At 70.6% G+C, this 42,489-nt stretch carries 36 protein-coding genes and 1 pseudogene; 29 read left to right on the top strand and 8 right to left on the bottom strand.

Translation table 11 applies throughout. The features are described 5' to 3' along the window. Positions 1-150: 150 nt before the first annotated feature. Positions 151-960 carry an NAD(P)-dependent oxidoreductase gene (locus ABZ027_RS38305; protein WP_356776798.1) on the bottom strand — a complete coding sequence of 270 codons (810 nt, stop codon included), beginning with the start codon at positions 958-960 and terminating at the stop codon, positions 151-153. A 227-nt stretch (positions 961-1,187) separates the two neighbouring features. Here ABZ027_RS38305 and ABZ027_RS38300 point away from each other — a divergent pair, with 227 nt between their 5' ends. The 21 genes and pseudogenes from ABZ027_RS38300 (at position 1,188) to ABZ027_RS38200 (ending at position 25,337) form a co-directional block, all read left to right on the top strand. Continuing rightward, complete coding sequence (locus ABZ027_RS38300) at positions 1,188-2,129, top strand: 5-dehydro-4-deoxyglucarate dehydratase (RefSeq protein WP_356776796.1); 942 nt, start codon at positions 1,188-1,190, stop codon at positions 2,127-2,129. 322 nt (positions 2,130-2,451) lie between these two features. Next, positions 2,452-3,615, top strand: a complete 1,164-nt coding sequence (locus ABZ027_RS38295; protein WP_356776794.1) for a hypothetical protein — start codon at positions 2,452-2,454, stop codon at positions 3,613-3,615. A gap of 147 nt (positions 3,616-3,762) precedes the next feature. Beyond that, positions 3,763-4,359 (top strand): TIGR03086 family metal-binding protein, encoded by a 597-nt coding sequence (locus ABZ027_RS38290; RefSeq protein ID WP_356776792.1) that lies wholly within the window; start codon positions 3,763-3,765, stop codon positions 4,357-4,359. A gap of 264 nt (positions 4,360-4,623) precedes the next feature. Beyond that, the gene (locus ABZ027_RS38285) at positions 4,624-5,298 is read left to right on the top strand and encodes a GntR family transcriptional regulator (protein ID WP_356776790.1); all 675 of its coding nucleotides are present in this window, start codon (positions 4,624-4,626) and stop codon (positions 5,296-5,298) included. Next, positions 5,295-6,203, top strand: coding sequence for a dihydrodipicolinate synthase family protein (locus ABZ027_RS38280; RefSeq protein WP_356776788.1), 909 nt, complete (start codon positions 5,295-5,297; stop codon positions 6,201-6,203). The genes ABZ027_RS38285 and ABZ027_RS38280 overlap by 4 nt, the downstream gene beginning before the upstream one ends. Then, complete coding sequence (araD, locus tag ABZ027_RS38275) at positions 6,200-7,939, top strand: L-arabinonate dehydratase (RefSeq protein WP_356776786.1); 1,740 nt, start codon at positions 6,200-6,202, stop codon at positions 7,937-7,939. Before ABZ027_RS38280 ends, araD begins: the two co-directional genes overlap by 4 nt. Before the next feature lie 319 nt (positions 7,940-8,258). Beyond that, positions 8,259-9,194, top strand: a complete 936-nt coding sequence (locus tag ABZ027_RS38270) for a sugar ABC transporter permease (protein ID WP_356776785.1) — start codon at positions 8,259-8,261, stop codon at positions 9,192-9,194. Then, entirely contained in the window at positions 9,191-10,087 is an 897-nt protein-coding gene (locus ABZ027_RS38265) for a carbohydrate ABC transporter permease (RefSeq protein WP_356776783.1), read from the top strand. Before ABZ027_RS38270 ends, ABZ027_RS38265 begins: the two co-directional genes overlap by 4 nt. A 26-nt stretch (positions 10,088-10,113) precedes the next feature. Next, positions 10,114-10,296: pseudogene (locus tag ABZ027_RS38260) on the top strand (pectate lyase); the annotation flags it as partial. Then, on the top strand, positions 10,293-11,435 hold the full coding sequence (locus ABZ027_RS38255) for a Gfo/Idh/MocA family oxidoreductase (RefSeq protein ID WP_356776781.1): 1,143 nt from the start codon (positions 10,293-10,295) through the stop codon (positions 11,433-11,435). The pseudogene ABZ027_RS38260 and the gene ABZ027_RS38255, both read left to right, overlap by 4 nt. Further along, positions 11,435-12,280, top strand: coding sequence for a PmoA family protein (locus ABZ027_RS38250; RefSeq protein ID WP_356776779.1), 846 nt, complete (start codon positions 11,435-11,437; stop codon positions 12,278-12,280). Before ABZ027_RS38255 ends, ABZ027_RS38250 begins: the two co-directional genes overlap by 1 nt. After that, the gene (locus tag ABZ027_RS38245; RefSeq protein ID WP_356776777.1) at positions 12,277-13,785 is read left to right on the top strand and encodes a family 43 glycosylhydrolase; all 1,509 of its coding nucleotides are present in this window, start codon (positions 12,277-12,279) and stop codon (positions 13,783-13,785) included. The genes ABZ027_RS38250 and ABZ027_RS38245 overlap by 4 nt, the downstream gene beginning before the upstream one ends. 30 nt (positions 13,786-13,815) lie before the next feature. Further along, positions 13,816-15,798, top strand: a complete 1,983-nt coding sequence (locus ABZ027_RS38240) for a pectinesterase family protein (RefSeq protein ID WP_356776775.1) — start codon at positions 13,816-13,818, stop codon at positions 15,796-15,798. 79 nt (positions 15,799-15,877) lie between these two features. Beyond that, positions 15,878-17,227, top strand: a complete 1,350-nt coding sequence (locus tag ABZ027_RS38235; RefSeq protein ID WP_356776773.1) for a sugar ABC transporter substrate-binding protein — start codon at positions 15,878-15,880, stop codon at positions 17,225-17,227. 124 nt (positions 17,228-17,351) lie between these two features. Continuing rightward, on the top strand, positions 17,352-18,143 hold the full coding sequence (locus ABZ027_RS38230; protein ID WP_356776771.1) for a rhamnogalacturonan acetylesterase: 792 nt from the start codon (positions 17,352-17,354) through the stop codon (positions 18,141-18,143). A 30-nt stretch (positions 18,144-18,173) separates the two neighbouring features. After that, positions 18,174-19,493: a polysaccharide lyase family 1 protein gene (locus ABZ027_RS38225; protein WP_356776769.1), complete on the top strand. Its 1,320-nt coding sequence runs from the start codon at positions 18,174-18,176 to the stop codon at positions 19,491-19,493. A 262-nt stretch (positions 19,494-19,755) separates the two neighbouring features. Then, the gene (locus ABZ027_RS38220) at positions 19,756-20,886 is read left to right on the top strand and encodes a pectinesterase family protein (RefSeq protein WP_356776767.1); all 1,131 of its coding nucleotides are present in this window, start codon (positions 19,756-19,758) and stop codon (positions 20,884-20,886) included. 1 nt (position 20,887) lies between these two features. Continuing rightward, positions 20,888-21,931, top strand: a complete 1,044-nt coding sequence (locus ABZ027_RS38215; RefSeq protein ID WP_356776765.1) for a pectinesterase family protein — start codon at positions 20,888-20,890, stop codon at positions 21,929-21,931. Then, entirely contained in the window at positions 21,924-23,207 is a 1,284-nt protein-coding gene (locus tag ABZ027_RS38210) for a pectate lyase (protein WP_356776763.1), read from the top strand. The genes ABZ027_RS38215 and ABZ027_RS38210 overlap by 8 nt, the downstream gene beginning before the upstream one ends. Then, positions 23,200-24,357 (top strand): dienelactone hydrolase family protein, encoded by a 1,158-nt coding sequence (locus tag ABZ027_RS38205; RefSeq protein WP_356776761.1) that lies wholly within the window; start codon positions 23,200-23,202, stop codon positions 24,355-24,357. Before ABZ027_RS38210 ends, ABZ027_RS38205 begins: the two co-directional genes overlap by 8 nt. Positions 24,358-24,539: 182 nt before the next feature. After that, complete coding sequence (locus ABZ027_RS38200; RefSeq protein ID WP_356776759.1) at positions 24,540-25,337, top strand: HAD family acid phosphatase; 798 nt, start codon at positions 24,540-24,542, stop codon at positions 25,335-25,337. On the opposite strand, the gene ABZ027_RS38195 is transcribed toward ABZ027_RS38200, so the two are convergent. Then, positions 25,330-27,552, bottom strand: a complete 2,223-nt coding sequence (locus tag ABZ027_RS38195; RefSeq protein ID WP_356776757.1) for a family 43 glycosylhydrolase — start codon at positions 27,550-27,552, stop codon at positions 25,330-25,332. The genes ABZ027_RS38200 and ABZ027_RS38195 overlap by 8 nt on opposite strands. A 245-nt stretch (positions 27,553-27,797) precedes the next feature. On the opposite strand from ABZ027_RS38195, the gene ABZ027_RS38190 reads away from it, so the two are divergent. Further along, a complete protein-coding gene (locus tag ABZ027_RS38190) occupies positions 27,798-28,955 on the top strand; it encodes a right-handed parallel beta-helix repeat-containing protein (RefSeq protein WP_356776755.1) in 1,158 nt (385 codons plus the stop codon). Positions 28,956-29,177: 222 nt separating this feature from the next. Here the strand turns inward: ABZ027_RS38190 and ABZ027_RS38185 are convergent, their stop codons facing one another. Together ABZ027_RS38185 and ABZ027_RS38180 are read right to left on the bottom strand one after the other, a co-directional pair. Beyond that, positions 29,178-30,047, bottom strand: coding sequence for a hypothetical protein (locus tag ABZ027_RS38185; RefSeq protein ID WP_356776753.1), 870 nt, complete (start codon positions 30,045-30,047; stop codon positions 29,178-29,180). Beyond that, positions 30,044-30,610 carry a SigE family RNA polymerase sigma factor gene (locus tag ABZ027_RS38180; protein ID WP_356776800.1) on the bottom strand — a complete coding sequence of 189 codons (567 nt, stop codon included), beginning with the start codon at positions 30,608-30,610 and terminating at the stop codon, positions 30,044-30,046. The genes ABZ027_RS38185 and ABZ027_RS38180 overlap by 4 nt, the downstream gene beginning before the upstream one ends. Positions 30,611-30,883: 273 nt before the next feature. Here ABZ027_RS38180 and ABZ027_RS38175 point away from each other — a divergent pair, with 273 nt between their 5' ends. Then, a complete protein-coding gene (locus tag ABZ027_RS38175) occupies positions 30,884-32,335 on the top strand; it encodes an NCS2 family permease (protein WP_356776751.1) in 1,452 nt (483 codons plus the stop codon). 55 nt (positions 32,336-32,390) lie between these two features. On the opposite strand, the gene ABZ027_RS38170 is transcribed toward ABZ027_RS38175, so the two are convergent. The 3 genes from ABZ027_RS38170 to ABZ027_RS38160 form a co-directional block, all read right to left on the bottom strand. Continuing rightward, positions 32,391-33,842: a penicillin-binding transpeptidase domain-containing protein gene (locus ABZ027_RS38170; RefSeq protein WP_356776749.1), complete on the bottom strand. Its 1,452-nt coding sequence runs from the start codon at positions 33,840-33,842 to the stop codon at positions 32,391-32,393. Between the two features lie 106 nt (positions 33,843-33,948). Further along, a complete protein-coding gene (locus tag ABZ027_RS38165; protein ID WP_356776747.1) occupies positions 33,949-34,419 on the bottom strand; it encodes a GNAT family N-acetyltransferase in 471 nt (156 codons plus the stop codon). A 5-nt stretch (positions 34,420-34,424) separates the two neighbouring features. Next, positions 34,425-35,198, bottom strand: a complete 774-nt coding sequence (locus ABZ027_RS38160) for an IclR family transcriptional regulator (protein ID WP_356776745.1) — start codon at positions 35,196-35,198, stop codon at positions 34,425-34,427. Positions 35,199-35,352: 154 nt separating this feature from the next. On the opposite strand from ABZ027_RS38160, the gene ABZ027_RS38155 reads away from it, so the two are divergent. Together ABZ027_RS38155 and ABZ027_RS38150 are read left to right on the top strand one after the other, a co-directional pair. After that, a complete protein-coding gene (locus ABZ027_RS38155; protein ID WP_356776743.1) occupies positions 35,353-36,882 on the top strand; it encodes an aldehyde dehydrogenase (NADP(+)) in 1,530 nt (509 codons plus the stop codon). Between the two features lie 46 nt (positions 36,883-36,928). Further along, on the top strand, positions 36,929-37,537 hold the full coding sequence (locus ABZ027_RS38150; protein WP_356776741.1) for a DUF1349 domain-containing protein: 609 nt from the start codon (positions 36,929-36,931) through the stop codon (positions 37,535-37,537). Here the strand turns inward: ABZ027_RS38150 and ABZ027_RS38145 are convergent. After that, complete coding sequence (locus ABZ027_RS38145) at positions 37,503-38,888, bottom strand: MFS transporter (protein ID WP_356776739.1); 1,386 nt, start codon at positions 38,886-38,888, stop codon at positions 37,503-37,505. The two genes, ABZ027_RS38150 and ABZ027_RS38145, sit on opposite strands and share 35 nt — an antisense overlap. Before the next feature lie 70 nt (positions 38,889-38,958). On the opposite strand from ABZ027_RS38145, the gene ABZ027_RS38140 reads away from it, so the two are divergent. The 4 genes from ABZ027_RS38140 to ABZ027_RS38125 all read left to right on the top strand — a co-directional run bounded on the left by ABZ027_RS38140 (position 38,959) and on the right by ABZ027_RS38125 (position 42,417). After that, complete coding sequence (locus tag ABZ027_RS38140; protein WP_356776737.1) at positions 38,959-39,954, top strand: helix-turn-helix domain-containing protein; 996 nt, start codon at positions 38,959-38,961, stop codon at positions 39,952-39,954. After that, positions 39,951-40,466, top strand: coding sequence for a GNAT family N-acetyltransferase (locus ABZ027_RS38135; protein WP_356776735.1), 516 nt, complete (start codon positions 39,951-39,953; stop codon positions 40,464-40,466). Before ABZ027_RS38140 ends, ABZ027_RS38135 begins: the two co-directional genes overlap by 4 nt. A gap of 74 nt (positions 40,467-40,540) precedes the next feature. Continuing rightward, on the top strand, positions 40,541-41,257 hold the full coding sequence (locus ABZ027_RS38130) for a DsbA family oxidoreductase (RefSeq protein WP_356776733.1): 717 nt from the start codon (positions 40,541-40,543) through the stop codon (positions 41,255-41,257). A gap of 107 nt (positions 41,258-41,364) precedes the next feature. Further along, complete coding sequence (locus ABZ027_RS38125) at positions 41,365-42,417, top strand: aminotransferase class V-fold PLP-dependent enzyme (protein WP_356776731.1); 1,053 nt, start codon at positions 41,365-41,367, stop codon at positions 42,415-42,417. Positions 42,418-42,489 lie beyond the last annotated feature (72 nt).

Genomic DNA, 42,489 nt, shown 5'->3' with positions numbered 1-42,489 from the left:
GAATTTTCGACATTCCCGGTTGCGCTGTTCCCCTCGCGGAACTTCTCCGATCCACCTCCGCCCCGGACCGTCTCCCGGCCGCGAGCCAGTGCGGCGTCCTGCCCGCCCGCCGCCGCGAACGATGGTTTCGCGCCGCTTCGGCGCGGCCGGTCAGTGCGGCCAGATCGGCGGGTCGTTGACGAAGGCGCCGCCCAGGTAGGCGTGGCCCACGTTGTCCGGGTCCAGTTCGCCCTGTTCGGCGATCAGCTTCTCGGCGAACGGCTCGGAGTCGTCCCGCGGCTCGTAGCCGAGGGCCCGTGCGCTGCTGAGGTCCCACCACAGGCGGGTGTTGGCGGAGGAGCCGTAGACCACGGTGTGCCCGACGTTCTCGGCGGTCAGGCCCGCGTGGAAGAGGCGGGCGCCGTCGGCGGGGCTCATCCACACCGAGAGCATGCGCACGCTGGTCGGCTCCGGGAAGCAGGAGCCGATGCGGACGGAGACCGTCTCGATGCCGTACTTGTCCCAGTAGAACTGGGCCAGATCCTCGCCGAACGCCTTGGACAGGCCGTAGAAGGTGTCCGGGCGGCGCGGGGTGTCGATGGGGATGAGGGGATCGTCGCCCTGGGGGCGCGGGGTGAAGCCGACCGCGTGGTTGGAGGAGGCGAAGACGATGCGCTTCACGCCCTCCTCGCGCGCGGCCTCGTACAGGTTGTACGTGCCCTCGATGTTCGCCGTGAGGATCTTCTCGAAGGGGGCTTCCAGGGAGATGCCCGCGAGGTGGATGATCGCGTCGACGCCCCGCACGGCCTTCCGCACGGCATCCTTGTCGGCGAGGTCCGCGGTGACCGCGTCCGGGTCGCCCTCGATCGGGCGCATGTCGAGCAGGCGCAGTTCGTAGTCGAAGGCCGGGAGCAGGTTCCGCATCAGGGTGCCGAGCCCGCCGGCGGCGCCGGTGAGCAGAACGGTGCGGGGAGCGGGCATCCTCGGGTCTCCTTGAGTCGGCGGCCGCATGCATGGATCCCATTCACATGCGTGGACACGCTATGGACGGCGGGTGTCCTCCGTCAAGTGTGGCGCGAACCCTGCGTATCCGCTCCCGCGACCCGGGTTTGTGTGCTTGACCGGCCCGGAAGGGGATCCCTAGGGTGGAGTCGTTCATAAATATGGATGTGAATCATAAACGTGAGCGCTCGTTCTAGGGAGAGCCCGTGACGTCAGCCCCCCTCGCCGCTCGACTCGGCATCCCCAGCGGGCCGCTGTTCTTCCCCGTCACCGCCTACGGCCCGGACGGCTCGGTGGACCTGGACGCCTACCGCGCGCATGTGCGCCGCGGGATCGAGACCGGCGCCGCCGCCGTCTTCGCGTGCTGTGGAACCGGGGAGTTCCACGCCCTCACACCGGAGGAGTTCGAGGCGTGTGTCCGCGCGGCGGTGGCGGAGGCCGCGGGTCGCGTCCCGGTCGTCGCGGGCGCCGGATACGGCACCGCGCTCGCCGTGCGGTACGCGCGGCTCGCCGAGGCCGCCGGGGCGGACGGGCTGCTCGCCATGCCGCCCTACCTCGTCGTCGCCGGGCAGGAGGGGCTGCTGCGGCACTACCGCGAGGTCGCCGCGGCCACCTCGCTGCCGGTGATCGTCTACCAGCGCGACAACGCCGTGTTCACCCCCGAGTCCGTCGTGGAGCTGGCCCGCACCGACAAGATCATCGGCTTCAAGGACGGCCTCGGCGACCTCGACCTGATGCAGCGGATCATCAGCGCGGTCCGCACCGAGGTCCCCGGCGACTTCCTCTACTTCAACGGGCTGCCGACCGCCGAACAGACCCAGCTCGCCTACCGCGGCATCGGCATCACCCTCTACTCCTCCGCCGTCTTCTGCTTCGCCCCCGAGATCGCGCTCGCCTTCTACGAGGCCCACAAGACCGGCGACGACGCCACCGCCCACCGTCTCCTCGACGGCTTCTACCGGCCCTTCGTCGACCTGCGCGCCCAAGGCCGCGGCTACGCCGTCGCCCTCGTCAAGGCCGGCGTACGGATGCGCGGACTCGACGTGGGAGAGGTGCGGCCCCCGCTGCACGAGCCGACCGAGGACCATGTGAAACAGCTCGCCCAGATCGTCGAGCGGGGATACGCCCTGCTCGACGAGGGCAAGTGAACGCGGAGGACAATTGAATCCTCCCCCAGCTGAGCAGGGGGATTCCTGGCTCACGCTGCCTGCGGGCCAGGGACCCGGCAGGTCTTGCACGATCAACACCAGCCGGGTTGAAACCAGCCCGGTTTGTGCCGCAAAGCTTGGAGGTGCATGTGCTGTCTTGGTTCTCGATCAGCACCGCGTACGCGCTTGGTTCTCGCAACGCACGGCGGTCAGCCTACGCGACCGCGTGGGTCCAGGGGGGCGAAACCCCGATCCCTGCCCTGCTCCGCAGGAGTCCGATTCCTGACCGGCCTGACAGCCGGGGCATCCTCGGAGGTCTCAAGTGAAGGCGTCGACCTTCGTCTACCCCTGGGATGTCAACGGGGACCCGGAAGCCGCGGCACGCATCGCCGCGCTCGGCGTGGAGCAGGTGACCCTGGCCGCCGCCTACCACTCCACGCGCGCGCTCACCCCCCGCCACCCGCGCCACCGCATCGTCACCGCCGAGCACGCGGCCGTGCTGTACCCCACCGACGACCGGTGGGAGGGACGGGAGCTGCGCCCGTACGCCGCCGGGGACTGGGCCCCCGGAGACGCGTTCGGCGAGGCGGCCGACGCGCTCACCGACGCCGGCCTGGCGGTGCATACCTGGGTCGTCCTCGCGCACAACTCCCGCCTGGGCGCCGAGCACCCGGACACCTCGGTCGTCAACGCCTACGGTGACCGCTACCCGTGGGCCCCCTGCATCGCGCAGCCCGCCACCCGTACCTACCTCGTGGACCTGGCCGCCGAGGCCGCCGTACGCCCCGGCGCGGCCGGCACCGAGCTGGAGTCCCTCGGCTGGTACGGACTCCAGCACCTGCACGCCCACGACAAGACCGCCGGGGTCGGCCTCGGGGACGCAGGCCAGTACCTGATGTCGCTCTGCTTCTGCCCGACCTGCCGGGACGGCTACGGCCGACAGGGCCTGGACGCCGACGAGCTGGCGGCCGCCGTACGCGAGGCGCTGGCGCCGGTGTGGCGGGGCGCGCCCGAAGACGACGGCTGGGCCGGAGTCGAGAAGCTGCTCGGGGAGACGAACGCGGCCGCCACCCGCGCGTGGCGCGACGACACCGCCCGCACGCTCCAGGAGGCGGCCGTCGCCGCCGTCCGGGCCGCCGCGCCCGAGGGATTCCAGGTCCTGCTGCACGCCGACCCCCTCACCTACCGCGTCGGCGCCAACCCGGGCGTCGACCCCGCGCACATCCTGTCCGTCGCGGACGGCGTGGTCGTCCCGTGCGCGGGCGGCCCGGCGCCGCTGACACCGTTCGCCCAGCACCGGCGGGACGACACCGTGATCGCCGCCAACTTCGGGCTGGTCTCCGGGATGGGCGGCAGCCCCGGCACACTCGCGGCGGACGCGGCGCGGGCCCGGGAGCTGGGCGCCACCGAGCTGCGGCTGTATCACGCCGGGCTGGCGTCGGACGCCGACCTGGAGGCGGCACGGAAGGCGCTCGCGGGACGCTGAGCAGCGGCCACCGCGAGCCGTCGCTCGCACTGCTCTACCCGTGGCGGCCCTCGGTCGTGCGATGAGTTCGGGTTCTCGGGCCGGTCAACCCTTCCGAGGGCGGCCCGCACCCCGCGGGCGGCGTCCCGTCTCCCGGAGGAGCAGCACATGACCGACCCGACGACCTTCGACCTCGGACCGCAGGCCCGGATCGTCGCCCGCCTCGCGGACGGCGTGCGGGACGAGCAGCTCGCGGACGCGACGCCGTGCCCGGACCTCGCGGTGCGCAACCTGCTGGGGCACCTGGCCGGACTGGCCGTCGCCTTCCGCGACGCGGCCCGCAAGGACATGGGCGTCACCACGGACACCAGCCCGAACGGCGTGGTGCCCGACATCGGGCCCGGCTGGCGCGAGGACCTCGCGAAGGCCCTCGACGAACTCGCCGACGCCTGGCGCTATCCGGCCGCCTGGACCGGCATGACCCGCGCGGGCGGCGTCGACCTGCCCGGCGCGGTCGCCGCCGCCGTCGCGGCCGACGAACTGGTCGTCCACGGCTGGGACCTGGCCCGCGCCACCGGGCAGCCCTACGACCCCGACCCCACCGCGCTCGAGGTCTCGCACGGCTTCCTGCGCGCCGCCGCCGAGAACTCCGACGACGGCGGCGGCATCTTCGGCCCGGCCGTCCCGGTCCCCGCGGACGCCCCGCTGCTCGACCGGACGGTGGGACTCAGCGGGCGGGATCCGCAATGGCCGTCGAGGCCGTGACCGTGCTTTGCCATATCGCGCCCGCACACTGATCCAGGCGCCCTGAGCCCCTTACGGCTCGGGGCGCCTTCGTCATGCATCGCGTGAGCGAACGGGCGGAGCGACTCCGACCGGCCGACGGCCTTTGCCGCGACCTCACCTTCCTTTGCCAGAACCATTGACGAACCAGGGGACCCCTCCCTACCTTCAACCGGGTCGTACTTCGTACGTCATATATGAGACGCGATACGTGAGATCCGATACGCGATATCCGAGAGGCCGCGCATGACCTCTGTGCCCACGCCGATCCCCTCCCGCACGCAGTACGTGCTGGAAGGGATCAAACACCGCATCCTCACCGGGCAGCTGACGCCCGGTCAGGCCCTCGTCGAGACCGAACTCGCCGCACAGTTCGGGGTCTCCAAGACCCCGGTGCGCGAGGCGCTCAAGACGCTGGCCGGCACCGGGCTCGTGGTGATGAACCAGTACAAGGGCGTCACGGTGCGCATGGTGGACGCGGACATGGCGCGCGAGGTCTACGACGTGCGGCTCCTGCTGGAGCCCGAGGCGCTGAAGCGGGCGGTGCGGCGCGGAGCGTCCCTCGACGCCGCACGCTCCGCGCTGACCCGGGCCGACGAGGCCACGGACACCGCCGAACGCTCCCTCGCCAACCGGGAGTTCCACCGCGCCCTGTACCTGCCGTGCGGCAACCCGCTGCTGGGCCGGATGCTCGACGAGGTCCGCGACCAGGCGGCCCTGGTCTCCGCGGTGGCGTGGGCGGCCTCGCCGTCCTGGGAACGGGAGGCCGGCGAGCACCGGGAGATCCTGCGGCTCGCCCTCGCCGGTGACGCCGACGGCGCGGCACGCGCGCTGCACGCGCACATCGGGTCGTTCGTACAACGGGCCTTCCCTCAGACGGAGTCCGAGTCCGAGGTCCAGGGAGAGGGCGGTCAGGCATGACGACATCGTTCGAGACCCAGCGGGCGGCGCTGGCCGACGTGGTGGCGATCCCGGTGACCCCGTTCGCCGAGGACGGCAGCGTCGACCAGGACACCCTCCGCACCCTGCTGCGCCGTCTGCTCGACAGCGGCGTCAGGACCCTCACCCCCAACGGCAACACCGGGGAGTTCTACACCCTCACCCCGCAGGAGCGGCAGCTGGTCACCGAGTGGACCGTCGACGAGGCCGGCGACCGTGCCGTGACCCTGGTCGGGGTCGGGCACGACGTACCGACCGCCGTCGCCTCCGCCCGGCACGCCCGGGAACTCGGCGCCCAGATGGTCATGGTCCACCAGCCGGTCCACCCCTACGTCTCGCAGAGCGGCTGGGTCGACTACCACCGCGCGATCGCCGAGTCGGTGCCCGAACTGGGCGTCGTCCCGTATGTCCGCAACCCCCAGCTGCTCGGTGCCCGCCTCGCCGAACTCGCCGACACCTGCCCCAACGTGATCGGTGTGAAGTACGCCGTCCCGGACGCGGCCGCCTTCGCGGCCTTCGCCCGGGACGCCGGCCTCGACCGCTTCGTGTGGGTCGCGGGTCTCGCCGAGCCCTACGCCCCCTCCTACTTCTCCGCGGGCGCCACCGGCTTCACCTCGGGCCTGGTGAACGTCGCCCCGTCCGTTTCGCTGAACATGATCGAAGCGCTTCGATCGGGCGACTATCCGGCCGCGATGAAGGTCTGGGAGCAGATCCGCCGCTTCGAGGAACTCCGGGCGGCCAACGGCTCCGCCAACAACGTCACCGTCGTCAAGGAGGCCCTCGCCTCCCTCGGCCTGTGCCGCCGCGACGTCCGTCCGCCCAGCCGGCAGCTGCCCGAGGACGAACGTGCCGAGGTCGCCGCCATCGCGTCCGGGTGGTCGATATGACCCAGCCGCGCGACAAGAAGAGCCCCGAGGAACTGCGAAGCCACCAGTGGTACGGCACCGAGGGCCTGCGTTCCTTCAGCCACCGCGCCCGCACCCGCCAGCTCGGCTACCTCCCCGAGGAGCACCTGGGCAAGCCGGTCATCGCGATCCTCAACACCTGGTCCGACATCAACCCCTGCCACGTCCACCTGCGCGACCGCGCGCAGGCCGTGAAGCGGGGCGTGTGGCAGGCGGGCGGATTCCCGCTGGAGTTCCCGGTCTCCACCCTCTCGGAGACCTTCCAGAAGCCGACCCCGATGCTCTACCGCAACATGCTCGCGATGGAGACCGAGGAGCTGCTGCGGTCCTACCCGGTCGACGGCGCCGTGCTGATGGGCGGCTGCGACAAGTCCACGCCCGCCCTGCTGATGGGCGCCGCGACCGCCGACCTGCCCGCGGTCTTCGTGCCCGCCGGGCCCATGCTGCCGGGGCACTGGCGCAACGAGGTGCTCGGTTCCGGCACCGACATGTGGAAGTACTGGGACGACAAGCGAGCCGGCCTGATCGGCGACTGCGAGATGACCGAACTGGAGAGCGGTCTCGCCCGCTCGCCCGGTCACTGCATGACGATGGGTACGGCGTCCACGCTGACGGCCGCCGCGGAAGCCCTCGGCGTCACCGTCCCGGGGGCCTCCAGCATCCCGGCCGTCGACTCCGGGCACGACAGGATGGCGGCCGCCGCGGGCCTGAGGATCGTCGACCTGGTCCACCAGGACCGCAGACTCTCCGACATCCTCACCCGTGACGCCTTCGAGGACGCGGTGACGACGGTCCTCGGCCTCGGCGGCTCCACCAACGCGGTGATTCATCTGATCGCCATGGCGGGCCGGGCCGGAGTCAAGCTCACCCTCGACGACTTCGACCGCATCGCCCGCACGGTGCCGGTGCTCGCCAACGTACGGCCCGGCGGACAGACCTACCTCATGGAGGACTTCCACTTCGCGGGCGGGCTGCCCGGCTTCCTGTCCCGGATCCCGGACCTGCTCCACCTCGACCGTCCCACCGTCTCGTACGACACGCTGCGCGAGCAGATCGCCGGCGCGCGGGTGCACAACGACGAGGTCATCCGGCCTCGGGACAACCCGGTCGCGAGCGAGGGCGGGGTCGCCGTGCTGCGCGGCAACCTCTGCCCGGACGGCGCCGTCATCAAGCACATCTCCGCCGAGCCGCACCTGCTCGCGCACACCGGGCCCGCGGTCGTCTTCGACGACTACCGGACCATGCAGCGCACCATCAACGACCCCGAGTTGGGCATCACCGCGGACAGTGTCCTGGTGCTGCGCAACGCCGGCCCCAAGGGCGGCCCCGGGATGCCCGAGTACGGCATGCTGCCGATCCCGGACCACCTGCTGAAGCAGGGCGTGCGGGACATGGTCCGCATCTCCGACGCCCGTATGAGCGGCACGAGTTACGGCGCCTGCGTGCTGCACGTGGCCCCCGAGTCGTACATCGGCGGACCGCTGGCGCTGGTCCGCACCGGGGACCCGATCACCCTGGACGTCGAGGCGCGCAGCCTCCATCTCCACGTCGACGACGAGGAGTTGGCCCGCCGTCGGGCGGAGTGGACGCCGCCGCCCGTCCGTTACGAGCGCGGCTACGGCGCGCTCTACAACGAGCAGATCACGCAGGCCGACACCGGCTGCGACTTCGAGTTCCTGGCCCGTCCGGGCAAGGTGCAGGACCCGTACGCGGGCTGAACGACCGCACGGCCACCCACGCTCCACGGCACCACGCACCTACGGCACCACGGCACAGCGCAGCCGGAACGACGGCACAGCGCACACCGACGGGCACCGCACGGCACCACCGCCCGGAACGCACCACCGGCAAGGCACGCACCACCGGCAAGGCACGCACCACACAGCACCACGCGCACCACGGTCACCACGCGCCACCCCCGAACCACCTCACGGCCGCCTCCACCACGACGGCCGGGCCTCACGCACGCCGCACAGCAAGCGCTTACCCGCACGACCCGCACAACGTGCACCAGACGCACGAGAACGGAGAACTGTCATGGCCCAAGCCGCAGCCGTGGCGAAGCCGCCCGCGCCACCCCGGCGGCGCCGGGCCTCCGCCACGCCGCGCAGGCTGCCGTACCTGCTGATCGCCCCGGCGGCCCTGCTCATGCTGGGCTTCATCGCCTACCCGGTGATCAGCGTCTTCTACTACAGCCTGCAGAACTACAACCCCACCAAACCGTGGCGGAACGGCTACGCGGGCTTCGACAACTTCGTCCACGCCTTCACCGACGACCCGGTGTTCTGGGACACGCTGACCTTCAGTGCCAAATGGGTGGTCGTCGAGGTCGGACTGCAGCTGCTGTTCGGTCTGGCGCTGGCGCTGATCGTCAACCAGACCTTCGTGGGCCGGGGACTCGGCCGCGCGATGGTCTTCTCGCCGTGGGCCGTCTCCGGCGTGCTGACCTCCGCGATCTGGGTGCTGCTCTACAACTCCCAGACGGGCATCACCCGTTACCTCGCGGACATGGGCATCGGCAGCTACGGGACCAGCTGGCTGTCGGACACCTCGACGGTGTTCCCGGCGGCGGTCGTCGCCGACCTGTGGCGCGGTGTCCCGTTCTTCGCGATCCTCATCCTCGCCGACCTCCAGTCCGTCTCCAAGGACCTCTACGAGGCCGCCGAGGTCGACGGCGCGAGCCGCGTCAAGCAGTTCTGGCACATCACGCTGCCCCATCTGAAGGACGCCATCATCCTGTCCACGCTGCTGCGCGCGGTCTGGGAGTTCAACAACGTCGACCTGCTCTACACCCTGACCGGCGGCGGACCCGCGGGCGAGACCACGACCCTCCCGCTCTACATCGCCAACACCAGCGTCGACGCCCACAACTTCGGCTACGCGTCCGCCCTGACCGCGGTCGCGTTCGTGATCCTGCTCTTCTGCTCGATGGTCTATCTGCGGCTGAGCAAGTTCGGAGGTACGGACAAGTGATCACCAAGGAGGCCACCAAGGCGGCACCCGCTCCCGCGCACGTGCCCGCCGACCCCCCGCGTCCCCTCAAGGCCGGCCGCAACTGGGACGAGGTACCGCGCTGGCACATCTACCTGCCGCTGTCGATCTACCTCGTCTTCACCCTGATCCCGTTCTACTGGATCCTGCTCTTCGCGCTGCGCCCGGCCGGTTCGACCTCGCTCGTGCCCTGGCCGATGACCTTCGACCACTTCGAGAAGGTGTGGACCGACCGCAGCTTCGGCACCTACTTCCAGAACAGCCTGCTCGTCGGTGTCGCCACCCTGCTGATGACCACCCTGGTCGCGCTGGCCGGCGGGTACGCCCTCGCCCGCTTCAACTTCCGGGTCAAGAAGGCGTTCATGCTGGCGCTGCTGTGCTCCCAGTTCGTGCCGGGCGCGCTGCTGCTGGTCCCGCTGTTCGAGATCTTCGCCGAGCTGAACATGATCAACTCGCTGGGCAGCGTCATCATCGCGGAGACGGTCTTCCAGCTGCCCCTGTCGATGATCCTGATCAGCAACTTCATCAAGAACGTGCCGTACTCCCTGGAGGAGGCGGCCTGGGTCGACGGCTGCAACCGGCTGACCGCCTTCAGGATCGTGGTCCTGCCGCTGCTGCGGCCCGGCCTCATCGCGGTGGGCTCGTTCGCGTTCGTGCACTCCTGGAACCACTTCCTGTTCGCCCTGATGTTCCTGAACAACCAGGGCAAGCAGACCATCCCGGTCGGCCTCAACACCCTGATGAGTGCGGACAGCGTCGACCTCGGCGCGCTCGCCGCGGGCGGCATCATCGCGGCCGTACCCGTGGTGATCGTGTTCGCCTTCATCCAGAAGTGGCTGATCACCGGCTTCAGCGCGGGGGCGGTGAAGGGATGAGGCTCCGCCAGGCAGCTGGAGCGGACACGCTGTTCACCGACGGCTGTCCGGCGGATCCGCTCGCTCGCCACAATGGCCGCCACTCGGGCAGCGAGCGTGACCTCACGCCGGACGTCGGCCGGACACCTACCCTGCACACAAAGATCGACAGCGCCGGGGTGGCCGACCGAGAGGTGGCGCGCGGCGCGGGCGCGGGGAGGACCCCATGAGCACAGACATCGTCCTGGCGGGCGCGCGCGGCCACGGCCGCTGGCATCTGGACAACATCCGCAGGCTCCAGGACAAGGGGATCGTCCGGCTCGCCGGCATCTGCGAACTGGACCCGCTGACCGCGGACGAGCTCCCCGAGGGTCTCGGCGCACCCGAGCAGTCCGCCGACTTCGGCGCCCTCCTCGACTCGACCGGCGCCCGGATCGCGGTGATCTGCACGCCGATCCACACCCACACCGACCTGGCGCTGACGGCCGCGCGCAGGGGAGTGCACCTCCTGCTGGAGAAGCCGCCCGCCCCGTCGTACGCCGAGTTCCGACGGATGGCGGACGGGGTCGCCGCGGCCGGGGTGGTCTGCCAGATCGGCTTCCAGTCGCTGGGCTCGCACGCCCTGCCCGCGATCCGGGAGCTGATCGCCGAGGGCGCGATCGGCGAGGTGGCCGGAGTCGGCGGGGCCGGCGCCTGGGCACGCCCCGAGTCGTACTTCCGGCGCGCTCCCTGGGCGGGCAAGCGGCGGCTGAACGGCGTCGACGTGATCGACGGGGCGCTGACCAACCCGCTCGCGCACGCCGTCGCGACCGGTCTCGCACTGGCCGGCGCCTCGCACGCCCAGGACGTCGCCGGGATCGAGACCGAGCTGTTTCGCGCCAACGACATCGAGTCCGACGACACCTCCTGCGTGCGCGTCACCACCACGCGGGGCCTCCCGGTCACCGTCGCCGCGACCCTGTGCGCCGAGGACCCCGACGATCCGTACGTCGTCGTGCACGGCGACAGCGGCCGGATCACTTTCTGGTACAAGCAGGACCGCGTGCTGCTCCAGCGCGCCGACCACGGCCCCGAGGAGTACCAGTACGGCCGCACCGACCTGCTGGAGAACCTCGTCGGGCACCTCACCGACGGTGTTGGCCTGCTGGTGGAGCCGGATGCAACCGGCGCCTTCATGAAGGTCGTGGAGGCGATCCGCCGGGCCCCCGACCCGGCCCCGCTGCCCGAGAGCGCCTGGCATCTGCTGCCAGGAGAGGAACGCAGGATCGTCCCCGGCGTCGACGGATTCGTCGCGGCCTCCGCGGACAGCCTCGCCCTCTTCTCCGAGCTCGGCGCCACCTGGGCCCCACCGAGAGAGGTGAGCACCTGATGACGACCAACGACACGCCGGTGCTGCGCGTCGCGGGCCGGCCGGTCGGCCGGTACGTCACCCGGCCCGAGCTGCCCGCGCGGCTCTCCCCGCGCCCCTATCTGCACCCCGTCACCACCCTGGCCGGCACGGCGGTCACCGAACTCAGTCCCGCCGACCACACACACCACCTCGGCGTCGGTGTCGCCGTTCCCGACGTCGAGGGGACCAACTTCTGGGGCGGACGCACCTACGTCCGCGACCAGGGCCCCACCGAGCTCGACAACCACGGCGCCCAGCGCCACACCACGTTCCAGCTGCGCGACCCCGACGGCTTCGTGGAGGAGCTGCGCTGGGTCGCCTCGGGAGCCGAGCTGCTGCGCGAGCGCCGCACCGTCGCCGCCACCGAACTCACCGACTCCGCCTGGGCGTTGGACTTCACCTTCTCGCTCACCAACGTCACCCGGGACCCGCTGTCGATCGGCTCCCCGGCGACCAACGGGCGCCCCGGCGCGGCGTACGGCGGTTACTTCTGGCGGGCCCGCAAGGAGAGCGAGCCCCCGCGGGTCTTCACCGCCGGCAGCGAGGGCGAGGCCCAGATCCACGGCACCCGCGCCGACTGGCTCGCCCTGGCCGGCTCCACCTGGACCCTGGTGTTCGCGGGCGCCACCGAACGGACCCGCCGCGACCCGTGGTTCGTGCGCACCGCCGAGTACCCGGGCGTCGGCTCGTCCCTTGCGTTCGACGAGCGGCTGCCGATCGAGCCGGGTGACACCGTCGTACGGCGGATCGTCACGGTGGTCGCCGACGGCCGCCTCGACCGGGACGGGGCCGCCGCCCTGGTACGCAAGGCGGTGAGCCTGTGACCGCCGAGACGTACACGAACCCGGTCCTGAACGCCGACTGGTCCGATCCGGACGTGGTCCGCGTCGGCGACGACTTCTACCTCACCGCGTCCAGCTTCGGCCGCGCCCCCGGCCTGCCCCTGCTGCACTCCCGCGACCTGGTGAACTGGACGCTGGTCGGCCACGCCCTCGAACGCCTGGAACCGGTGGGCGAGTTCAGGGTTCCGCGGCACGACTGCGGGGTCTGGGCACCGGCGCTGCGCCACCACGACGACCGCTTCTGGATCTTCTGGGGCGACCCCGACCACGGCGTCTTCCAGGTCAACGCCCCGGAGATACGCGGCCCCTGGACCCGCCCGCACCTGCTCAAGGCGGGCAAGGGCCTGATCGACGCCTGCCCCCTGTGGGACGACGAGACCGGCGAGGCGTACCTGGTGCACGCCTGGGCCAAGTCCCGCTCCGGCGTCAAGAACCGGCTCACCGGCCACCGCATGCACCCTGACGGCACGTCACTTCTCGACGAGGGCAAGGTGATCGTCGACGGCGACCGGATCCCCGGCTGGTTCACCCTCGAAGGCCCCAAGCTCTACCGGCACGACGGCTGGTTCTGGATCTTCGCCCCCGCCGGGGGAGTGGAGACCGGCTGGCAGGGCGCTTTCCGCTCGCGCGACTTCTTCGGGCCGTACGAGGAGAAGATCGTCCTGGAGCAGAAGGACACCGACGTCAACGGCCCCCACCAGGGCGGCTGGGTGCGCACCCCGTCCGGCGAGGACTGGTTCCTGCACTTCCAGCAGCGCGGTGCCTACGGCAGGGTCGTCCACCTCCAGCCGATGAGCTGGGGCGATGGGGGCTGGCCGGTGCTCGGGGCCGAGGGCGCCCCCGTCGCCGTGCACCGCCGCCCCGACCTGCCGCCGCAGCCGCCCGCCGCGCCCGCCACCGACGACGACTTCCCGGGCGGACGGTTCGGCCGCCAGTGGCAGTGGACCGCCAACCCCCGTGAGGGCTGGGCCACCCAGCACTCCGGGGACGGCCTCAGGCTGTCCTGTGTCCGCTCGGCCGACCTGCACGACCTGCGCGCCCTGCCGAACGTCCTCACCCAGCGGCTGCCGGGCGTCCCGTCCGTGGCCGAGGTGGAGTTGACGCTGCACGGCGAGGCGCCGGGGGCACGGGCCGGGCTCGCCGTCCTGGGGGACGCCTTCAGTTGGATCGGACTCGAGCGGGGGAGCGACGGGACCGTGCAGTTGGTGCACCGGTTCGCCGAGGCGGTCGCCGAGCGGGAACGCGACGCCGACCACCCGCGACCGGCGCCCGAGGGACGGGCGCGACTGCTGATCGAGATCGGCGCGGGCGCGCGCTGCCGCTTCTTCTTTGACGTCGGTGACGGACTCACGCCGTCCGGTCCCGTCTTCGCCGCCACCCCCTGGCGCTGGGTCGGCGCCCTGCTCGGCCTTTTCGCCCTCGCGCCCACCGGCTCCGGACACGCCGGCGCGGCGAGCTTCACCCAGTTCCGGATCACCCCTTTGTAACCCACCCCGTTCCGCCTGTTGGGAGCCGCAATGACGCACCTCCGTAGCAAGCGCTTGCCGAGACCTGGGCACGGCAAGGTGGTGGCCGCCGTGCTCGGTCTGGTGGCCGCGCTGAGTCTCGGGGCGGCCGGGGAGACGAAGGCAGCGGACGCCCACCCGGCGCAGACGTCCGTGGACCGCTTCGACGACCGGCCGCACGGCTTCGCCTCGCTGGCCGGCGGCACCACCGGCGGCGCGGGCGGCAAGGTCGTCACCGTCACCGACCCGGCCTCGCTGGCCCGGTACGCGGCGGCCGAGGAGCCGTACGTCATCAGGGTGTCGGGAACGCTGGCCGTGGAACCCTTCGGCGCGAACATCGTGGTGGCCTCGGACAAGACGATCGTCGGCGTCGGCGACACCGGCGAGATCGTCCACGGCGAACTGCATCTCGACCCCGGCACCAGCAACGTGATCATCCGCAATCTGACGATCCGCGACTCGGCCGTCGAGGGCAACTGGGACTGCAAGGACACCGACTTCGACGGCATCCAGATGGACACCGTCCACCACGTGTGGATCGACCACAACCGCTTCTCGAACATCTGCGACGGACAGCTGGACATCCGCAAGGACAGCGAGTACGTGACCGTCTCGTACAACCGGTTCGAGAACAACAACAAGACCTTCGGTCTCGGGTGGACCAGCAACGTCAGGACGCAGATCACCATCGACCACAACTGGTTCGCGCACACCAAGCAGCGCAACCCGTCCGTCGACAACGCCGCCTACGCGCACCTCTACAACAACTACCTGACCGCGCAGGTGGACCCCGGTGATCCGGTGTGGACGTACGGGAACTGGTCGCGCGGCCGGACCAAGATGGTCATCGAGAACAGCTACTACCGGGATGTCCAGCACCCCTACCAGGCCGACGCCACCGCGGAGTTGGTGCAGCGTGGGTCGATCCTGAGGAACACGACGGGCCGGCACGACGAGTGGGGCGCCGCCTTCGACCCGCGGGACTTCTACGACTACCGACTCGACCCGGCGGCGGCTGTTCCGGCGCTGGTCAAACGCTTCTCCGGGCCCCAGAAGCAGATCGGCGTCACGCTTCGCGTCCCGGCCGACCACCCCACCGTCCAGGCCGCCGTGGACGCCGTCCCCGACGGCAACGCGGTCCCGGTGACCATCGCGATCGCGCCGGGCACCTACCGGGCGAAGGTCCTGATCCCCGCGACCAAGTCGAACATCGTGCTGCGGGGGACCGGCCGCGACCGCTCGGACACCGTCATCGTGTACGACACGCCCGCCGAGTACGGGGGCTCCACGGGGAGCGCGACCGTACGGATCGCCGCGAACGACGTCACCGCCCGCAACCTCACCTTCAGCAACGACTTCGACGAGGCCGCGGTCGAGCTGAAGGGTGAGCAGGCCCTCGCCATGAAGACGACGGGGGACCGGATCGTCTTCGAGGACACCGCCTTCCTGGGCAACCAGGACACCCTGATGACCGACAGCCCCAAGCTGGACGTGATCAGCAGGGTCTACCTCCGCGACTCGTACATCGAGGGCGATGTGGACTTCGTCTACGGACGTGCGACCACCGTCATCGAGCGCTCCGTCATCCGCGCGCTGAGCCGTGGCTCGGACACCAACAACGGCTACATCACGGCCGCTTCGACGTGGACGGGCAACCCGTACGGCTTCCTCATCACCCGGTCGAGGATCGTGAGCGACGCGCCCGCGGGGACCTTCCACCTCGGTCGGCCCTGGCACCCGGGCGGTGAACCGGCCGCCGTCGCGCAGGTGCTGATCCGCGACACCGAGCTGCCCGCCGCGGTCAAGGCCGCCCCGTGGACCGACATGAGCGGGTTCTCGTGGAAGGACGCGCGACTGGCCGAGTACCGCAACCGCGGCGTGGGGGCGGCGGTCACCGCGGACCGGCCGCAGCTGAGCGACGCCGACGCGCGGTCGTACACCGTCACCGACTACCTCAAGGGCACTGACGGCTGGGCGCCGCACGCCCGCCGCTGAGTCGTCCGGCCTTCAGGGCCGGACACCGGACCCACACACCTTCATATCTCCGCTGGATCCAGAAGAAGAGAGCCGATCAATGAAGAGCAGCATCCGCAGAAGCAGGCGCGTCGCCACAGCCGTCGCCCTGGGTTCCGTCCTCGCGCTGACCGCCACCGCCTGCGGTGACGACGGCAGCGGCGCGGGCGGCGACAAGGGCGCCGAGGGCAGCGGCAAGGGCAAGATCGTCTTCTGGGACAACAACGGCGGTGTCCGCACCGACATCTGGAAGGAGGTCATCGCCGACTTCGAGAAGGCGAACCCGGACATCGACGTCGAGTACGTCGGGATCCCCTCCACCGAGTACCAGTCGAAGGTCGACACCGCCATCCAGGGCGGCGGTCTGCCGGACGTCGGCGGTGTCGGCGCGGCGATGATCGCGTCCTTCTCCGCGCAGAACGCGCTGGACCCGCTGGACGGCCGGCTCTCCAAGTCGTCCCTGAACGGCAAGATCAACGAGAACATGGTCAAGTCGTTGAAGGCGGCCGGCGGCAGGGACGACACGCTCTACTCGATCCCCACGTCCGCCAACAACGGCGTCCTCTACTACCGCACCGACCTGTTCAAGAAAGCCGGGCTCGAAGCGCCGACGACCTGGGACTCCTTCTACGCGGCCGCGGAAAAGCTCACCAAGGCGAGCAAGAACGAGTTCGGATACACCATCCGAGGCGGCGCCGGTTCCATCGCCCAGGCGCTGGACGCGATGTACGGGCAGTCCGGCATCACCTCGTTCTGGGACGCGAGCGGTGAGAAGACCACCGTCAACGACCCGAAGAACGTGGCGGGGCTGGAGAAGTACGCGAAGCTCTACAAGAAGGTCACCCCGGCCGCCGACCTGAACAACGACTTCACCAAGATGGTCGCGCAGTGGGACTCCGGCACGATCGGAATGCTCAACCACAACCTGGGCTCCTACCAGGACCATGTGAAGGCGCTCGGCGTGGGCAAGTTCCGGGGTATCCCCCAGCCGACCGGGGCCGACGGCAAGCGGGTCCAGGTGTCCAACCCGGTGGACGGGCTCGGCCTGTTCAAGAGCTCCAAGAACAAGGAAGCCGCCTGGAAGTTCATCGAGTTCGCCAGCTCGCACGAGGAGAGCTCGAAGTTCAACGAGTCGGCGGGCCAGGTACCCGCCAACCTGGACGCGGCGAAGGACGCGTGGATCGCCAAGGCCGAGCCGACGAAACTGGCCGCGGCCGCGCTGACCGACGGTTCCACGACGATCGTGCAGCTGCCGTACTACCTGCCGGACTGGAACACGATCTCCAAGTCGGACAACGAGCCGAACTTCCAGAAGGTCCTCCTCGGCAAGATGAGCGCGAAGGAATTCCTGGACACGCTCGCCGATCAGCTGAACAAGGCTCAGGCCGAATGGAACGAGCAGAAGGCCTGATTCCCTTTCGTTTCGCCGTGGGACGGCCCGGCCCATTGCAGGCAGCGGGCCGTCCCCGGCCGGGCGCGCAGTTCCCCGCGCCCCTCAAGCCAGGACACTCACCTCTGTCGGAAGGTGCACCCCCGTGTCCCTCACCCGTAGACAAGTCGCTTCAGCGGCCCTTGCCGCTCTCCCCCTCGCCGCCGCGACCGGCACCGCCCACGCCGCGCGGCGCTCCCACACGCTCTACATAGCCGGTGACTCCACCGCCGCGCAGAAGTACGCCGCCGCCGCACCCGAGACCGGCTGGGGCATGGCACTTCCGTTCTTCCTGCACCAGGACCGGCCCGTCGCCAACCACGCCGTGAACGGCCGGAGTTCGAAGAGCTTCATCGACGAGGGGCGGCTCACCGCCATCCTCGACGCGATCCGCCCCGGCGACATCCTGGTCATCCAGTTCGCGCACAACGACGAGAAGGCGGACGACCCCACGCGTTACACCGAGCCCTGGACGACGTACCAGGACCATCTGCGCCAGTACATCGACGGCGCCCGCGCCCGAGGCGCCCGGCCGGTGCTCGCCACGCCCGTCGAACGCAGAAGGTTCGACGCGAGCGGCAACGCCGTGCCGACCCACGGCGACTATCCCGCGGCGATGCGTGCGCTCGCCCAGCGGGAGCGGGTCGCGCTGCTCGACATCCAGGCCCTGTCCCTCGCGCTGTGGCAGGAGCTGGGGGTCGAGGAGACGAAGACGTACTTCAACTGGACCGCGACCGAGCAGGACAACACACACTTCAACCCGCCCGGCGCGATCGCCGTGGCCCGACTGGTGGCCCGGGAACTGCTGCGTACCCGGATGCTGACCCCGCAGGACGTCCGCCGGCTCCACGACGAGATCCCCGCGTCCTGGATCACCTGGCCGCAGGCCGCCGCCTAACCACCCCGACCCGGAAGAAAGAGCCGCACAGTGAACACACAAAGATGGCATGGGCATGCCACAGCTACCACCATCGCCTTAGTCAGCTGCACCGCCCTCGCCCTGACGGCCACCGGTCCCGCCGCCCAGGCCCAGCCCCGTGACCCCGCCCGCGCCACGCTCGCCGCGAACGACGGCTGGGCCTCGTACGGGACCGGGACCACCGGCGGCGCCGCCGCCGACGCCGACCACGTCTACACCGTGACCACCTGGGCCGAGTTCAAGGCCGCCCTCGCCGCCGGAGGCAGCGCACCGAAGATCATCAAGGTGCGGGGGACCATCGACGCGGTGTCGGAGGGCTGCGCCGCGCTCGCCGCGCCCGGCTACGACTTCGACGCCTACCTGGAGAAGTACTCGCCCGAGAAGTGGGGCCTGGACACCGACCTGAGCGCCGAGCCCGCCGACAGCCCCGAGGGCCTGCGCAGGGTCTCCGCCGCCAACCAGGACCAGACCATCAAGGCGAACGTCCCCGCCAACACCACGATCATCGGCGTGGGGAAGAACGCCGGCTTCAAGGGCGCCAGCCTCCAGATCAAGGCCGTGGACAACGTCATCGTCCGCAACCTCACCTTCGAGAGCCCCATCGACTGCTTCCCGCAGTGGGACCCGACGGATGGTGCCAAGGGCAACTGGAACTCCGAGTACGACACCGCCGTCGTCTACGGCTCCACCCACGTGTGGCTGGACCACAACACGTTCACCGACGGCACCCACCCCGACAGCGCCGCGCCCACCTACTTCGGCATGCTCTACCAGCAGCACGACGGCGAACTGGACATCGTCAAGGGCGCCGACTACGTCACCGCCTCCTGGAACGTCTTCACCGAGCACGACAAGACGATCCTGATCGGCAACAGCGACAGCGAGTCCACCGCGGCGGGCGACCGGGGCCACCTCAAGGTCACCTTCCACCACAACCTGTTCTCGAACCTCGTCGAGCGTGCGCCCCGCGTCCGCTTCGGCCAGGTCGACTCCTACAACAACCACTTCGTGGCGAACGGCGACTACGCCTACAGCTACGGCATCGGCAAGGAGTCCCAACTCGTCGCAGAGCACAACGCGTTCACGCTGCCCACCGGCGTCAGCGCGGCGAAGGTCCTCAAACGGTGGAACGAGTCGCCGGTCACCGCCGCCGACAACTACGTCAACGGCAAGCCCGTCGACCTGCTCGCCGTGCACAACGCGGAGCTCCCCGGCGAGGCCCTCCCGTCCGGCGCGGGCTGGAAGCCGACCCTGCGCACCAAGGTCGACCGGGCGAAGGCGGTGCCCGAGATCGTCGACTGCAACGCGGGCGCCGGCCGACTGCGCTGACGCGAGCCCCGACCGGCCGGGGCGGACCACACCCCGCCCCGGCCCCCCGCCGCCGCACCCGCCCACGGCGCCAAGGGGACGGGTCGGGGGTGTCCGCCCGCAGCGGTTGTCGCGTCAACACCGCCCGCTCCTCGAGAAACCGATTCCGCGACGTTCCGAGGACGGACACCCCCGGCCCGTCCCCGACCCACCACCGCCCCGCAGGCGCGACAGGCGCCCCACACGAGGAAGCACCGAGCCACTCTGCCGAAGGAGCCCCCGCATGCCCTCGCACCACCTACAACTCCCCCTGTCCAGAAGGGGATTGCTGTTCGCGAGCGCCGGGGCCGGCGCCGCGCTCGCGATCGGATCGGCCCCCGCGCGGGCCGTCGGCGGCAAGCGCCCCTTCGGCCGGTACGGGTCGCCCGCGGCCCGCCTCACCCCGGGGACCCTGTACGTCGACCCGCACGGCCGCGGCGACTTCACCTCCGTGCAGGCCGCCGTGACCGCCGCGACCGGCAGCGGCCGGACCCTGGTCCTGGCACCGGGCGTCTACCGGGAGACCGTCGCCGTCGACGCCACCCGGACGGAGGCGACCTGGATCGGCGCCTCGGAAAACCCCCGGGACGTCGTGATCGTGTACGACAACGCGGCCGGCACCCCCAAGCCCGGCGGCGGCACCCACGGCACCACCGGGTCGGCCACCACGACCGTGCAGGCGGACGGCTTCACCGCCCACTGGATCACCTTCGCCAACGACTGGCTGCGCGCCGACCACCCCGGCATCACCGGCACCCAGGCCGTCGCCATCAAGGTGCAGGGCGACCGCTCGGCCTTCCACCACTGCCGTTTCCTCGGCCACCAGGACACCCTGTACGCCGACTCCATGTCCCTGTCCGTCTTCGCCCGCCAGTACTACGCCCACTGCTACGTCGAGGGCGATGTCGACTTCGTCTTCGGCCGGGCGACCGCCGTCTACGAGAACTGTCACTTCCGCACCCTGAACCGCACCGACCTGGCGGCCGCCCCCTACGGCTTCGTCTTCGCACCCTCGACGGCGGGCGCCAACCCGCGCGGCTACCTGGTCGTCCGCGGCCGGGTCAGCAGCGAGGCCCCGGACGCCCACTACAAGCTGGCCCGCCCGTGGGTGCCCAGCTCCGACACCACCGCCCGCCCCTCGCTCACCGTGCGGAACACCTGGCTGGGTCACGGCATCGACGCGGTCGCGCCCTACGCCAACATGTCGGACAGCTTCCCGTGGCAGAGCCAGCGGTTCGCCGAGTACCGCAACACCGGCCCCGGCGCCGAGATCCCGGTCCCCGCGAATCGTCCCCAACTCACCGAGGAACAGGCCGAGTCGGCGACACGAGCCGGGTATCTGGGTGACTGGCGGCCATGGAAGCGGGGGTGCTGACATGCGCAGGCGCACCCTACTGACGGGGCTGTCCGCAGGCGTGCTCACCGCCGCTCCCGTCGCCTCTGCCTCTGCCTCCGCCTCCGTCTCTGCCGCCGGCCGCCGGGTCCTGCACGTGCGGCCCGGCGAGTCCGTGCAGGCGGCCGTCAACGCGATACCGGGGCCCGGCTGGACGATCGTCGTGCACCCGGGGACGTACCGCGAAGTCGTCACCATCGCCCCCGACAAGGCGCAGCTGACCCTGCGCGGCGCCACCCGCGACCCACGTGACGTCGTCATCGTCTACGACAACGCGAACGGCACCAAGAAACCCGACGGCACCACCTACGGCACCGCCGGCTCCGCCACCTTCACCTCGGCGGCCCCCGGGCTGAGGGTCCGCGACCTCACCCTCGCCAACGACTGGCTGCGCGCCGACCACCCCGAGATCACCGGCACCCAGGCGGTGGCCGCGTACACCTACGGCGACCGCACCCACTTCGAGAACGTGCGCCTGCTCGCCCACCAGGACACCCTCTTCGTCGAGACGACCGCGCTCGACGTCTTCGACCGGCAGTACTTCCACCGCTGCCACATCGAGGGCGACGTCGACTTCGTCTTCGGGCGGGCGACCGCCGTCTTCGAGGGCTGCCACTTCCACACGCTGCGACGGGACGTCGACTTCACCCCCAAGGGCATGGTCTTCGCCCCCTCCACGGCCCGCGCCAACCCGCACGGCATCCTGGTGCTCGGCTCCCGGATCACCTCCGGCGCCGAGGACCGGGCGTACAAACTGGCCCGGCCCTGGGTGCCGACGTACGAGACGACCGCCTGGCCGTCCCTCGTCGTACGGGACACCCGGATCGGTCCCGGGATCGACGCGGCGGCCCCGTACACCAACATGCGGGAGGCGTACCCCTGGCAGACCATGCGGTTTCGGGAGTACCGCAACACCGGCCCGGGAGCGGAGATCACAGTGCCGGAGAACCGGCCTCAACTCGACCGTGCGGAAGCCCGTTCGCACACCAGGGCGGCCTACCTCGGTGACTGGCGGCCCCGTGCGTAGGGCCCTGAGCGCCCTGCTCGCCTGCGCGTTCCTGCTGGCGCCGACCGAGGCCTCCGCGTCCGCCGCCCGCCCCCCGGCCGCCCGCACCCCCGTCGGCTGGGCCGCCTCCGGCACCGGCACCACCGGAGGAGCGGGCGGCACCACCTGGACGGTGCGCACCCGCGCCGAGCTCAAGGAGGCGCTGGCCAACCGGGGTGAACCCACCGCACCCAAGGTGATCCGGGTCGTCGGCGACATCAACGGCCACGAGGCGGCGGACGGATCCCTGCTCGGCGAGCAGGACTACGCGCCCGGGTACGACCTCGCGCGCTACATGTCCTGCTTCGGTGCGGACGGCGGCACCTGGTCCGACACCCGCCACGACTACTGCAAGCAGCAACGCCAACTCCGGCAGACCGGGTCGACGAACGAGAAACTGCAGATCCAGCTGACCTTGCCGAGCAACACCACCCTGGTCGGCGCGGGCGCATCCGCACGGCTCCTCGGCGTCTTCCTGACCGTCAACACGGGCACCAACATCATCGTCCGGAACCTCGAACTGGAAGCACCCGTCGACCACTTCACCTCCTGGTCGCCCGACGACGGCACCCAGGGCAACTGGAACGCCCGCTTCGACGCGATGACCGTGATCACCGGGAAGAACATCTGGGTCGACCACTGCACCTTCACCGACGGCCGCTTCCCGGACCGCGCGGCACCCCTCGGCTTCCACGGTGAGCACGTCCAACGGCACGACGGACTGCTGGACATCGAGGACGGCTCCGACTTCATCACCGTCTCCGACAGCCGCTTCACCGACCACGACAAGGCGCTCCTCATCGGATCGGGGGACGGTCGCGGCGACCGGGACCGTGGCCACCTCAAGGTCACCTTCGCCCGCAACCTCTTCACCGACATCGTGCAGCGCGGCCCCCGGGTCCGCTTCGGCCAGGTGCACGTCGTCAACAACGTCTACCGGGGACGGATGGCGGACACCCTCTACGCGCTCGGCGTCGGCCTCGAGTCGGCGATCTTCTCCGAGCGCAACGTCTTCCGCTACCCGAGGGGCTCCTCGGCCCTCGCGGTCGCCGACTACGGAGGCGAGCACTTCCGGGACACCGGCTCCTGGTTCAACGGCCGCCCCGCCCGCCTGAACGCCGTGGCGAGCGGCCTCGGTCTCACGGGTGACGTCGGCTGGGACCCCGCCGACACCTATGACTACCGGCCCCTCACGTCACCGCAGGCAGTCGAGCGGTACGTCCTGAGGCACGCCGGCACCGGGAGGTCGTATGAGTGAGCCGCTAGGACGCCGGACGTTCATGACGGGCGCCGCCGCCGCGGCGTTCCTCACGGGAGGCGGCACCGGAACCGCGCAGGCGGCGGACCTGGTGGCCGGCAACCTGCCCGACTTCCACCCCGTACTGAAGCAAGGACTGAACTTCCCGCTCGCCTGGGGCACTTCACCCGTCCGCGACTTCCGGGCGTGGCGTCGAGCGGCTCGTGCGAAGGTCGAGGAACACCTCCTCGTCGCCTCGCAGCGCGGGACGCCGTACGCGCCCAGATTCACCTCAGGCCCCCAGGAGGAGGGATACACAAGGGAGTTGGTGACCCTCGCGCTGACCGGCTACGAACGCGTCCGCGGCGTCCTGCTCACCCCGCACGGCTCCGGCCCCTTCCCCGCCGTGCTCCTCCTCCACGACCACGGGGCGAAGTTCGACATCGGGAAGGAGAAACTCGTCCGGCCCTGGTACGACGACACACGTCTCGCCTCCGCGCAGGCGTGGGCGGACAAGTACTTCAGCGGTCGCTTCGTCGGCGACGAACTGGCCAGGCGCGGATACGTGGTCCTGTGCCTGGACGCGCTCGGCTGGGGCGACCGCGGCCCGCTCGCCTACGACCAGCAGCAGGCCCTCGCCTCCAACTTCTACAACCTCGGCTCCTCCCTCGCCGGACTCATGGCCCGCGAGGACGCCCGTGCCGCGGGCTTCCTGGCAGGCCTCGACCGGGTGGACGCCCGCCGGGTCGCGGCCGTCGGGTTCTCCATGGGCGCCTACCGGGCCTGGCAGACGGCCGCGCTCAGCGACGACATCGCGGCCGCCGTCTCCGTCTGCTGGATGACCGGACTGAAGGAAATGATGGTGTCCGGCAACAACACGCTGCGCGGACAGTCGTCGTACTACATGCTCCACCCCGGGCTTCCCCGGTTCCTCGACTTCCCCGACGTGGCGAGCATCGCAGCCCCCAGGCCGATGCTCTTCTTCAACGGCGGCCAGGACACCCTTTTCACCGCCGACGGCGTCCGGACGGCCCACGACAAGATGCGCGCCGTCTGGCGGTCCCGCCACGCCGAGGAGCGGTTGCACCTCAAGACCTGGCCCGACCTCGGCCACGTCTTCGTCGACCGCATGCAGGACGAGGTCTTCGCCTGGCTCGACTCCGTCCTGTGAACCGACCCCCCACCCGCACGAGAAAAGGACCCTCAACGGATGGCCAATCCGGGTTCATGAGTGGGCAATGCCTCGACCATGGAATGTGGATCGGTGGGATAACGGTGCTCGCGCCGAGCGTGTGATGCGCGTAGACAGTTCCCTGACCTGGGCAACATCCACCCACCAGATCCGGAGATCCCATGCGGAAGTCCCTCAAAGCGGCCGTCGTCGGCGCCGCCTGTGTCGTCGCCGGTGGCGCCCTGTACGGCGCCGGCGCGGCCACCGCCGGTCAGTCCACGGCGAACTCCACGCACGAGCCCTACAACATCGGGCTGCTGGTCAAGGACATCGACAGCTACTACGGCACCGCGGCCGACGCGAACGGTGTGTACCAGGCGTCACCGGACAGCCCGTACGCGAAGGATCTCGCGCGGATCGACGCCGCCGCGAGAAAGTACCTCGACCAGGCGGCCCGCAAGGCCCACCACAGGGGCACGAAGCCCGCGGTCGTCTTCGACATCGACGACACGCTGCTGCTCAGCCTCGACTACGAGAAGCGCTACAACTACACGTACAACTCGGCCACGTGGGCGGCGTACGTCAACAAAGCCGACCGTCCGGCGGTCTTCGGCAGCGCCGAGCTCGTGCGGTACGCCGAGAAGAAGGGCGTCGAGGTGTTCTACAACTCGGGCCTGAGCGAGGCGCAGCGCACGGCGGCCGTCGAGAACCTGAAGAAGATCGGCGCCGACATCAACCTCGACGCCGATCACATGTTTCTGAAGAACACCGCCAACCCGCCGTCCTACCTGAGCGGTTGTGCCACTCCGGGTGCCTGGACCTGCACCACCGTGCAGTACAAGTCCGGCACCCGGAAGCACATCGAGAAGGACCTCGGGTACGACGTGGTCGCCAACTTCGGCGACCAGTACTCCGACCTCGACGGCGGCTACGCCGACCGGACGTACAAGCTGCCGAACCCGACGTACTTCGTCAGCTGACCGGGCGTACCGGCTCCACCGACTCCAGCGTCGGCACCACCGGCTTGATCGTGCCGTCCGGCGCGAACTGCATGCGGTCGATGGTGGTTTCGCGGTGCATGCCGTCGCCGCCCGGCTTGCCGGGGCCGTTCAGCGCGAACCGGTGGTAGACGACGTACCAGTCGTCGGTGCCGGGGACGTTCACCACGGAGTGGTGGCCGGTGCCGAGGATGCCGTACTCGGCCCGCTTGGACAGGATCGTCCCCCGCTTGGTCCACGGGCCGAGCGGGGACGGTCCGGTCGCGTAGGCGACGTGGTAGTTCTCGCTGCGTGTGTCGTCCTCGGACCACATGAAGTAGTACGTGCCCTTCCGCTTGATCACGAAGGATCCCTCACGGAAGTTGTCCGGCGTGATGTCCTTCACCTTCGCCGCGTCGTAGGACACCATGTCGTCGTTCAGCGGCACCACGTACCCGTGCCCGTTGCCCCAGTAGAGATACGACTGGCCGTCGTCGTCCGTGAAGACCGCCGGGTCGATCATCTGGCCGCTCAGTGAACCGTCCTTCGCCACCAGGGGTTTGCCCAGCGCGTCCTTGAAGGGGCCGGCGGGGGAGTCGGCCACCGCCACACCGATCTGCTGTTCGGCGCAGAAGTAGAAGTAGTACTTGCCGTCGCGTTCGGCGATCGCCGGCGCCCACGCGTTCTTGTCCGCCCAGGCCACGTCGGGCCCGAGGTCGAGGATCACGCCGTGGTCCTTCCAGTGGACCAGGTCCTTCGACGAGTACGCCTTGAACCGGGTCCCGCTCCAGCCCTGGAAGCCGTCCGTCGTCGGATAGATCCAGTACTCGCCGTTCAGGTAGTGCACGTCCGGGTCGGCGTTGAGGCCGGGGAGGGTCGGGCTGCCGGTGCGGACCGCCTCGAGAGTCCAGGCGCGCCGCGTGCCGTCCGCGGCCGTCACGGTGTACGTCTGCGGCTTGCGGAAGTCCCGGCGGGTACCGGACCTCGGGCTGACCGTGGCGCCCTCACCCACCCACAGCTTCGGCGCGAGGTCGCGCAGGTCCGCGCCGGGCTCCATCGGCAGCACGGCCTTCGACGCGGACTCCGTGACGATCGCGTAGCCCTTCTGGTCCTTCACCGTCGAGTCCACGACCGACGTGGGGCTCACCGGGTAGGCGGCCAGCAGTCGGTCGTACTCCTTCTGCGTCACCGGAAGGACGGTGCCGTGCCGGGGGCTGGCGGGCAGCTGGTAGTTGGTGGACGGAGTCCACTTGCCCGAGTCGAGGTCGGTGGTCTCGAAGGGGACGTAGCCCCGGCCGCCGTACTCGTCGATGAAGAGGTACCACTTCTTCTCGGTGTTGGACTTGAAGACCGTCGGGCCCTCACCGCGGTCCATCGCACCGCTGCCGATGCAGTCCGCGACCAGGTCGTACTTGGTCGACGTCAGGCTGGTCGACTTCTCCCCGGTGATGAACTTGGCGCACGGCGAGCTGGAGGTCGGGTCCCGCTCGTCCTTGGTGTAGCGGTAGTAGGTGTCCTTGTCCTTCACGACCGTCGAGTCGATGACCGAGTAGCCCGGGTCGTCCCAGACCTTCGGCTCGCTGAAGTCACGGAAGTCCTTCGTGGTCGCGTAGAGCATCTTGTTGTACGTCGATCCCTTGTGGTCGGGATCGTCGTCCGCGTACAGCTTCGACGCCCAGAAGACGACGTACTCACCGAGGGAGTCGTCCCAGTAGGCCTCCGGCGCCCAGGTGTTGCCCGCGCTGTCCGGGGCGACCTTCACCACGCGCTGGTCGGTCCAGTGGACCAGGTCCGTGGACTCCCACACCATGATCGACTTGCTGCCGTGCCGCTGGACGTCGTCCCAGCTGCCGCTGCTGTTCTGGTACATCCGGAGGTCGGTGGCGATCAGGAAGAACTTGTCGCCCTTGGGGGAGCGGATGACGAACGGGTCGCGCAGCCCCTTCTCCCCGATGGTGGACGTCAGGACCGGCTTGCCCGCGTTCAGTTCCCGCCAGTGCAGGGGGTCGTTGCCGCGGCTGAGGGCGTAGCGGATCTGCTCCCCGTCGGCGGTGCCCTCGCCGGTGAAGTAGGTGAACAGGTACCCGGCGTACTTGGGCTGCTTCACGGGCGATGCTCCTGAATAGGTGGCGCCGGGGGGTATCGCGAGGAGGGAGAGGAGAAGCGCCAGGAAGGGGACCAGGAGGGTGCGGGCGGTACGGCGTCTGGGGGGTCGCATGACACATCCTGTGGGACTGTGGGGGTTTCTGTTGGGGCGTTGTGCCCTCGGAGTGTCATAGGAGTGACACAGCGCGTCAATCAGTGCGGGCGGGACAGAGGGGATCGAAAGTTTCGATCGTTTTCGTGGGGCGGCGGCAACCTTTGTGGTCAGCGGTGGCGACCAGATCCCAGAAACGGGCCGGGGCGGCCCCTCCGGCCCGTTTCGCCCCCGCCATCCCCAGGCCCCCAGGAAAGGAACGCTTCGTGCGTGCTGGCACCGGACGTCACCGCAGGACACGGACCACTCTCCCGATCGCCGCGACCGTGGCCGTCGCCGCGGGGGCGGGCGGCGTCTACCTCGGCCTCTCGGGCGTCGGCGCGCAGGCCGCCACGACGACGGTCACCGTGTCCACCACCGCGCAGCTGGAGGCGGCGGTCAGGGACGCGGACGCCGGCACCGTCATCCAGGTCCGCCAGGGCACGTACTTCCCGAAGGCCACCCTCAAGTCCACCGCCGACGGCACCGTCTCGGCCCGGATCACGCTGCGGGCCTACGGCACCGAGAAGGTGCGGATCGACGGGTCCAGGCTGCCCGACGGCTCCTGGCTGGCCGGGATCCACGGCGACTACTGGACCGTCCAGAACCTCACCTTCCAGAACTCCCCGGCGCAGGGCTTCGTGGCCACGTCCTCCGTGGGCGGTGTCTTCAGAAACCTGGTCACCGCCGACAACGGTGACTCCGGCTTCACGCTGCGCGGCGACGGCACGACCGGCAACCTCGTGCAGAACCTGGACAGCCACGGCAACTACGACTCCGCGGGGCACGGGCAGAACGCCGACGGGATCGCCGTGAAGTTCGGCTCCGGCACCGGCAACAGGATCACCGGGGCACGGCTGTACGACAACTCCGACGACGGCCTCGACCTGTGGCAGTTCTCCTCGCCGGTCACCGTCGAGCACACCTGGGCCTTCGGCAACGGCCGCGACCGGTGGGGGGACACGGCGTTCGAGGGCAACGGGAACGGGTTCAAGCTGGGCGGCGGGGGCGTGACCGTCGCGCATGTCGTCAACCACAACGCGGCCTGGGACAACGCCTTGCACGGGTTCACCGACAACTCCAACCCGGGCGCGATCGTGCTCAACCGGAACACGGCCTACGCCAACGCCGAGGCGGGGTTCTCCTTCGCCACGGGCAAGGCCCGGCTCGCCCGGAACCTCGCGGTGAGCAACAAGGGCGGCCTGTCCGAGCTGACGTCGGCCACCGTCTCCGCGGCGAACAACTGGGACAGCGGCGTCAGCACACCCGCCTTCAGGTCGACCGACGCGACGGCGGCCTACGGTGCCCGTAGCCGGAACGGGGCCCTGCCGACCATCACGTTTCTGACCACCGGGTCCACCACCATCGGTGCCGCCATGGACTAGGGCGGTTCGTGAGCCGCGGGCCGTCCGCGTCTCTTCCCGCGCCATCGGGAGCAGGAAACGCCCCCGCCGTCACCGGCGGGGGCGTTCGCGTGACCGGCCGAGGGGGGCTCGACCAGTGCTTCCGGTCCGGCCAAAGGGGGGCTCTGCCAGGCCGGCGTTCGGGGGTCGCGTTTCCTGGTCGTCACCGGCGGGGCAGGGGTTGCCCCGTCGTCGGGACGTTTCTCAGGAGTCGCCCTCGTCGCCCTCGTGGGCGGCGAAGTCACCGGCCACGGCACGGTGTCCGCCGCTTGCGGTGCCGGTGACCGAGTAGCCGTCGTCCTTCGCGTCCCGGCCACCGCGGTCGTGGTCGTACTGGCCCGCGAACACCCACTCGCCAGGCCACACCGTACGACCCGGCTTGAGTACCCAGGTGTAGACGAGGAAGCCGTCCTGCTCGGCGACCGTCGCGGTGAAGTCGTCCTCGGGCGCGGACCGCCAGGCGCCGGCCGAGGTGACCCCGCCGGTCTGTCTGACCTTCAACCGGACGGTGAGCGCGGTGAGTTTCTCGCTCGTCTTCAGGGTGACGTTGCTCTGCGCCCAGAACTCGTTGCTGTGCGGGTCCACCGAGCCGTCCGACCACAGCGGGCCGTCCTCGGAGCCGGAGCCGGAGCCGGAGCCGGAGCCGGTCGCAGTCGACGGCGGCGCGGTCGCGGTGGAACTCGGCGCACTGGTGGGCGACTTGCTCGGCGCGTCGGGCTCCCGTGTGGGCCTCGGTGTCGGCTCCGCCGGCGGGGCGGGCGCGCGGCTCGTCGCGTCCGGGGAGGGGGTGGGCGTCGGCGACACGTCGACCGCCTGAGGGGGAGCCTCGTCCTTGACCGCGGAGGCGACCGCGTAACCGCCGACGCCGAGCACGCAGGCGACCGCGGCGGTGGCGCCGACCACCCGCGCCCAGCCCAGCACCGGCGGACGGGCCGCCCGTTGGTCCGCGCGGGTCTGTTCGGTCATCCCGCGCTCGACCCGGGCCAGGATGCGCGCGCGGTCGGGCTCGTGCGCCCCGGACGCCTCGTGCAGCCGAGCGCGCAGCTCGTCGTGCACGTCCCGCCGCATCGTCATCGGTCCCTTCCTCCGGCGTCACCGGTGCGCACCATCGCCGCGCGCACCTGCCGCGGAGCTGCCGGTGTCCCGAGCAACCGCTGTAGTTCGGCCATCCCCTTGGAGGTCTGGCTCTTCACCGTACCGACCGAGACGCCCAGGGTGAGCGCGGTGTCCTTCTCCGAGAGGTCGAAGGCGTGCCGCAGCACCACGCAGGCGCGTTTGCGGAACGGGAGCCCCCGCAGCGCCTCCTGCACGTCGACCACGCCCGCCACGTCCGGATTCTCGGTCTTCTCCTCGCGCTGCGACCAGAACAGCGCGACGCGTCGCCGCTCCCTGACGGCGCTGCGGATGCGGGTGCGGGCCAGGTTGGCGACGACACCGCGCGCGTACGCCGCGGGATGGTCTGCCGCGCGCACCCGGTCCCAGCGGTGCCACAACGCCAGCAGGGCGTCCGCCGCCAGGTCGTCGGCGGCGTCTGCCTCACCGGTCAGCAGATGCGCGAGACGGGACAGTTCGGCGTAGTGACGCTCGAAGAAGGCGTGGAACTCCACGGAGGCTGCGTCGTCGACGACCGTGCCCACGGGCGACCTCTCCTCACGGCGGCTCGGGCATCCGGCCAGACGGATGCCGGCTGTGTATGTCATGTGAATGACATGCGATCATCCGGCGTCGGCCGGTTCGAGATCCGGAAGCGTAGCAGTGATCGTGAGCATCGTTCGTACGGGTCTTCGAACACCGTCTGACCGGCGCGACCCTGATTCCGTAACACGGAGAAAACCCGAAACCGGTTCAACGAAGGAACAATCCAGCCAGCATCCGCAGACCGATCTTTCAGGCATCAAGGAGCAACGACCATGTCCGTGACACAGCGGCCGACCGACCGGCCAAGTGGCCCGCCACCAGGGGCGAACAGCGTCGACCGGTTCTTCGGAATCACCGAGCGGGGGTCCACCCTCGGCCGGGAGATACGCGGCGGCCTCGCCACCTTCTTCACGATGGCCTACATCCTTGTCCTGAATCCCATCATCCTCGGCAGCGCGAAGGACAAGTTCGGCCACCAGTTGGACGCCGTCCAACTGACCACCGCCACCGCCCTGGTGGCCGCCGTGATGACGATCATCATGGGCGTCGCCGGCAACCTCCCCCTCGCGCTCGCGGCCGGCCTCGGACTGAACGCGGTCGTCGCCTTCCAGATCGCCCCGCTGATGAGCTGGGACGACGCGATGGGCCTCATCGTCCTCGAAGGCCTGCTCATCTGCGTGTTGGTGGTGACCGGGCTGCGCGAGGCCGTCATGCGCGCCATCCCGCAGTCGCTGAAGCAGGCGATCAGCGTCGGCATCGGCCTGTTCATCGCCTTCATCGGCTTCGTCGACGCCGGCTTCGTCAGCCGGATCCCCGACGTGGCGGGCACCACCGTCCCCGTCCAGCTCGGCTCCACCGGCACCCTCACCGGGTGGCCGATCCTGGTCTTCTGTCTCGGGGTGCTGCTGACCATCGGACTGCTCGCCCGCAAGGTCAAGGGCGCCATCCTCATCAGCATCGTGACCATGACGGTCGTCGCGATCGTCATCGACTCGGTCGCCGACATCAAGACCTGGGGCCTGACCACGCCGAAGATCCCGGACGACGTGGTCGCCTCGCCCGACTTCGGCCTCGTCGGCCACTTCAGTCTGTTCGGCGCCTTCGGTCAGACCGGCGCCATCACCGTCGTCCTGCTGGTCTTCACCCTGATCCTGTCCGACTTCTTCGACACCATGGGCACCGTGGTCGGCATCAGCGCCGAGGCCGGACTGCTGGACGAGGAGGGCAGGGTGCCCAACCTCGGGCGGGTGCTGCTCATCGACGGCGCGGCGGCGGTCGCGGGCGGCGCGGCCTCGTCCTCCTCCGCCACCTCCTACATCGAGTCGGCGGCCGGTGTCGGCGAGGGCTCGCGCACCGGCTTCTCCAACCTCGTCACCGGCGGCCTGTTCGCCCTGGCCCTGTTCCTGACCCCGCTGCTGACCATCGTCCCGCTCCAGGCGGCGGCCCCGGCCCTGGTTGCCGTCGGCTTCCTGATGATGACCCAGGTCAAGAACATCGACTGGGACCGCTACGAGATCGCCGTCCCGGCGTTCCTGACGATCGCCGTGATGCCGTTCACCTACTCCATCACCAACGGCATCGGCGCCGGTTTCATCACCTACGTCCTGCTCAAGACGGTCCTCGGCAAGGCGAAGGACATCCACTGGCTGTTGTGGGGGACGGCCGCGCTGTTCCTGGTGTACTTCGCGATCGACCCGATCGAGCAGATCCTCGGCGTGAAGTGAGCGCGGGCCCCGGCAGGAGGGTGCCGGGGCTTCCGCCCGTTCTTCAGCGGCGAACCTAGTTCTTCAGCGCCGCCTCCATCACGGCCTTGGCGACCGGCGCCGCCAGCCCGTTGCCGCTGACCTCCGAACGAGCCGCGTTCGACTGCTCCACGACCACCGCGACGGCGACCTCCTTGCCGTCGGCCTTGCCGTACGACGTGAACCAGGCGTACGGCGTCTGGCTGTTGTTCTCGCCGTGCTGGGCGGTGCCGGTCTTGCCGCCCACCGTCGCGCCGGGGATCCGCGCGTTGGTACCGGTGCCCTCCTCGACGACTGTCCGCATCGCGGACTGCAACTGCTCGGCGGTGGAGGAGCTGACGATCTCCTTGGTGTCCGTGTCGTCGTCGTAGTTCTCCAGGACGTCACCACCGCTGTTGGTGATCTGCGACACCATGTGCGGCGAGACCAGCTTGCCGTCGTTGGCGATGGCCGCCGACACCATGGCCATCTGCAGCGGCGTCGCCGTCACATCGAACTGGCCGATGCCCGACAGGGCCGTCTGCGCCTTGTCCATGTCCTTCGGGTACACGCTCTCGTACGCGCGCACCGGTATGTCCTGCGTCGGGTCGTCGAAGCCGAACTTGTCCGCCGTCTCCCGGACCTTGTCCTCGCCGAGGTCGACGGCCATCTTCGCGAAGACGTTGTTGCAGGAGTACTCCAGGGCGACCCGGATCGTGGCGTTCTCACAGGGCGCCGAGGGGTTCTCGTTCGCCAGGACGTTGTTCGACTGTGGCAGCTTGTACGGGTTCGGGCTGTCCGTCTTCTCGTCCACCGACGAGTACAGACCGTCCTCCAGCGCGGTCGCCGCCACGACCAGCTTGAACGTCGAGCCCGGCGGCAGCGGCTGGCGCAGAGCCCGGTTGGTCAGCGGCTTGTCGGAGTCCTCGGTCAGCTTCGACCAGTCCGTACCGGCGGAGTTGGCGTCGGTGAGCGAGGTGGGGTCGTACGACGGCGTCGACACGACCGCGAGGATCCGGCCCGTGCTCGGGTCGATCGCGACGGCCGCGCCCTTCTTGTCGCCGAGCGTGTCGTACGCCGCCTTCTGCACCTTCGGGTCGATCGTCGTCACCACGTTGCCGGGCTCGGCCCGCTCGTTGGTGACGGTGTCCATGACCGTCTTCAGCCGGATGTCCGTCCCGTTGAGGAGGTCCTGGTAGACGCCCTCCAGCTGGGTCGGCGCGTACGCCTGCGAGGCGTAGCCCGTCACCGCCGCGTACAGCGGGCCGTTGGTGTAGGTGCGCTTGTACTTGAGGTCGCTGCCTTTCGTCTGCGCGGAACCGGTGATCGACTTGCCGGCCACGATGATGTTCCCGAGCGGGTCCGCGTACGTCTCGATCGCGTTGCGCCGGTTGTCCTTGTCGTCCGCGAGCGCCCGGCCGTCGTAGAACTGCACCCAGGTCGCCCGGACCAGCAGGGCGAGCACCAGGAGCAGCGTGAAGGCGGAGGCGCGCCTGATCGTCTTGTTCATCCCGCCAGGAAGGACGAGCGGGGGCGATCGGATCGTTCCCTTCGGCCCAATTTCTCATCGGACGTTCATGTACACATGGGGTGTTCACGAACGCCGGCGGTGGCCGTCACCCCCGCAGGGTCAGCACGACCTCGTCGATCTCCTCGCGGCGCGCGTTGGCGAAACCCCGCTCCCGTGCCGCCACCTCGAAGCCGCACTTCTCCAGGGCCCGCAGGGAGCCCTCGTTGTCGGCGGCCGCGCGGGCGTACAGCGGGCGTTCCGGCACCTCGGTCACCAGCGCGCGCAGGGCCGCGGTGGCCACGCCCCGCCCCCAGTACGCGCGGTCCACCCAGTACGTCACCTCGCGCTCGCCCGGCTCCCCGTACACCGCCGCGCTGCCGACCACGTCACCGTCGGCCAGGACCGTCCTGGCCACGGCGTCCGAGGCGCGGATCCCCTTCCAGAGGGCGTCGAAGGCGTCCCGGTCGGCGGGGTCCTTCGGGGTGAAGGCCGCCATGCGGACCGCCTCCGGGTCGTTCATCTGCCGGAAGAAGACCGGCAGGTCGCTGTCGTGGACCTCGCGGAGTGTGATCTCCATCGGGTTCAGAGCCTCCTGGTGGCGAGCGTGAGCCGGTCACGGGCGTCGAACAGGGCGTCCTTCACCATCTGCTCGTGGGCGGGGGTCAGCCGGGCCACCGGCACGGAGCAGCTGATCGCGTCCCGCGCGGGCGTGCGGTAGGGGATCGCCACGCCGAAGCAGCGCAGCCCCAGCGTGTTCTCCTCGCGGTCGACGGAGAAGCCCTGTTCCCTGATCTGGTGCAGCTCCTCGATGAGCTTCTCCCGGTCGGTGATCGTGTGCTCGGTGAGCGCCGGCAGGGTCTCCGGGAGCATCTTGCGGACCTGCTCGTCCGGGTAGGTGCTCAGCAGCGCCTTGCCGAGGGAGGTCGAGTGCGCGGGCAGGCGGCGGCCGACCCGGGTGAAGGGGCGCAGGTAGTGCTGCGACTGGCGGGTGGCGAGGTAGACGACGTTGGTGCCGTCCAGGCGCGCCAGGTGGATGGTCTCCGTGGTGTCGTCCGAGAGGCGGTCCAGGGTCGGCCGGGCGGCCGCCACCACCTCGTCGCCGTCGATGTAAGAGGTGCCCACCAGCAGCGCCCGCACGCCGATGCCGTACCGCGTGCCCGTGGCGTCCGTCTCCACCCAGCCCAGCTCCACGAGCGTGCGCAGTAGCATGTACAGACTGGACTTGGGGTACCCGACGGCCTCCTGGACCGCCGCCAGGGAGTGCATGCCGGGGCGCCCGGCGAAGTACTCGAGCAGTTCAACGGTCCGTACCGCGGACTTGACCTGCGCCCCGCCGCCTGTCTCGGCTGCCGACATCGCCCTTGACCCCTTCGTTCGACGGGAAATAGTCTCCAACAGCATATTCACCACCAGAGACAGCGTTCAGTATATCGAACGCCCTGGTGAATGACCCAGATACTGCGGCATTACAGCGCAAGACATACGCAAGACATACCTGGAGGGACCCGCGGTGGCAGCAGCACCAGTCTGGAGTGTCGACCCCCGAACCGGGAAGCAGCGTGAACAGGTTGCGGTGGAGGCCACGGCCCAGGAGGTGGACGCCACCGTCCGCGCCGCGCACGCGGCCCGCGGGTCGCTGGCCGACCGAACCGTGCGCTCGGCGTTCCTGCGGTCCGCCGCCGACGGTCTGGAGGCGGCCAAGGACCATCTCGTCGAGGCCGCCGACGCCGAGACCGCGCTCGGTCCGGTACGGCTGACCGGCGAACTCGCCCGCACCTGCTACCAGCTGCGGGCCTTCGCGGACATCGTCGACGAGGGCGCCTTCCTCGACGTCGTCATCAACCACCCCGACGACACCGCGACGCCGCCGATCCCGGACCTGCGCCGCTACAAGGTGTCGCTCGGCGTGGTCGCCGTCTACTCGGCCTCCAACTTCCCCTTCGCCTTCTCGGTCGCCGGCGGCGACACCGCGAGCGCGCTGGCCGCGGGCTCCCCGGTCGTCGTCAAGTCGCACCCCGACCACCCGGGCCTGTCCGAGCTGGTCGCGTCCACGCTGCGCCGGGCCGCCGCCGCACACGGCATCCCCGAGGGCGTCGTGGGTCTCGTGCACGGCTTCGAGGCCGGCATCGAGCTGATCAAGCACCCGCTGATCGCCGCGGCGGGCTTCACCGGATCCGTCCGGGGCGGCCGCGCGCTGTTCGACGCGGCGGCCGCGCGGCCGGTGCCGATCCCGTTCCACGGCGAGCTGGGGTCGCTGAACCCGGTCGTGATCACGGAGGCGGCTGCCGCGGAACGCGCCGAGGCGATCGGCACGGGCCTCGCCGGTTCGATGACGCTGGGCGTCGGCCAGTTCTGTGTGAAGCCGGGACTCGTCCTCGCGCCGTCCGGCGCGTCCGGCGACCGCCTGCTGAAGTCCCTGACCGACGCCGTCAGCGACACCGAGTCCGGGGTTCTCCTCGACCACCGCATGCGGGACAACTTCGTCGCCGGCGTGGCCGAGCGGGTGGAACTCCCCGACGTCGAGTCCCCGGTGACCCCGGGCGCGGGCGGCGAGCACACGGTGAGCGCGGGCTTCCTGACGGTGGCGGCGGAGAAGCTGGCCACCGAGGGCGCCTACGACCTCCTCCTGGAGGAGTGCTTCGGCCCGGTGACGGTCGTGGTCCGCTACGACGACGACGCCCAGGCGCAGGCCGTGCTGTCCCGTCTGCCGGGCAACCTCACCGCGACGGTCCACCTGTCGACGGAGGAGGCGGCCGGTGAGGGGCGCGGCGCCGAGATCCTCGCGGAGCTGACCCCGCTGGCCGGCCGGGTGCTGGTCAACGGCTGGCCGACGGGTGTCGCCGTGGCACCGGCCCAGCATCACGGCGGGCCGTACCCGGCCACGACCTCCACGTCGACCTCCGTCGGCGGTACGGCGATCGAGCGGTGGCTGCGGCCGGTGGCGTACCAGAACGCGCCGCAGGCGCTGCTGCCGCCGGAGCTGCGGGACGACAACCCGCTCGGGCTGCCCCGCCGTTTCAACGGCCGACTCGAACGCTGATCGCACAACGGACGCGCGGAGAAGGGGAAACTGGGAAACTCTGAGCATGGACGTGAAACTTCCCGAACTCCCCTTCCCCCTGCGTACCTACGGCCCCGACGGCAACTGGTCCCACGAGGACGGTGTCCTCACCGGATGGGCCGGACCCCGCCAGGACCGCTTCGTGACGCCCACCGGCGAGGGGCTGGACCCCGCCTCCGACGCGCCCCGTCTGCTCGGGGCGCCCGAAGGCGACTTCCAGCTGATCGCCCGGGTCACGGTGGGGTTCGCCGGGGCCTTCGACGCCGGGGTGCTGTACGTCCATGTGGGTGAGCGGGCCTGGGCGAAGCTGTGCCTGGAGTACTCCCCGAAGGTGCCCACCGTCTGCACGGTGGTCACCCGGGGTCACTCCGACGACGCCAACTCCTTCACCGTGGACGGCAGTTCCGTGTGGCTGCGGGTGAGCCGCACCGGGCGGGCCTTCGCCTTCCACGCCTCCCGCGACGGTGAGCGCTGGACCTTCGTCCGGCTCTTCACCCTCGGGGATGAGGAGGCGACCGGCGCCGCCCTCGTCGGCTTCATGACGCAGTCGCCGATGGGGGAGGGGTGCGTCGTGACGTACGACCACATCGAGTTCCGGCCTACCTGGCCGGACGACCTGCGAGACGGCAGCTGAGGGCGAAGGTCACCACGAGCAGGGCCGCGCTGATGGCCAGGCTCAGCCGCATCCCCCCGACGAACCCGTCGGAGACCAGCGCACCGAAGACCGCGATGCCCAGACCCCCGGACACCTGCCGCGCCGCGTTGAGCATCCCGGCCGCCAGGCCCGCCCGTTCGGCGGGTACGGCGTCCATCATCGCGGCGGTCAGCGGCGGCACCGTCAGCGCGCAGCCCAGCGCCATCGGTACCAGGAGTACGGCCACCAGAGCGGTCGGGGTGCCGGCGTCGACGTACAGCAGTCCGAGCAGTCCCGCGACGGCCAGCCCCTGCCCGACGAGCATGGGCAGCCGGGGGCCGTGGCGGCCGGCCAGTTTGCCCGCCACCACGTTCGTCACCGCGATCAGGCCGGTCATCGGCAGGAACGTCAGCCCGGCGGCCAGCGCCGAACGGCCCTGCACCTGCTGGAAGAAGAGCGAGAAGACGAACACCATGCTGTAGAAGGCCACGCTGACCGCCGCTCCCGCCGCGACCGTCGCGACCACGGTCCGATCGCGGAAGAGGCCGAGCGGGACGACCGGGTGCGGTGTGCGCGCCTCGATCCGCAGGAACGCGATCGCCGCGACGACGGCCACCGCTCCCGCCGCCCAGCCCGCCGTGCCGCCCTCGATCACCGCGAACGCCAGCGCCGTCAGGGCCAGCACCGCCGTCACCTGGCCGGGCAGATCCAGCGGCGCGGGTCGGCGCTCGGAGCGCGGGGCCCTCAGGAGCAGGGCGAGGATCAGCGCGCCCACCGGCAGGTTGACGAAGAAGATCCCACGCCAGTCCCAGGCCGTGGTCAGCGCACCGCCCGCCACCGGGCCCAGCGCCACCGCCGCCGAACCCCCGGCCGCCCACAGGGCCACCGCACGGGCCCGCCGGGCCGGATCGGTGTACGCCTGCCGCACCAGCGCCAGCGAGGCCGGGAGCACGACGGCCGCCGCCACACCCTGCACCACCCGGGCGCCGATCAGGGTCGGCAGGTTCCCAGCCAGTCCGCAGGCCACCGAGGCGAGCGTGAACACGGTGGTGCCGAGCGCGTACGCCCGGCTCGCCCCCGCCCGGTCCGAGAACGCCCCGGTGGACAGCATCAGCGCGGCGAAGGCCAGCGTGTAGGCGTCCACCACCCACTGCAGGCCGGACATGCCGGCGTCCAGGGACGAACCGATCGCGGGCAGCGCCACGTTCACCACCGACGCGTCCAGGCAGATCAGCGCGAAGCCGAGCAGGGAGGCGGTGAGGGTGAGCGCGGAGGAGGGGCTCCTGGGCCCCGACTCACGCTCGTCACGGGCGAGTCGGCCGGGGCGGAGGAGGGACTGTTTCGTGGGCATGACTCCATGCTGCGGAACTCCGCCGACGTACAGTAGTGGCCGCCATGCCATATGCCCGGAGGTTCTGGCCATGCCCGAGCAGTCAGCCCCGCACCGCATCGCGGTCATCGCGCCCTCACCCGTCTCGATGTTCAACCTCGCCATCCCGGAGATGCTCTTCGGCAAGGTCGAGCGGGACGGGCGGCCGGGGTACGAGGTGGTCATCTGCGCGGCCGAGCCCGGCCCGCTGCCCACGACCGGCGGCCTCGACCTGCACGTTCCGCACGGCCTGGACGCCGTGCGGGACGCGGACACGGTGCTCGTCGCGGGCACCGGGGCACCGTTCGAGCCGGAGCCGCGGATCGTGGCCGCCGTCCGCGAGGCGGCCGACGCCGGCACCCGCATCGCGTCCCTGTGCACCGGCGCCTTCCAACTCGCCGAGGCGGGCCTGCTCCAGGGCCGCAAGGCCACGACGTACTGGGCGCACGCCGAGGAACTGCGCACCCGGTACCCGCAGGTCGAACTCTGCGCGGACGTGCTGTACGTGCAGGACGGGCCGTATCTGACGGCGTCCGGGTACGCCGCCGGCATCGACCTGTGCCTGCACCTCATCCGCACCGACTACGGCGCCGCGATCGCCAACCAGGTCGCCCGGCTCGCCCTCGTCGCCCCGGTACGCCCGGGCGGCCAGACGCAGTTCACCCAGACCCCGCTGCCGCCCGAGCGCGGCACCGCCTGCGCGGACACCCGCGGCTGGGCCATGCGCAACCTGGACAAGCCGCTCACCCTGGCCGACCTGGCCCGGTACTCGGGCGTCTCCGTGCGCACCCTCACCCGGCGCTTCCACGCCGAGAGCGGGGTGAGCCCGCTGCAGTGGCTGCTCCACCAGCGCCTCGAGCGGGCCAAGGAACTCCTGGAGACCACCACCCTGCCCATGGACCAGGTGGCCCGCGCCTGCGGCCTCGGCACCGCCGACTCACTGCGCGCCCATGTGGCGCGGCGGACCGGACTGACCCCGAGCTCCTACCGGGCACAGTTCAGCCGTCTGGGAACCACGTCCGTGGCGGACACGTCCTCCGCTGCGTGATCAACGAACGCGTGACCGGAGACCTGGTGATCCGCACCGCCCTGCCCGCCGAGGCCGACGCCGTCACCGCGCTGCACGCGCGGGCCCGGGCGACCTACTATCCGGACGGGATCCCCGACGACGGCACCGACTGGCTCGCCGTCTGGCGGGCGGCCGTCGAGCGGCCCGACGGGCATGTGCTGTGCGCCGTCGAGCAGGCCCGGATCGTCGGCCTCGCGTCCTTCCGCACCCCCGAGGGCGCCCCCGCGGACACGGTCAAGCTGTTCCAGTTCCACGTCGACCCCGGCCACTGGCGCGCCGGTATCGGCACGGCCCTGCACACGGCCTGCGTGGAGCAGTGGCGGGCCGACCGCAGACGCACCGCGGTGCTCGACGTGCACGTGGACAACCGGCGGGCCCAGGCCTTCTACGCCCGCCAGGGCTGGATCCCCGACCCGGAGAACCCACCGGCCGACGACGACCACCACCTCTACCTGCGGTACGCCGTCAGCCAGGCCGCCACCCAGGAATGAACCACGCTGCTTTAACGTTCACGCACTCGGCGGAGGGAGCCTTCGCACCCGTACGACTGGAGAGAGCCGAGACCATGCGCGTCGAGATCTGGACGGACATCGCCTGCCCCTGGTGCTACGTGGGAAAGGCCCGTTTCGACAAGGCGCTGGAGGCCTTCCCGCACCGAGACCAGGTCGAGGTCGTGCACCGGTCGTTCGAGCTGGACCCGAACCGGGCCAAGGGCGACGTCCAGCCGGTGCTCGCGATGCTCACCAAGAAGTACGGCATGAGCGAGGCCCAGGCCCAGGCCGGTGAGGAGAACCTGGGCGCGCAGGCCGCCGCCGAGGGGCTGGAGTACCGCACCCGGGACCGCGACCACGGCAACACCTTCGACATGCACCGGCTGCTCCACCTCGCCAAGGAGCACGGCAGGCAGGGCGAGCTCATCCAGGCCTTCTACACGGCCAACTTCGCCGAGGAGCGGTCCGTCTTCTCCGAGGGCGACGAACGACTGGTGGAGCTGGCCGTCGCCGCGGGCCTGGACGCCGACGCCGCCCGCGCGGTCCTCGCCGACCCGGCCGCGTACGCCGACGACGTCCGCGCCGACGAGCGTGAGGCCGCCCAGCTCGGGGCCAACGGGGTGCCCTTCTTCGTCCTCGACCGCAAGTACGGTGTCTCCGGCGCCCAGCCCGCGGAGGTCTTCGCGCAGGCGCTCACCGAGGCGTGGGGCGAGCGGTCACCGCTGAAGCTGATCGACGAGGGCGGCGCTGAGGCGTGCGGTCCGGACGGGTGCGGGGTGCCGCAGCACTAGGGCCGCTGAACGGCGGGCAGGTCGGGGCGGACGTATAAGGATCCCTTGGCGGGCCCCCGTGGAAACGCGCAATGGACGAGGGTTGGCGGGTGGCTCACAGTGGTCTCATGGAGACCTTCGAGAGCCTCGTCCGAGCCGAGTTCGCCCCGAAGAACACCTTTCTGAACACCGCGAGCAGCGGTCTGCTCCCCGCTCGTACCGTGGCCGCCCTCCAGGAGGCGGCACAGACGCGGGCCGACGGCGGTCCGCTGGACGCGCTGTACGAGGACGTGGAGAGCGCCCGGGCCGCCTTCGCCCGGCTGGCCGGCGTCCCGGTCGGCCGGGTCGCCGCCGGGTCCTCGGTGACCGCGCACACCGGGCTGGTCGCCGCCTCGCTGCCCGCGGGCGCCGAAGTCCTCACCGCCGAGGGAGACTTCGCCTCCGTAGTGAACCCCTTCCACGCCCGCGGCGACCTCAAGGTGCGCGCCGTGCCCCTGGAGCGGATCGCCGAGTCCGTCCGACCGGGCACCGCGCTCGTCGCGGTCAGCTCCGCGCAGTCCGCCGACGGCCGGATCGCCGACCTGCCCGCGCTCCGGGAGGCGGCCCGCGAGCACGGCGCCCGCACGTACGTGGACGTCTCCCAGTCCGCCGGATGGCTGCCGATCGGGGCCGACGCGTACGACTACACCGTCTCGGTCAGCTACAAGTGGCTGCTCGGCCCGCACGGGGTGGCCTTCCTCGTCGTGCCGGAGGACTTCGGCGGCCTCACGCCGATCCTGGCCGGCTGGGTCGCGGGGGAGAACCCCTGGGACAGCTGCTACGGCCCGCTGGCCGAACTCGCCCACTCCGCCCGCCGGTTCGACCTGCCGCCCGACCTGGCCGCCTACGCCGGGATGCGCCGCTCCCTGGAACTCGTCGAGGAACTCGGGGTCGACGCCGTACGCGCTCACGACCTCGCCCTCGCCGACCGGTTCCGCACGGGACTGGCCGCCCTCGGCCACGAACCCGTGCCCGCTCCCGGCTCGGCGATCGTCTCCGTCCCCGGGCTCGGCCACCACATGCCCCGGTTGAGCGACGCCGGGATCCAGACCGCGAGCCGCGCGGGCAATCTGCGCGCCTCCTTCCACCTGTACAACACGTCCGACGACGTCGACCGGCTGCTGGACGTCCTGTCCGGCTGAAGGCAGGCAACGCACTGGAGCGGGCGGTGTCGAAGAGCCCGTCACCCACGTCCGCACCCCCGTCCACCCCCG

Origin of the sequence: Streptomyces sp. NPDC006332, from assembly GCF_040612855.1 — a bacterium.
Taxonomy (GTDB): Bacteria; Actinomycetota; Actinomycetes; order Streptomycetales; family Streptomycetaceae; genus Streptomyces.
The sequence above is the reverse complement of the archived record's forward strand: the minus strand, read 5'-3'. Positions and strand labels throughout refer to the sequence as shown.

What these genes read in the sequence shown, in the direction of transcription:
- ABZ027_RS38235 (WP_356776773.1), top strand. Translation starts at nt 15,878, where the DNA reads ATGAAGAGCAGCATCCGCAGAAGCAGGCGCGTCGCCACAGCCGTCGCC.
- ABZ027_RS38165 (WP_356776747.1), bottom strand. Translation starts at nt 34,419, where the DNA reads ATGGAGATCACACTCCGCGAGGTCCACGACAGCGACCTGCCGGTCTTC.
- ABZ027_RS38160 (WP_356776745.1), bottom strand. Translation starts at nt 35,198, where the DNA reads ATGTCGGCAGCCGAGACAGGCGGCGGGGCGCAGGTCAAGTCCGCGGTA.
- ABZ027_RS38145 (WP_356776739.1), bottom strand. Translation starts at nt 38,888, where the DNA reads ATGCCCACGAAACAGTCCCTCCTCCGCCCCGGCCGACTCGCCCGTGAC.
- ABZ027_RS38150 (WP_356776741.1), top strand. Translation starts at nt 36,929, where the DNA reads ATGGACGTGAAACTTCCCGAACTCCCCTTCCCCCTGCGTACCTACGGC.
- ABZ027_RS38285 (WP_356776790.1), top strand. Translation starts at nt 4,624, where the DNA reads ATGACCTCTGTGCCCACGCCGATCCCCTCCCGCACGCAGTACGTGCTG.
- ABZ027_RS38305 (WP_356776798.1), bottom strand. Translation starts at nt 960, where the DNA reads ATGCCCGCTCCCCGCACCGTTCTGCTCACCGGCGCCGCCGGCGGGCTC.
- ABZ027_RS38170 (WP_356776749.1), bottom strand. Translation starts at nt 33,842, where the DNA reads ATGAACAAGACGATCAGGCGCGCCTCCGCCTTCACGCTGCTCCTGGTG.
- ABZ027_RS38140 (WP_356776737.1), top strand. Translation starts at nt 38,959, where the DNA reads ATGCCCGAGCAGTCAGCCCCGCACCGCATCGCGGTCATCGCGCCCTCA.
- ABZ027_RS38200 (WP_356776759.1), top strand. Translation starts at nt 24,540, where the DNA reads ATGCGGAAGTCCCTCAAAGCGGCCGTCGTCGGCGCCGCCTGTGTCGTC.
- ABZ027_RS38185 (WP_356776753.1), bottom strand. Translation starts at nt 30,047, where the DNA reads ATGACGATGCGGCGGGACGTGCACGACGAGCTGCGCGCTCGGCTGCAC.
- ABZ027_RS38280 (WP_356776788.1), top strand. Translation starts at nt 5,295, where the DNA reads ATGACGACATCGTTCGAGACCCAGCGGGCGGCGCTGGCCGACGTGGTG.
- araD (WP_356776786.1), top strand. Translation starts at nt 6,200, where the DNA reads ATGACCCAGCCGCGCGACAAGAAGAGCCCCGAGGAACTGCGAAGCCAC.
- ABZ027_RS38130 (WP_356776733.1), top strand. Translation starts at nt 40,541, where the DNA reads ATGCGCGTCGAGATCTGGACGGACATCGCCTGCCCCTGGTGCTACGTG.
- ABZ027_RS38290 (WP_356776792.1), top strand. Translation starts at nt 3,763, where the DNA reads ATGACCGACCCGACGACCTTCGACCTCGGACCGCAGGCCCGGATCGTC.
- ABZ027_RS38205 (WP_356776761.1), top strand. Translation starts at nt 23,200, where the DNA reads ATGAGTGAGCCGCTAGGACGCCGGACGTTCATGACGGGCGCCGCCGCC.
- ABZ027_RS38255 (WP_356776781.1), top strand. Translation starts at nt 10,293, where the DNA reads ATGAGCACAGACATCGTCCTGGCGGGCGCGCGCGGCCACGGCCGCTGG.
- ABZ027_RS38195 (WP_356776757.1), bottom strand. Translation starts at nt 27,552, where the DNA reads ATGCGACCCCCCAGACGCCGTACCGCCCGCACCCTCCTGGTCCCCTTC.
- ABZ027_RS38215 (WP_356776765.1), top strand. Translation starts at nt 20,888, where the DNA reads ATGCGCAGGCGCACCCTACTGACGGGGCTGTCCGCAGGCGTGCTCACC.
- ABZ027_RS38125 (WP_356776731.1), top strand. Translation starts at nt 41,365, where the DNA reads ATGGAGACCTTCGAGAGCCTCGTCCGAGCCGAGTTCGCCCCGAAGAAC.
- ABZ027_RS38240 (WP_356776775.1), top strand. Translation starts at nt 13,816, where the DNA reads ATGACGCACCTCCGTAGCAAGCGCTTGCCGAGACCTGGGCACGGCAAG.
- ABZ027_RS38175 (WP_356776751.1), top strand. Translation starts at nt 30,884, where the DNA reads ATGTCCGTGACACAGCGGCCGACCGACCGGCCAAGTGGCCCGCCACCA.
- ABZ027_RS38270 (WP_356776785.1), top strand. Translation starts at nt 8,259, where the DNA reads ATGGCCCAAGCCGCAGCCGTGGCGAAGCCGCCCGCGCCACCCCGGCGG.
- ABZ027_RS38220 (WP_356776767.1), top strand. Translation starts at nt 19,756, where the DNA reads ATGCCCTCGCACCACCTACAACTCCCCCTGTCCAGAAGGGGATTGCTG.
- ABZ027_RS38250 (WP_356776779.1), top strand. Translation starts at nt 11,435, where the DNA reads ATGACGACCAACGACACGCCGGTGCTGCGCGTCGCGGGCCGGCCGGTC.